The organism is Candidatus Gorgyraea atricola (genome assembly GCA_030765235.1).
Lineage (GTDB): Bacteria > Omnitrophota > Gorgyraeia > Gorgyraeales > Gorgyraeaceae > Gorgyraea > Gorgyraea atricola.
This window is the reverse complement of record JAVCCW010000018.1, coordinates 1-55078: the sequence shown is the minus strand read 5'-3', so window position 1 is coordinate 55078 and position 55078 is coordinate 1. Positions and strand designations below refer to the sequence as shown.

Below are 55078 nucleotides of genomic sequence, written 5' to 3'. Positions count from 1 at the left end.
GCATTTTTTATTTTTAGCGCGTCTCGCGTATGCGCCCAGGACACCAAGGCCCTTGAGAACGGGTTAAGGGTCATTATTAAAGAAGACCACAGAAATCCTATTGTGGTCTTTTCTGTTTTTGTGGACGTTGGCTCAGCTTGGGAAGGAGAATACCTTGGCAGTGGTATAAGCCATTTGACAGAGCATATGCTTTTCAAGGGCACTGCCAAATATCCCACTGGCACTATAGAGAATACATTACATCAATATGGAGGAAGTATAGATGGCTTTACCTCCTATGACTATACGGGCTACAGGATAACCATCCTCAAGGAACACAAAGACATTGCCCTGGACATACTAAAAGAGATGTTGACCGTACCTAGCTTTGACAAAAAGGAATTAAAGAAAGAAATGGCTGTTATAGAAAGGGAGATGGACCTTGGCAAGGATGACCCTGGCCGTCGGGTCTCCAGGCTGACCTTTTCCAGCGCATATATCACCCATCCTTATAAAATACCTGTCATCGGTTATAAGGAGAATTTTAGAAGGTTAGGAAGAGATGACCTCATCGACTTTTTCAATACCAACTATACGCCTGAGAACATCGTGATAGCAGTTGTCGGTGACATTGAAAAGGAAGAGACTTTGAAGGAGATAGAGCATCTTTTTGGAGGCATCCCAAGAGGCAAAAATAGATCCACTGTCCTTCCTGAAGAGCCCCAGCAAATAGCGCAGAATATTTCCGAAGAGTCCCTGGATATTGATGGGGCGTATCTAAATATCGCGTTTCATTCCACATCACTCCTGGATAATGACCTGCATGCCATGGATCTTTTATCTTTTATTCTTGGAGATGGCGAGGGCTCGATCTTGAATGAGGAATTAAGGATAAAACAGTCGCTGGTACTTGCCATTACCGCATATAATTACACGCCAAAAGACCCAGGCCTTTTTGTTGTATCAAGTGTGCTAAAAGAAGAAGCAACAGAAAATGCCATAGATGAGATACTAAAGGTCATAAACGATGTAAAAGAAAATGGCGTGAGCGACGAGGATCTTCTAAAGGCAAAGAATAATTTTCTCGCAGGATATATCTACCAAAAAGAGACCATAGAATCTCAGGCAAATGACTTTGCCATAGCAGAACTTCTTACCGGGAACCCTAAGTTTTTTGAATTCTATATAGAGCGTATCAAGGCAGTAACACGGGAAGAAATACAGCAGACAGCTAAAAGGTATTTGACCAAGGACAATATGACTATAGCTATTATAAGTGGCTCTGGGAACGCGCTTGCATCTGAATCCGAAGATAGTTTGCAGAAGACACAGAGGCAGATAAAGAAAATAACCCTTGAAAATAAATTACCTGTTCTGATCTCCGAGGATCATACACTGCCAATAGTAGCTATTTCTCTGCTTTTTAAGGCTGGTGTGAGGGTCGAGACAGAGGGGAATAATGGCGTCTCAGGGCTCGCGAGCACTATGTTTATAGACGGGACCACGTCTATGCCTCGAGAGGAAATAGTAAAATTTTATGAGTCAAGGGGCATGGCTGTCAGCGCGTATTCTGGCAATAATAGCGTAGGTATCCTGGTAAAATGCCTGAGGGAACACGTTGAAGATGCGCTGAGCCTTACCTCAGAGCTGTGCATGAATCCTTCTTTTCCGGAAAATGAGTTAAAAAGAGAAAAGACAGAACTTATTTCCGCAATAGAAATGCAGGACAATCAAGTCTTTAACCATGGCCACAGATTATTAAAGAAGCTTCTTTTTAAGACGCACCCCTATGGTTTCCAGGCTATAGGTACTATTGATAGCGTAACCAGGTTAGAAAGGCAAGACCTTGTAGATCTTCATAGAGGTATTACTTCCGCAGACAATATGGTCCTCGGGATATCAGGTGATTGTAATACTAGCGAGATAGAAGGACTGGTAAAACAATACTTTTCAGCTATCACGTCTGGAACCAGCAGAATTCGGTCTCCTGAGAAAGAGTCGCCAATAAGAAGAAAAAGGACTCAGCTCGTTGAGACAGACAAGGAGCAATCCTTAGTGCTTGTAGGTTTCCGCGGCGCAGATATTTATAATAGAGATAGATTCGCCCTTGAGATCATGGTGAACATGTTTTCCGGCCAGTCAGGAATTCTCTTTAAAAGCATCAGAGGGAAACAAGGACTTTCTTATGCGACTGGCGCGTTTCATGTCCTGGGCATAGACCCGGGGTATATAGTTTTATATACACTTACCTCAAAGAAAAATATCGATAAGGTCAAGGAGATCATGCTCAGGGAAACAGCTCGTTTTGTAAAAAAAGGTGCCACCGAACAGGATATACAGAAGTCTAAAAATCATCTAAAGGCAATGCGCCAGATAGAAATGCAGACTAACGCGAGTTTTATCTTCGGGGTTTCTCTGGATGAACTTTACGGGCTGGGCTATGATAATTACAAGAACTACAACAAAAACATAGATATCGTCACAAAAGAGGACATTAAGAGAGTGGCAAAAAGATTTTTGACCCTGGATAGGTACGCCATTCTAATATTGGAGGGAAAGTGACGCGAAGAAAACCTATCGTAGCTGGTCAGTTCTATCCGCAGACAACAGTAGCTCTAAATAAGATGCTTTCCGGGATGATAGATCTTGAGGCGGAAAAACAGGAAATAAAAGGTGCCATTCTGCCTCACGCAGGTTATATCTATTCTGGTTCTGTAGCGGGAGCTGTGATATCAAAGGTAGAGCTAAAAAAGACAGCCATAATATTAGGGACAAACCACACTGGATCAGGAAAGCCATTTGCTATAATGACCAAGGGTACATGGGAAACCCCCTTGGGAGAGGCAAAGATAGATACTGAGATCGCAGAGTCTATATTAAAAGGAAGTACGCTTCTAAAAGAGGACAGCGCTTCGCATTTAAATGAGCATTCCATAGAAGTAGAGGTGCCTTTTTTGCAGTATCTGAAAAAGGACATAAAAATAGTGCCCATAACTATCTCTCAGGGGGATCTCGCACAATATCAGCAGATAGGAAAGGAAATAGCAGAAGGATTTAAAAAGATAGGGAGATCCGCTATTTTTATAGCGAGTACGGATTTTACGCACTATGAATCAAGAGATAGCGCGGAGGAAAAAGACAGGCTCGCCATAAATGCCATACTGGCGCTCGATGAGGAGAGGCTCTTTCAGGTCGTAAAAGAGCTTAACATATCGATGTGCGGAGTTGCGCCGACATGCACTCTTATAAGCGTATGTAAAAATCTAGGCGCTGAAAAGGCCGGACTCGTAAAGTATCAGACAAGCGGGGATATCTCTGGCGATTATACATCTGTTGTGGGCTACGGGGGATTACTATTGTGGTAACCCCCTCTTGTAGGCCAGGTTTAAACCTGGCCTACAAGAGGAAGAGGAAGTTATTATGATAAATAAAAGTAAAATATCGTTTTTCATAAGATTTTTGATAAGTTTTGGACTTTTGGCAGGACTATTGTGGATGATGCGGGGCGATATAGGCAATATTTTAGACATCATAAAAAGATCAAACAAGATGTTTCTGATACTAGCGCTATGTGTCAGTATACCTCTTTCACCGATTCTGGCCTACAGGCTTAAGATCTTGATGACAGGCCAAAAGATATTCCTGTCCATGAAAGATTTTCTCTATCTGACGTACATAGGGTATTTCTTCAATAATTTCCTGCCGACAGCTGTAGGTGGAGACATAGTAAAGGCATATTATGCCTCTAAAAAGACGCATAATAAAGTAGGTTCATATGCGGCAGTGCTGGCTGACAGGCTGTGCGGGGTCGTCGCGCTATTATTCATCACATTGACCGGCATTATTTTTATGGGGGATAAATTTAAAAACGACAGGATCTTTTGGGCTGTCATCGGCATGTCAGGCATAGCGATAGTAGTGGTCGGCATTTTATTGAATAAAAAAGCCGGGGCAGATAACACCGGATCCGCAAAGCCAGGCATAGTGACTAAGATAATGGCACATATCTCAAAATTACGCGATGCCATCAGTCTCTACAAGAGTTCACCAAAGATACTGACAAAGGCGCTTCTGATATCCTTTTTGGGCCAGGCAGGGGCCATATTGAGTGTCTATTTTTTTGTGTTATTTTTAGGCGGCAATGTCCCTCTGGTCAAGTTGTTTCTTATCGTGCCTCTTGTCTGGGCCATCAGCATGCTGCCTTCTTTGAACGGGCTGGGTGTCAGGGAAGGGGCCTTTGTCTATTTTTTGAAAGGGGATATTGGTACAGATGCTGCCTTTGCCGTGTCTATTTTATGGCTGGGCGTGATCATCATATATAGCATCATCGGGGGTTTATTAAACTTACTATATCCAATAGAGGTAAAAGAGCAACAAGTAGGGAGGTTGCAATGACAAAAATATTAGTTATCCATGGTCCGAATCTGAATCTATTGGGCAAGAGAGAGCCGGGTATTTACGGCGTGGTCACGATAGAAGAGATCAATAAAAAACTTCGCTTGATTGCCAAGAAAAAGGGCGTGAGTCTGGACATCTTCCAGTCAAATCACGAGGGCGAGATCGTTGATAAGATAGGCAAAGCCAAGAAGAAATACAAGGTACTGCTTATTAATCCCGCGGCCTATACGTATACGAGCATTGCGATCCGAGACGCAATATTGGCTACCGGGATCCCAGCTATAGAGGTACACCTTTCAAATATATACGCAAGAGAGGATTTTAGGCATATCTCACTTACTGCCTCTGTGGTAAAAGGCCAGATATCAGGCTTTGGCATGGATAGTTACCTGTATGGCCTTGAGGCAGCGATTAAATTAGCAAAGAAGAAATAACACGCAGTACAATGACCAATTGGAAATTGGTAATTGGGAATTTATTGGTCATTGGTAATTGGGCATTGGATATTTATCTATGAATTATATAAACAGGCGGCGCAAGTTAATAAGGCTGCTGGAATCAAACTCTCTCGACTCATTACGGATTAAAAAAAGGCAAAACATAACCTACCTTACTGGCACAAGAGATAGGGGTGTTGTCTTTTTCGTATCTCATAAAAAAACCTACCTCGTTAAAAATGGGGCCATCCCCGCGCATCTAAAAAGGATTCGCTCAAAAAAAGGCATCGTGGAATCGCTCAGGATACTCAAAGACAGCGACGAGTTAAGGCATATTAAAAAGGCATGCAAGGATGGCTGCGACATAATGAACTACGCGATAAGATGCATAGTGCCAGGCATCAGCGAGAGATCAGTCAAAGATAAAGTAGAGCAATACATAATAAAGAAGGGGAAGAAAAGGGCTGATTTTGATATAATAATCGCGTCTGGGAGAAATGCTTCTATGCCGCACGCAGTCCCTTCGTCCAAGAAAATCAAAGAAGGAGAAATGGTCGTAATAGATTTGGGCGCAATGAATTACGGATATAATTCCGACTTGACAAGAACGGTTTTTTTAGGTAGAATTGACCGCAAGTGTCTGCGTATTTATAATATTGTTCTGGCAGCGCAGAAAAGGGCCATTGAAAAGATCAGGCCAGGCATCAAGGCTAACTATATAGATAATATATCTAGGCAATATATATCAAAGAAAGGCCTGGGTAGATATTTTATCCATGGCCTGGGTCATGGCATAGGCCTGGAGACACATGAAGGCCCGAGTATTTCTAAGAACAGCAATATAACATTAAAGGAAAATATGGTCATAACAGTGGAGCCTGGGATCTACATGACTGGCTGGGGAGGCATCAGAATAGAGGATGTCGTACTGGTTACTAAAAATGGGTGCAAGGTATTAACATCAGATTGTAAAAAGGGGTTATGAGTATATCACTTAATCAGATAAAAAACGGACTGAGCATAGAAATGGGAGGGATACTCTATTTTATCGTAGACGGTAAACACGTGAAGCCTGGAAAAGGCGGGGCATTCATGCGTGTAAAATTAAAGAATATAAAGACAGGAGCTGTTATAGACAGGACATTCAGGCCCAATGAAAAATTCGAGCTCGCCTACATAGAGAAAAAGAACTTACAGTTCCTTTACCAGTCAAAAGATATATACGAGTTCATGGACCATGAGACATATGATCAGATGTCTCTTCATAGCGACCAGCTTGGCGACGCAGTAAATTATCTAAAGGAAAATCTGGAGGTAACCGCGCTGGTCCACAAAGGAAATGTCCTGTCATTGGAACTGCCTACTTCTATTGAATTAAAAATAGTATCCACTGAGCCGGGGATAAGAGGCGATACATCCAGGGCAGGGACAAAGCCCGCAAAAACAGAGACTGGCATGACTGTTCTTGTACCGCTTTTTATAAATGAAGGGGAGACTATCCTCGTAGATACCAGGACAAAAAAATACTTAGGCCGGGCGTAATCATTCACATTGTAGGTCACACTTTAGTGTGACAAAAACAGAGGTCAATCATGAACCTAAAAGAGATCAAAGAGTTGATCAACTTAATGAATGAGAATGGGCTTTCCGAGCTGGAGATCGAACGGGAAGGCACGAGGATAAAACTTAGGAAATCGCCTTCCGGAAACTTTGAGGCGATCACTGAAGATCCGAGCGCAGCAAGGACAGTGCAGACTATCAGGCCAGATCAAGGCGCGGCAGCAAAAGAAGAATTAGCCAGGAAACTCACAGCCATAAAGACACCCATGGTAGGCACCTTTTACAGATCGTCCTCGCCTGATGCAAAGCCCTACGTGGAAATAGGCAAGGTCGTGGCTGTTGGCGAGGTAGTATGCATTATAGAAGCGATGAAGCTGATGAATGAAATAAAGTCAGAGGTAAAGGGTGAAGTAGTCGAAGTGCTGGTAGAAAATGCTGAACCAGTTGAATACGGACAAGCGCTGTTCATGGTGGAACCGACATAATGAAAAATCCCAAACATGTTTTGGGATTTGGGATTTTGGATTTATTTGGTAGTATTGGTATTATTGGTAGTATTGGGATTTCTGCCTATGTTTTCTAAGATATTAATAGCCAATCGGGGTGAAATAGCGATAAGAGTGATCCGCGCATGCAAGGAAATGGACATTCGCACAGTAGCTGTCTATTCAGAAGCTGACACGGAATCTCTGCATACAAGATTAGCGGATGAGGCTGTGTGTATAGGCTCTACATCGCCCACAGAAAGCTATCTGAATATCCCTGCTATCATAAGCGCTGCTGAGATCACAGATGTTGATGCAATACATCCAGGCTATGGCTTTCTAGCTGAAAACGCGCACTTTGCTGAGATATGCGACTCATGTGACATTACCTTTATTGGCCCTACGCCTGAAAATATGCGGCTTCTCGGCGATAAAATGACTGCGCGCCAGACCATGCAAAAGATAGGTATACCTGTCATACCAGGCAGTAAAGATATTATAAAAACAAAAGAAGATGCTATAAAAATAGCCAAGAGGTTGAAATACCCGGTTATAATCAAGGCCTCTGCAGGAGGCGGCGGCAAAGGCATGAGAGTTTGTCATAATGATGTGCGGCTCGTGAGCGCGCTCATGACTGCCCAACAAGAGGCAGAGGCAGCATTCGGGAATCCAGACGTATATTTAGAAAAGTATATAGAAAGACCCAGGCACGTTGAGGTCCAGATCCTGGCTGACAGGCACGGCCATACGATACATCTCGGGGAAAGAGATTGCACTATACAGAGGCGGCATCAAAAACTAATAGAAGAATCGCCTTCGCCAGCCATGGATTCTAAATTAAGGAAAAAGATAGGTGACATGGCCATTAAAGCGGCAAAGGCATGTAATTACCTGAATGCCGGCACAGTAGAATTCCTGCTTGACAGATACGAGAATTTTTATTTTCTGGAAGTGAATACAAGGATCCAGGTCGAGCACCCGGTAACAGAAATGGTAACAGGCATAGATATAGTAAAAGAACAGATAAAGATCGCTTCTGGCATGAAACTCGCTTACAAGCAGGACGATGTAAAGGTGAAAGGTGTTGCCATAGAATGCAGGATAAATGCCGAGGACAGCGAGAAAGATTTTATGCCGTGTCCTGGCAAGATAGAGATATTTTTGCCAGCAGGCGGCCCTGGCGTGAGAGTAGATTCGCACGTATATTCAGGCTATACCATACCGCCTTATTACGATTCTATGATAGCCAAGATCATCACCTATGGCAAAAATAGACAAGAGGCGATAAAGGTAATGAGGCGTTCGCTGGACGAATTTTTAATCTCGCCGACAAAGACCACCATCCCGTTCCATAAGCATGTAATGAATGACGCGCTGTTTTTACGGGGAGATTTTGCAACAGATTACGTAGAGAAATTAAAATTTGGCGGATAACCCGCGGAGGTAAACCATGAGAATTTTTAATATCCTCGCAATCTTTATTTATACACTGTTTTTTTCTATCATAGGAGGAGTGCTTATAGCGCTGTCTCTTCGAACCGCTTCTCTTGATTCAGTGCTGAGTGCGATCGAATACCTCTCGCAGACAGAAAATCTAAGAATGGGCATGGCATTGACAGGCGCGGCATTGATACTCGTCAATATATCGATCGCGCAGCTATCCATAGGAAAATTGCGTAAAAACAAGGCCATTGCCTTTGAGAACCCGGATGGACAGGTGACGCTCTCTTTGTCAGCAATAGAAGACTACGTAAAGAAACTTACGCACAGGATACCTGAGATAAGAGATATAAGATCAAACATATCTGTAGGCCGTAATGGAGTCCTCGTAACCGCAAGGGTCGTGCTTTATTCTGATGTGAACATACCAGAGACTACTGAGAAGGTACAGGGCGCTATTCGCATACGGCTGCAGGAGATGCTTGGCCTGGAAGAAAAGGTTACGATAAAGGTCCATGTCTCAAAGATAGCGCAGCGAGATAAGCGAAAAGATAAAAAACAATCAAAACAAGAAACACAGGACGCTGCTGAAAGCGGTTTTAAAGGCGAAATTAAATATTGATGGGGAACGCGAAATAACCAAACAATGGAAAAATCCAAAATCCAAATACTACCAAATCCCAAATAAATCCAAAATCCCAAATCCAAAACCATGTTTGGGATTTTGAAATTGGGATTTATTTGGTAGTATTGGTATTATTGGGATTTGGGATTTAATTGCTATACGGAGGTTGAAATGACAAAGAGGGTTGGTGTATTAACAGGAGGAGGGGATTGTCCTGGGTTAAATTCAGTGATCAGGGCAGTTGTGAGGCTTGCGCTCAAAGAAGGGTATGAAGTAATAGGTATAAAGAATGGATGGAAAGGATTAGTAGAAAACAATACTGAAAAATTAGACCTTAAGTCTGTTTCTGGGATATTGCCAAAAGGCGGCACAATACTTGGCACCTCAAGGACAAATCCTTATAAAAAACAAGGGGATGTAGAAAAGGTAAAAGCGAATTTTAAAAAAATGGGGCTGGAGGCGCTAATAGTCATTGGCGGCGAGGATACGCTTGGCGTAGCATCAAAGTTACACAAAGAAGGGCTGAGTGTAGTTGGCGCGCCAAAGACCATTGACAATGATCTTTCAGGCACAGATGTAACGTTTGGGTTTGATACTGCAATAAATATTGCCACTGAGGCCATTGACAGGCTGCACACTACAGCCGAGTCACATAACAGGATCATGGTAGTCGAGGTAATGGGCAGGCACGCAGGCTGGATTGCTGTAGAGTCTGGATTAGCAGGAGGCGCTGATATTATTTTGATACCAGAGCTTCCAATAGATATGGATGAGGTATGCGCTCTTTTAAAGAAGCGCCACGCTAGGGGCAAGAGCTTCAGCATTGTTGTAGTGGCAGAAGGCGCGAAGTTTAAGCAGGGTAAACTTGTCAAGCAAGAGGAAAAGTTAGATGCGTTTGGCCATATACGCCTGGGCGGCATAGGCCATGCATTAGGTGAAGCAATAGAGAAAAATACAGGTTTTGAAACAAGAGTCACAGTGCTTGGCCACTTACAAAGGGGTGGTACGCCCACTGCCTTTGACAGAGTGCTTGGCACACGTTTCGGCATAAAAGCAATGGAGCTGGTGCTAAAAAAGGATTATGGCAAGATGGCTGCATTACAAGGCAACCAGGTAAAGGGCGTTTCATTAGAAGCTGCTGTAGCCAAGCTAAAGACTGTTGACATGGAACTATACAACATCGCCAAGATCTTCTTTGGCTAAAGTAGACAAAACAGACACTGTCTGTTTTGTCTACTTTAGGAGGTTTGATATGAAAAAGAAGATAATAGAGTTAATAAAAGAGGATATTGAGGTCAAGAACGCGCTCATTAAGACGCAGGTCAGTAACATAGAGGCGCTTGCCAGGATGATGCTTGCTACAGTAAAGTCGGGCAACAAGATCCTTATATTTGGCAATGGCGGCAGCGCCGCTGACAGTATTCACATTACAGCAGAGCTGGTGGGCAGGTTTCGCAAAGAGAGAGAGGCCCTGCCAGCAATAGCCTTAAGCACCAACGTCTCTACACTGACTGCGCTTGGAAACGACTATGGTTTTGAAGCTATATTCGAAAGACAGGTAGAGGCACTTGGAAAAGAAGGAGACATGGCCCTGGGTATATCGACCAGCGGCAAATCAAAAAATGTAATACGCGCGATAGAAAAGGCCTCGAAGATGAATATGAAAACAGCTGTGCTCATAGGAAAATCAAAAGGAGCGCTTGTAGAGATAGCTGATGTCTCTGTGAACGTGCCTTCAAACAGTACTCCGCGTATCCAGGAGTCCCATAGCATAATCGGACACATTGTCTGCGAGATAATAGAAGATGCTTTGTAATAAAATAAAAAACCTGCCTGAAGTAATAAAGGCGTTAAAAAAATCTAAAGGTAAAAAAAGAATTGTTTTTACCAACGGATGCTTTGATATCCTGCATGTGGGACATGTTGCTTATTTGCAAAAGGCAAGGTCCTTAGGAGACATCCTGGTGGTGGGACTGAATAGCGACAGTTCTGTAAGAAAGCTAAAAGGCAGAAAAAGACCCGTAAATGCTCAGAAAAACAGGGCAAAGGTGCTTTCAGCGCTTGCATGTGTGGATTTTATTGTAATATTCAACAGCCTCACGCCATTAAATCTGATAAAGGCAATAAAGCCAAAGATTTTGGTAAAAGGCGGGGACTGGAAGGCAAAAGATATCGTAGGAGGAGATTTTGTTCAATCCTTAGGTGGCCTCGTAAAAAGCCTGCCCTATATAAAAGGGTTTTCCACAAGGAAGTTGATCAAAAAAATAAGATCCTCATGAATCAAGAACTTTTAAAGATCATCGATGCAAATCTAAACAGGACACGGGAAGGTCTGAGGGTATGCGAGGATATAGCGAGATTTGTAGTGGCAGATAAAAAGATCTCGAGATCCTTGAAGGCCATGCGTCACTCTGCAACAGAGGCGATGCTCTCTTCAAAGAGATTGGCACTCAGGCAACTCGTTAAGGCAAGAGACACAAAGAAGGATCCGGTGAAATTCGAGGATTTTGAAAAGCAAAAAGGTACAGACATCCAGGACATATTTATGTCTAATATTCAACGCGTGAAAGAGTCCCTCAGGGTCATGGAAGAGTGCTGCAAGATCCTGGACCAGGACACAAGCCGCAAATACAGAAAGCTAAGATTCGATGCCTACAATATCGAAAAAAGATCTAATAAAACAAGTCTCTAAAAACGAGAGTATGGGCCTTGATGAATTGAGGAAACGCATCAGGCAGGGCCGTATTGCCCTCATTAAAAATTCAAAGAGAAAAATAGCCCCGTGCGCTGTTGGCGAAGGCCTGCGTACAAAGATAAACGCAAACCTCGGCACATCGCAGGATGACGCAGATATAAAGAGGGAAGTAAAAAAAGTGCGTATTGCGATAGAGTATGGCGCGGACGCAGTCATGGACCTGAGTACAGGTGGAAATCTAAGAAAGATCCGGAAAGCGATCATAAAGGCTTCAAGCGTACCAGTAGGTACTGTACCTATATATGAAGCAGCTATAAAGGCGCATAAAAAAAGAGGCGCTGTCTCGCGCATGTCAAAAGAGGATATTCTCGAGACCTTTGAAGAACAGGCAGCTGATGGCGTGGATTTTTTTACAGTTCACTGTGGCGTAACGCGGAGCGCGGTAAGCCGCCTGAAGAAACAGAAAAGACTGATCAGCGTTGTGTCAAGAGGCGGCTCTATCCTGGTCGAATGGATGATGCTGAATAAAAAAGAAAATCCTCTCTATGAATATTTTGACGAGATAATCAGGATAGCAAAGAAATACGACATAACACTGAGTCTTGGCGATGGCATGAGGCCAGGGTCGATAGTGGATGCGACTGACAGACCTCAGATACAGGAACTTATTACGCTTGGCGAGCTCGCGGAAAAGGCCAGGCAAAACAATGTCCAGGTGATCATTGAAGGCCCTGGCCATGTACCAATAGATCAGATAGAGTCAAATGTAGTCATAGAGAAAAAGCTGTGCAATAACGCGCCATTTTACGTGCTGGGCCCGCTTGTAACAGATATTGCGCCAGGTTATGACCATATAGTAGGCGCTATCGGAGGCGCGCTTGCCGCATTTTACGGCGCGGATTTTCTTTGTTATGTCACGCCATCAGAACATTTGAGGATACCTGATGAAAATGACATAAAAGACGGGGTCATAGCCTCCAGGATCGCCGCGCACGCAGCTGATATAGCAAAGAGGGTACCAGGTGCATTGAACTGGGATAGAGAAATGTCAAAACACCGCTCAACAAGAAACTGGAAGGCCCAGATAAAGAAATCCATAGACCCTGTAAAATCGACCCGTTACAGGAAATCATCCATGCCAAAGAATAAAGACGTGTGCACGATGTGCAGTAACTATTGTTCCATGAAAACAATGGAGAAATATTTTTAATGAGCAAAATACTTGTAATAGGCTCTGTAGCGCTTGATACCATTACTACGCCTCAAGCCAGGTCAAAAGAGGTGCTCGGTGGTTCAGCTACCTATTTTTCAGTAAGCGCCAGTTTTTTTAGTGGCGTGAATCTTGTTGCTACTGTAGGAAAAGATTTTCCCCTTAAGCATAAGAAGCTTATAAGATCATTCGGCGTGGATCTGTCAGGCCTGGAAACAAAAAAGGGCAGGACATTTCGATGGGAAGGCTCGTATGTGGATGATTTAAATTGCGCAAAGACAATAGATACACAGCTAAATGTATTCGCGGATTTTAAGCCTGTGATACCTGATGAGTATAAAAAAAGTCCTTATGTATTTCTGGCCAATATAGATCCTGACCTCCAGTTATTTATCTTGAAATCGCTAAAGGATCAACGATTTACAGGCTGCGATTCCATGAATCATTGGATCCAGAGCAAAGGTAAGACATTAAAGAAAACCATACGCAAGACATCAGCTATATTTTTAAATGACACTGAGGCCAGGCTTCTTTCTGGCGAGTCAAACATTATAAAGGCAGGAAAGTACCTGCTTTCGCTCGGTCCAAGATTCGCGATAATAAAAAGGGGCGAGTATGGCGCGGCATTGTTCTGTAAGAATGCCTCAGCGCTTTTGATCCCGGCATACCCGATAGAAGATGTATGTGACCCTACTGGGGCAGGAGATACATTTGCCGGGGGATTCATGGGCTATATAGCAAAAATGAACAAGATAGATACGAAAACTGTAAGAGGCGCTCTTGCATATGGCGCTACAATGGCATCATTCACTGTCGAGGATTTCAGCGTCAATAGATTCTTAAAGTTAAATAAAAAAGACATAAAATCGAGACATAACAAATTTTTAAAATTAACTACGACTTAAGGGTGGCGGGCTTGCCCGCCACCCTTCGCTCACATGCGGTTAATCTTCGCAGCATGCTACGGGTGGTAAATCGTATGTGCAGGCGGGCTTGCCCGCCGAAGTATACTGCGAAGAATAGCTCTATTTGAACGTAGGCGGGTGTAGTTCAATGGTAGAACACGAGCTTCCCAAGCTCGCAGCAGGGGTTCGATTCCCCTTACCCGCTCCAAATCCGCCGAAGGCGAATTTGATCCCGAGCAAGTTTAATAATGTGACGAATAGGAACATTATTAAGCGCGTCGAGGGTCCTTAATTATAATGAAGACTATTAAGAAATTTGTTAAAAACTTGCTTCCGAAAAGTCCAAAGAACGCCTTTTATGCATTGGTCGAGTGTTCGGACTGCAAGGAAAAGGTAAAGGTCAGGATAAATTGCTCGTCAGATTTTCAGGCTGCGCGCAACGCGCATAACCCTGAGCATTGCTATACCATAAAAAAAGAGGTCACAGGCAAGAACTGTTTTAACCTGATGGGCCTGAGCCTTGCATTGACAAAAAAAGCAAAGGTCTTATTTGTTGACACCAAGAGCTGTAAGTTTATTGAATTCGAGAGGGAATAGAACATGTCTTACAATAGACCAGACATAATCGAGGCTATCATACGTCGCGTGAATTCTTTTTCCGAAGGCTACAGGCAGAATATAGCCATTATAGGCGAACCCTCCATAGGAAAGACCTCTCTTATAAAAGATATCTTATCTTCAGAGCAAATAAAAAAGGAGAGTATTATCCCAATATACCTCGAGATAAAGATAGAGCCGTTTGAATTCTGCGCCAAGAGATTCATAAAATCAGCTCTTTTCCAGCTAATGCGATCAGATCCTACGCTAACAGCGCCTCATGACACAGTGCTCTTGATAGAGGATTTAAAAAGGACTCACCCGAAGACAGCTGAGACATGCATAAGGGTACTCCAGGACATAGATAAGGGTAGGCTCGACGAAGGACATTCCTTTATGCTGGACATTACAGCCATGATATCAGAGGAAAGCAAAAAAAGATGCCTCCTTATACTGGACGAGTTTCATAATCTTGGTAACTTTGATTTGAAGCACCCTTATGCCACGCTTGCCAAAAAGATCATGCTGCAGAAAGACACCATGTATCTTTTGCTCAGTTCTAAGGCAACGATCTCTCAGCGTATATTCAGCGAAAAACTGGCTCTCCTTTTTGGAAACTTTGAAAAGATGATCCTCTCGCCTTTTGATATGAATATGTCGCGCTCTTTTCTGCAGGATAAGATGCGCGGTGTAACACTGCCTCAGGTGTACATGGATTTCGTTGCCACCTTTACAGGAAATAAACCTTTTTATATGCAGGTGCTGTGTGACGAGATGGAAAAAGGTGTTTTTTCCAGAAAGATCTCTCCTGATAGTTACACTGAGCTTATAGAGTTTGCGCTGACAGAAAGCGTGTTTAAAAAAACAGGTGTAATAAACCAGCTGTTTTCCAACCTCTTCTTTAGGATCTCCGACGGTAAATTGCTGTCAAAGACCGCGGCCTTACTCATCGCGCTTTCGTCGGGAAATAAAAAACAGGCTGACATGGCTGCCTCATCCAGACTGCAGGCGCGAGATGCCTCCAAAATATTAAGCAGGCTGGCTGACATGGATATAATCGTACGTAATGGTTCGTTTTACAGATTTAAAGACAGGCTTTTCTCTTTCTGGCTCCAGTCTGTCTATCTAAAAAGGATCTTATCTTTTAGCCTGGATGAACTCCTGGAAGAGGGTTATTTCAAAAAAGATATAAGGACCAAGATAAGCATGTTTTTACAGGAATTCGAAAAAGAACTTTCATCCAGGGTCGTAGATCTTTTTAGGCTGTTCAAGAATGATGTAATACAGCTAAATGGGAAGAAACATAAATTTCTATCGTTTACTGATGTAGAGCGTTCCAGTACTGAAGTGCCTGGCAATATAAATATCCTTGCCGCGAACAACAGGTTCAAATGGCTGTGCACTATTAAAAAAGAACACGTAACAGAGACCGAGATAACAGAGATCATAAAAAACACTAAAACCAAATCTCGCGCAAACAGGATAAATAGAAATATCCTTATTTCACTCGCTGGCATAAATGAAAATGCGTATCTCATGGCAAAAGATGCAAAGCTTTGGGTTTGGAACATGGAAGACCTTAATGTATTGATGGAACTGTACGAGAAGCCGCAGGTGGGGTAACTGACACACATGAAAAATCCCAAATCCCAATACTACCAAATCCCAAATAAATCCCAATTTCCAAATCCCAAACACGGTTTTGGATTTGGGATTTTCAGGAGGTGCTTACTATATGAGAATAGGCGTTATATCTGACACGCATGTACCTGTTGCAGCTGATAGATTACCGGATGATCTTCTTGCAGCGCTTAAAGGATGCGATCTCATACTTCATGCGGGCGACCTGATAGACATAAGCATACTGGAACCACTCAAACAGATAGCAAAGGTAGAGGCTGTATCTGGAAACATGGACCATACAAAAACGCTCTTTTCTTTAGGGGATAAAAAGATCCTCAAGGTAGCTGGTAAAAAGATATGTCTGATGCATGGTTATGGTCATCCTGAAAAACTCAAGGATATTATGAAAGAGGAGTTTCTTGCGAAAAAGCCTGACATTATAGTCTTTGGCCATTCACACCAACCTGCCAATGAATACATAGACGGTGTTTTATTTTTTAATCCCGGCAGCCCCACAGAAACTGTCTGCGCCCCATATAGATCGTACGGAATTATTGAGATAGACAATGGAAAGATAGAGGCTAACATACATAGACTGTAAATGGAGGTTACATAATGTTACGGAATGTTAGAGAAGGTTGCGGAAGGTTACAAAAGCTATGGATTTCAAGGCTTTTAATGCAACCTTACGTAACATTCCGAAACCTTCCGTAACCTTCGTAACATCCATAGAGGAGTAGACATGGACAAATTATGGGCGCCGTGGAGGAGTGAGTTTGTGAAGGCTAAGAAAAAGAAAGGCTGCATATTTTGTCTGAAGTCCAGGCCGGATAAAGATGATTATGTTGTAAAAAGATCCAAGCACTCATTTGCTATATTAAATATATATCCCTATAATAATGGACATGTAATGGTAAGTCCTTACAGGCACGTAAAAGACATAAAGGGACTGAGTGACGCGGAGCTTCTGGACACGATGAAGCTGGTAAAAGACATGCAGCGTTTGCTTGAAAAGAAGCTAAAACCCCATGGTTTTAATATAGGTATCAATACTGGCAAAGTCGGGGGCGCGGGCTATAGGGGTCATATCCATATTCATATTGTGCCGCGCTGGGATGGCGATACAAACTTCATGCCCATTATCGCAAACACAAAGGTACTGCCGCAGTCACTGAAAGAACTGCACAAATTACTTAAATAATCATGCTGACACGCAAGGACATAGAACAACGGGAAAAGGTAATTCTTGCTCCTTATGCAATGCAGAGCAAGAACACAAAGGGAAGAAAGCACTCTGAAAAAAAGCCGCCGTACAGGTCCTGCTATCAGAGGGACAGAGACAGGATCGTACATTCTATTGCCTTCCGCAAGCTTGAATATAAGACGCAGGTCTTTGTAAACCATGAAGGAGATTATTACAGGACAAGGCTTACGCATACACTGGAAGTGAGCCAGATCGCGCGTTCGATCGCCAGAGAATTGGCCTTGAACGAAGATCTTGTCGAGGCCATTGCCCTTGCGCATGACATCGGCCACCCACCTTTTGGTCACGCGGGAGAAGATACTCTGAGCCTTTTGATGAAAGATAATGGCGGATTTGATCATAATCTCCAGGGACTGCGTGTGGTGGATGAACTGGAGCAGAGGTATCCGGATTTTCCTGGGCTTAACCTGTCATGGGAAGTAAGGGAGGGCATAAATAAACATACTACGCTTTTTGACAGGGCAGAGAGGCTCGCAGAGTTAGAGCCTGAAAAATCAGCGACGCTGGAGACCCAGGTCGTTGATGTCGCTGACGAGATCGCTTATGATAATCACGATATAGACGATGGCATAGCCTCAGGTCTTATAGAAGAGAAGGAGCTCTCCAAGTTAGAATTATGGAAAAACGCCGCCTCTTGCATAAAAAAGAAATGCTACGATATGTCTGATAATATCCAAAGATACCAGACGATCAGGGCTCTTATAAATATGCACATAAAAGACCTGGTGGAAAATTCAGAAAAAAATATTAAGGATACCGGGATCAAAAGTGTGTCTGACGTCAGGGCACGCACTGAGAAACTGATAGCATTCTCCAGGGATATGCAGAAAAAAAGACTGGCGTTGCGCGCGTTTTTAAGCGATAATCTATATAAGAACGTGCGGGTCGTGCGCATGTCTAATAAGGCCAAGCGCTTTATTACAGAGCTGTTTAATGTCTATATTGAAAAACCAGAGCAGCTCCCTGTTTCTGATCAGAAAAAGATAAAAAAGTATGGCCTTTACAGGGTCGTATGTGACTATCTGGCCGGGATGACTGACAGGTTTGCCCTGGACGAGTATAAAAAATTATTCGACCCTTATGAACGAGTCTAACGGAAAAGAAAAAAAGGAATTTCTCTTAAGATTCTGCGGCTCTAGCGCTATACAGCTGTTTAAAGAGGCGTTTTCTGACATAGTGGGCAGGAAAGTAGACTGTCTCTTCTTTGATTCTGAATACGCGCCTCTTGAAACCAAAAAACGATACAGGAAAAAAATTCCAAATAGCCTGAAAGACATAAAGCCTGGTCTCTTAAAAGAGATAAAGGTCTTTAAGGGTTCGCGAGGCAAGCCCTGCCTTTCTATCCCTATAATGCAGGGACAGAATATCTACGGGTTTGTTGTTGTCCTAAATCTGCGACGGGAGCCTGACAAAAAAGAACTCGCTGTTATGAAACTCTTCATAGGCCTTGCCCTCAAGGATTTCCAGAAAGAAGGGGAGCTCAGAAAGCTTTACGATACAATAAGGCCGAGGGCCATAGCACTATCCACCATACATACCGTACACAGGCTTCTTACATCAACTCTTGATATGCATGAATTAATAGAAAGGATAGCGAGGCTCACGCTTCAGGTGATGAGATCTAAATATTGCTCAATAATGCTTTTGGATGCTTCAAAAAACTACCTGACGCCAAAGGCGGTCATAGATCTGAAGTTCAATACAGGCAGCATGCGTAAAAAATATAGAAAAATAAAAATAGGCTCTGGCGCAATAGGTAAGGTGGCCAAGACAGGCAAGGCTGATTTGTCGCGCGACTGCGTATGCGTTCCTCTTGTTGAGGAAGACATAATCGGCATCATCTGCGCAAAGAACAAGACCAACAACACACCTTTTACTAAATTTGATATGGAGATACTGCTTACTTTAGCGGAACAGGCAGTGATAGCTATTAGAAATGCCCAGATGTATGAAGAGCAGAAAAAGATGGCCTATGGCAGTATTAAGTCTCTCGCAGCGCTTTTGGACGCGAAATCCCCGCACACGTACACGCATTCTGAAAAGTTTGTAAAAATAGTGCTGGCGCTTGCGGAAGAAATGAGACTCTCCAGGGAAGAGATCACTAACCTGCGATATGCGGCGCTCCTGCCAGATACAGGGAAATTCAGCATACCAGATGAGATACTGAGAAAACGCGGCGGGCTCTCGAGAAAGGAATTCAGTATAGTAAAGAAACAACATCTTGAAAGTCTGAAGATACTAAGGCCCCTGGAGTTCTTAAAGCCTGCCATGCCCACGATAATGTATCATCATGAGAGATATGACGGCACAGGATATCCTGAAGGATTAAAGGGTAAGGATATTCCTGTAGGCGCAAGGATCATGGCAGTCGCGGATGCCTTTGAGGCAATGGTGTCCAGGAAGAAAGGCATGTTACAGGCCATAAAAGAACTTGAAAAAAATAAAAATACCCAGTTTGATCCTGATGCAGTAAGAGCCTTTATATCATTATCAAAAAAATCTGACTTCAAGAAACTCCTTTAGGCTATGAAAAATTTAAGCGCCTTATTCAAAAATGAGATTACAAAAAAGACGCTTCTTTTCTTCAATGAGAATCCCCAGTGCATTGATACAGCAAAGGGTATCTCTGTGTGGATAGGATGTGATCCCGATAAGGTACGAAAGGCGCTGAAAAAATTGGCTAAAGAAAAAATACTGATGAGTCATAAAACAGCTTCTACGGAGGCTTATTCATATACGAACCAGAAGGACATTGTAAAAAAGATCGAAAAACACATAAAGACATATGAGCGCGAGATCTCAAGATAGGCAAGAGAGGGACTTATTTGGCCAGTCGCAGATATCTGACAGGAAGATAAGGAAAAAGACAAAGATCCTGCTGCCTAATTTAAAAAAAAGCCTGACACTTTCTTATGAGCATGTGATATTTGTCGCGATAGGACTTGCGATGGCATGCATAATATGTTTCTCGTTGGGAGTTGAGAAGGGAAGGCGAGATACGGCAGGGACAAGAGACCCCATACGAAAATCAAAGATTTCGTACGGGGCAGGCAAGGGACAAGGGACAAGAAAGATAGCCCTCAGCTCTCAGCTATCAGCTATCAGTCAAAAGACGCCTAGCCCTAAGCCTCAGGTAGAAGATAAATATATTCTTCAGTTGGCGGCTTTTAAGGCGAGGGGCGCTGCGGAGCAGGGACGAGAAAAACTGCGAATACAAGGGTACAAGGCTGATATTAAGAAATCAGGAGATTATTATCAGCTTTACATAGGCGGTTTCAGTGAGAAAAAACACGCGGAGCAACTGGAAAAGAAGCTAAAAGAGACATACAAAGATTGTTATGTCAAAAAGGGGGAATAATGTCACAGCATCCAAGTTTAAAGACTTCTAAGGCAGGGAAAAGACACAGGACAGTCTTAAAGAGGTTCGAAAAGTTCTTTGCGCTAAAAGAAAAAGGCATCATAAAAGATGAGGACTCTATCTTTGGTTTACCTAAACTAAAGATAGTAAGGACCAAGATAAAGAAGGAAAAGGCGGAAGAAAAGCCCGAGGAAGGCCAGGTAGCTGCTGAAGGCGCAGTTCCAGCACCAGGCGCAGGCGCCAAGAAAGAACCCGAGGCAAAAGGAAAGAAAGAAGACAAGAAAGACAAAAAATAAAAGGAGTGGCTATGAAGATACTTGCTGTAACATTTTGCGTTGTATTGTTTGCATGTGGGGTTTCTTTCTCGCTTGAGGAAGAGGCATTGTCTAAGATAGGCTTTGCAAAGAGCGATGGGGCCAATGTAAGGGCAGGGGATAATGTGAATTATGAGATCCTGGGTAAATTAAAAAAGGGTGACCCTGTTAAGATCATTGATAAGCGTTATAGTTGGTTCAAGGTCGTGCTGCCAGAAACAGCGCATCTTTATATCAAAAATGATTATGTGGATATCATCGATAAAAAAGGAGTGGGCGAAGTCCTGAGCTTGTCGAAGGGCGAAGTTAATGCCACGCGCGTAAATCTCAGGGCAGGCCCTGGAACAAAGTATTCCATACTCGGCCAGGCCTCGAAGCCGCAGGAACTTCAGATCGTATCGGAAAAGGATGATTGGTATGAGGTAAAGCCGCCTGAGAAAACAACAGGCTGGATACATGCCAGTCAAGTCATGTTCAATCTGGAACTAGTAAAACCTGAGGTAGGAGAGGTAAAAAAAGAAGCGAGTCCCGAGCGACCCATTCGACAAACTCAGGGTCGTCCTGAGCAAGAGAAGCGCGTCGAAGGACGCAGTCGAGGGATAAAGGGAACTTTCTCTAAAGGTATTATACTAGAGCGTAAGGCGCCTGAGCCAAAAGGCAACCTGACATTCTCAACGCAGAGCCAATGAGATTTTTAATAACACTCTCGATATTCTTTCTTGCTGTAATAATCCACGAGTACGCGCATGGCTGGGTCGCATGGAAATTAGGCGATTCTACTGCAAAGAATGCAGGCAGGCTCACGCTCAATCCTGTGGCCCACATAGACCCCATAGGCACGATTTTTCTTCCTCTAGTACTTCTAGCAACTCATGCGCCTATTGTGTTTGGCTGGGCAAAACCAGTTCCTGTTGATTTCCATAGATTAAACAACCCTAAAAAAGACATGGTATGGGTAGGTCTGGCAGGACCCGCGGCAAATATGCTGTTTGCGATCGTCCTATCTTTTATACTAAAGATCTCGAATTTGACTCTGGCAGGAAGCCCTTTATTTATATCGATCCTAAACTCTGTCATACTTATAAATCTGGTACTTGCGGTATTTAATCTATTACCCATACCTCCGCTGGATGGTTCCAGGGTTGCCATGGGGCTTTTGCCAAGAGATATGGCTATTAAATACGCAAAGCTCGAACCGTATGGATTCATGATTATATTCGGAATGCTCTGGCTGGGCATAATAGGTGGGGTGATCTGGCCTATTGTTATGTTCCTGGCCCGATTATTGGGTGTGGAGACATGAAAAAAATACGCGTAAATCTCGGTAAAAGAAGCTATGACATAAAGGTTTCTCGCAATGAAATCGCTGATCTTGGCAAACACCTGAAGAGATTAAAGATCGGCACTGATGCTGTAATAATTACCAATCCTGTTATAAAAAGGCTTTTAGGTAAAAAGATACAAGCATCTCTTTCTTTATCTGGTTTTAACGTCAGATTCTCGGTTGTGCCAGACAGCGAAAAATCCAAATCAGAGAAATATTGTATCAGTCTCCTTAACAGGCTTTCTAAATTCGATGGCTCCAGTCGCAGGATGTTTATTGTTGCTTTAGGCGGTGGCGTGATAGGAGACCTGGCAGGTTTTGTCGCGAGTATTTATAGGCGCGGCATTCCTTACATTCAGGTCCCGACAACGCTCCTTGCTCAAGTAGATTCTGCAATAGGGGGCAAGGTAGCCATAGATCTAAGCGTAGGCAAGAATCTTGCAGGTGCGTTTTACCAGCCGCGACTTGTTTTTAGTGACGCAGCTTTATTAAAGACTCTACCTAAAAAAGATCTGATATCCGGATTAGGAGAGGTCGTTAAATATGGTATCATCAAATCACCGCAGCTATTCAGTTTTCTTGAAAAAAATTACAAAAAGGTATTGGGTCGTGACAAAAAGTCACTGGAATACATAATCTACACGTGTAGTTTAATAAAGGCTCGCGTGGTGGAAAAGGACGAACATGATAATAAAGGCATACGCGTAATACTCAATCTCGGCCACACAATAGGCCATGCTATTGAAACAGCCGCGCATTATGGTAAATCATATAGCCATGGCCAGGCAATAGCGCTTGGCACTATTGCCGCGTCGCATATAGCTAGGGAATTGGGGCTATTGGATGAGGGAAGCTTTCTGCGGATAAAGAACCTGATAAAAAAGATAGGCTTGCCAGTTACCCTAAAGGGCCTGGATATAAAAGCTATATTTAAGGCGCAGGAACATGATAAAAAATTCATCCACGGAAAAAATAGATTCGTACTTCCTGTAAATATAGGAAAGACTGTGGTAAAGGAAAACATACCTAAGTCAGTTATACTAAATTCCATCAAGAGCCTGCTGTAATTGTCATTCCCGCGAAAGCGGGAATCTATATGATTCTAAAAAAAGACAAGACCCGCTTGAAAAAACTTAAAGACCTGGAACGATCCATTGGTTACCGCTTTAGAAATAAAGAGCTTTTGAACCAGGCCCTGACCCATAAATCTTTTGCGAACGAAAAATCTAAATTAAAATTAGAGGATAATGAAAGACTCGAGTTTTTAGGCGACTCTGTGCTGGGCATAGTCATGAGCAGGCTGCTTTACGAGGATTTTCCTGACCAGGATGAAGGGGTTCTCACGCGCTATAAGTCTCAGCTGGTAAGCGGCTCCACGCTTGGCCGCATAGCAAAGCATCTTCACTTAGGCGATTTTATTCTCCTGGGAAAAGGAGAAGAGGCCTCTGGCGGAAGAAAGCACACATCGAATATTTTGTGCGCATTAGAAGCATTAATAGGCGCTATTTACCTGGACGGGGACATAAAACCAGCTTCTAAATTTATAAAAAAGGTCTTTTATTCAGAGATCCAGCTTGTAAGAGAGGGAAAAGGTTCGAAGGATTACAAGTCCGCGCTCCAGCAGATCGCGTTAAAGAGATTTAAGGCTACACCTTCCTATAAGATCATCTCAGAAATAGGCCCGGACCACAAGAAGCATTTCATTGTAGAAGCCCTTATACAAGGCAAACGCTACGGCATAGGTTCCGGCCCCAACAAAAAAACCGCAGAACAATCCTCAGCCAAAGAAGCCCTTACCACAATCGAAGAGACGGATTAGAACTCTTTAACCCGTATTGTGTGGCACGGGGTGTCCTGTGAGCGGGCCCCGTTCCAAATTCTCAAATATCATCAAATAATCAATCAGAATTGCCCGCAATTAGTTACAAACAATGAATCGATTATCGACTAGAATTTGGAACGGGGCGGGCCCCTCCGCCCCATACCTATCGGTACGGGGCACGGCCCGGTGTGGATCCTCCCACTCACAGGACACCCCGCGCCACACTTATCCATAAAAGGCTACATTTTCAAATTCACCTGCCCCCTAAAATTCCCTTCCCAAACCCCTATTTATATGGTATAATTACATTACAATAACGATAGGAGCAATATAGCCTTATAAGACAGGCAGAGGCTATTTTTATGGGTGAATTATGGTAAGGTTTAAAAAAGGGTATAATTTGAGAGTGCTGATTATTGTAACATGCAGTTCGTTCTTATTAACTAGCACCACTTATTCCTATACAGCATCAAAGAATGCTCTTAGGGTTCCCATGGAAGAAGGGGGAGGCAGATTAGCTAAACTTTTCCCTTCGAAATATACGATTAAAAAATATTTAGAAGAAGGGAATGCATATTTCCCTCTACTCAAACCACAGTTACAACGTGAAATCGTAAAAAGAATCAAGATGTCACAAAAAGCTTTTATTAAAACGCAATCTGGAGAAGAAAGGACAATAATTGAATACGTTGAGTACGTGCTTTCTCATTTTGATTTAAAAGATAGATTAGAACACATCATTATTTTTGGAAGCTCTATTTACTCGCCTGAACCAAGCGATGTTGATTTTAAAATAGGACTGAGGATAAATGCTCGGGAAATGGTTGATTATCAAAAAAAAGTAGAACACATGACAGCTTTTATTAATTCTCAGTCTCCAATCTTAGTTTTTCCAGAAAAAAACTATACCCCTATAGACTGTGAGTTTAAATTCTTAGGATTCGACCCTTTGACGCATGAAATAGAATATTTGGCTGCTTTGCGTTTTGATTATGGCGTGGCTATATATGGTACACAGATAAGGAGAAAAAAAATAGACGTTCTAACTTTAAGAAAAGAGGCCTCTTACAGAGCTAAAGAATTGATTGATAGTATGAATATTCACAGTTTTTTTATAAAGTATGATTTGGATTCGGTAATTATAAGAGATATCTTGCGAAAATCTCTCTATAGATTATTACACGCAACTTTAATAGTATCAGAAATAGACCCTAATTTTCTAAAACAAACAAAACCTAGAAAGATTTATAATTTTATAAATAAATACTTTTTGAAAAAATACACAGGAACAAAAAAAACAGAGTTAGCGTTACGCGATATTGAAAAATATTATACAGGAGATAAGGCAAAATCTATCTTGGCATATATTTTAATTAAAGAAATTGAGCTATTAAAAAATTCCAATGAAGAACAGTTGCAGCTAGAGGCTGTTGAAAAGCTTAAAAAACTCCATGAGGCGGGGAATCTTAGAGCCCTAAAAGCTATCTCTCTTTTTAAAAATGTAAAAAGTAACCTAGTCACAGAGAAAGTCAAAGGATATCTGTCGCAGAAAGTTTCAAATCGAAGGCGGAAAGCTATAATTTTTGAAGAAACCTTGGAAGCCAAGGAAGTACTTAATGTTATACAGGAAATGAAGAATTTGGAAAACTTAGATTTTCAAGAAAAACCAGAGAAAAACTCGGAAGCCGGTTGGAGCTTATAAAGGGAAATAGAGGGAAATAGTAGACGTCCTGTTTGGGTACACCCTACTTTTACTATCTTAGATTCAGGACTAGTTCTTCGCCGTTATTTTTTTGGATTTTTACGTAGTCTTTTTGGATGAGGATTAGTTTGCCATTTGGGAGGAGGTCGCCTTCGCGGACGATTTTGTCGTTTATGATGGCCCAGCGGTCCAGAGTTTCGTAGACAATGCCGTTTAGCTCTATTGTCTCTTGAAATTCACTATAGCTTGGCTTGGCCTTTCTGGACAGGGCAATAGGTTCGCTTCTTTCTGTAATAGAATAGGTGACAGGTTCATCTATCTTTGTTATGTGATTATATAAAAACATAGAGCCAAAGAGAGAGGCGATGATTGTTAGGGAAATCACCACGATCGCTATCCACTTTACTTCAGAGGTCTTTGGCGCAGAAGGGCTTATTTCTGAAAGGTTGACTACCTCGCCCACACCTTTCAGGCCTGATTCTTTTCTTGCCTTTTTAATAGCATCGTTTATTATGCTCACTCGAATATGCCCTCAATTTCCTTCGCGGATTTTTTTACCATAGCGCTGTCTATGGCTTTTTTCTCTCTTACATATCCTGCTAAAAGAGTTTTATCACATAGTATGTTTATCAATCTAGGCACGCCCCTGGAAAACTTAAAGATCTCATCCATCGCCTTATCTTTAAAGAAATCATTGCTCTCGGAGCCAGCCACCTTCAGCCTGTGATTTATATATCCTTCGACCTCGTCTCTGCCAAGAGGAGAGATATGATACCTGATGGCTATTCTTTGTCGCAGCTGTGCCAATTCCCTGGAGGCAAGTTTTTCTTTTAACTCAGGCTGGCCTACCAGAATGATCTGAAGCAGTTTTTCTTTTTCAGTCTCAAGGTTTGAGAGAAGCCGGATCTGTTCAAGCATAGCTGGCTTTAGATTCTGCGCCTCATCTATTATGAGTACAGCGTTATTCTTCATCTTTAGCTGCTCGAGCAGGAATCTATTGAGCTCGTTGAGCATGGTGATCTTTTGCTTATTCTTTAGCTGGATCCCGAAATCCTGAACGATCGCCTGCAGGAGCTGGATCTCTGAAAGATTGGAATTGAGTATAAAGGCGGTCTTGGTGTGCTCATCAAGTGTATTCAGAAGACCTTTACACAGGGTAGTTTTTCCTGTGCCTATCTCTCCAGTGATCTCCAGAAAACCCATGCGCTCCTCGATCCCGTATTGCATGTGCGAGATAGCCTCCTGGTGCTTCCTGCTGAGATAGAGGAAATTAGGATCTGATGTTACGCTAAACGGTTTTTCTTTTAATCCATAGAAGTCCAAGTACATATCATTTTGATTATAACACCTTTGAACCCCCATGGCAAACAGAAAAGTAGACAAAACAGTCACTGTCTGTTTTGTCTACTTTAGGTAAAAAGATTGAAAAATGCTTGAATTGTGTGGAATTTTAGGTTATAATAAGTATGAATTAAGGAGGCCTTATGTGGAGTGGAATCAATAGAAGAAAGTTTCCCAGGGCAAAATACCCGTGCAAGATCACTGTAAAAAAGAAGGATCACCCTGATAGTGTATCCGCCATCACTGAAAACATCGGTATAGGCGGCATATGCGCAATGCTTCCCAAGGACCTGGGGATATTCGCGCCTGTTGAGATACAATTGGATCTTCTCGATGCCCAGCCTGTAATAGAGTGTGATGGTACGATCGTGTGGATAGTCTCGAACAAGGAAGACAAAACCAAGGCTTTTGATACAGGTGTTGAATTTACAACCATAAATAGAAAAGACGCTGAGAGAATAAACTTTATCGTGGAAAAGGTCTTACAGGAATAATAGAGCTATGGCACAGGAAAGAAGATCATTTAATCGAACAGTATTATCAGCGGCATTGCGCTACCAGCAAAAGGGTTCGCAAAGATTCGGTAATTCTGTCTGCCGGGATATAAGCAAAAGCGGTATCGGATTTGCATCAGATGAATTTTTCCCTGTTGCTACAAATCTTGTCTTCGAGTTTCAGCATCCCCAAACAAACCAATTCATAAAGGCAGCAGGGGAGATCGCCTGGATCTCCAGCCAGCCGCACTCTGAGAGATATTCCGTGGGCGCAAGATTTTTCGGCCCGCCAGTAGCTATCTAACCCTAGCTTCCTTGACAAATTAGACCCCACCGTGTATACTTTTTATCACTATGGCTGAGAGGAAAAGTAAGCAAAGCATAAATAAAGTAATGGCCCTGCTTAATGTCCTGGACAAGGACAAGCGCTATGACCCTGAGGCGTATTCCTTTGTCATGTCCGCGCTAAACTTCACAACAAAAAAACTCAAAAGAAAAGGCCATGTAAGCGGCATAGAGCTGCTTGAGGGAATAAAGGATTATGCCCTTGATCAGTTTGGCCCGATGACAAGGCTGGTATTTGAGCGCTGGGGCATAAAAAGGACTGATGACTTTGGCGAGATAGTCTTTAATATGATAGATGCTGGCATGCTTGGCAAGACTGAGAAGGATTCGAAAAGGGATTTCAGGAGAAGGTTTGATTTTAAGGCAACATTTGACAAGGCCTGCAAGTATTCCCTCCACTAATTTCCCAACTCCTAAAGATTTCTGAAGATTTTTCTTGAGTTTGTTCCGAATCTGTATTAAAATAAGACTGTGATGAGAAAAATTTTATTGATTTTATTCTTGTGTAGTTTTTTGGGTAGCTTCCCTGCGTTCTGCGAAGAGGTAGAGGTGGTTTCCGAGATAATCACTGTGGATCCTGATGGTGAATTTTTTATAATAAGGCGCGGTCAGGATGCAGGCATAGTGATGGGCAATGGATTTATCGTGCACAGGGGCGGTGAAAAAATCGCGGAGGCGCACATCATTGAAGTGCGGCCGACCGTTTCAGCCGCGGAGGTACTAAGGACAGTGGATGATTACCAGATCCGCGAAGGGGACAGCATATTACTTGTAAAAAGGCCTTTTCAGGAAAGGCGTGACTATACTGTCAGACCGGCAGTCAGCGAAAAAGGAGACACCTTTAGCCTTAATATACATAGTGAGTCTAAAAGAGTGTTTACGTATGCCGCTCTGGCCTTGCAGGAGAATGGTTTTTCAGTGATCTCTTCGAACAGGACAGCAGGCACTATATTGGCGAAAAAACCCTTAGCGCTTTCTATGCTAAAAGAACTGTGGGCTGACGCAGTAGCGGCAATAGACCATAATCTCGTCGCTACATTCGAGATAAAGGAATCTGGGAATCTTTCCTCCTTAAGCGTATCATCTTTTAAAGAACATTCTCAGAAAGAAAAGTATGTAAAGCGGCCTGTTACAAGAAACTCGAAATACTATAATGAACTGATAGAGATCGTTTCTGAAATAAAAAAGCGCTCTGAATATTGAAAAGGACAAGGCATAAAAAGTCACTATTAAGGATCTACGATTTACTATACCAAAGATTCGGGCCAAGGAAATGGTGGCCCGCTGATACAAGATTAGAGATAATAGTAGGCGCCATACTAACGCAAAATACGTCTTGGGCCAATGTTGAAAAGGCGATCGCGAATCTAAAGAAAGCAAAGGCATTAGATTTAAAACAGCTTTCCCGGACCCCTAAGAAAAGACTTGCTGGTTTAATAAGGCCGGCGGGTTACTATAATATAAAAGCCGATAGACTAAAGAATTTTTTAACGTTTCTGGATAGCGCGCATAAGAATAGCCTGGAAAAGATGTTAAGGCAGAATACGCGCGTCCTGAGAAATGAGCTTTTAAGTATAAATGGTATAGGTCCTGAGACAGCTGACAGCATCCTTTTGTACGCGGGCAAAAAACCAGTATTTGTGGTAGACGCGTATACAAAGAGGATATTCTCAAGACATCGTTATATCAATGAAGATGCTGATTATGACCAGGTGCAAAGGCTCTTCATGGAAAACCTGGCGCCGAATGTAAGACTATTCAATGAATTTCATGCCCTGATAGTGGAATTGGGCAAGAATGTATGTAAGTCAAAAAAACCATTGTGCGGCAAATGCCCAATACGGAGGGAAAGACATGACTGAAGAAATGAAACCAACACCAGAGCAGCAACCAGAGCAAAAGGCAGAACCAAAACCAGTTGAGAAACCAGAACAAAAACCCGAGGCAAAGACCGAACCTAAGGCTGAACCAAAGGCAGAACCAAAGAAGGCTGAGCAAAAGCCAGAGGTAAAGAAAAAAGAGGTAGTAGAGAAGCCAGCCAATTGCATGAAGTGCAACAAGCGGCTTCAGAGAAAGGTTTGCTACTACAGAAATGAGGGCTACTACTGCAGTAAAAGATGCTGGAAGCTGGCTGTAGAAGCTGCTGCTAAGAAAAAAGAAGACGAAAAAGCAAAAAAGGAAGCATAGCCTCATGATAGAAGAGCGTCGCAAACATCAACGCGCCAAAAGGCAGATACCGCTTAAGATCGCTGACAAGGGTTTTGATGTAATAACAGAAACAGCGGATATAAGTTCATCCGGGATAAATTGCCGCATAACCAGGCTTCTGCCATTGATGTCAAAGATAGTGGTCGTCCTTCTTGTCCCTACAAAGCAAAATGGAAGCCATACCAGGAAGATCAGGTGCAAAGGAGTTGTGGTCAGGTCCGATCCTGTAATATTGCAGGATGTTGAAAAGGCCCATTATAACGTGGCAATTTTTTTCACGGATATCTCAAAGAAAGATCAAAAGATAATAGATGCTTACATGGGGCCTGGGGGAGAGATCGAAGAAGAGATCCACATAACATAGGCCCATATGCCTCGACAAGTAAAGCTTATCATTGGAATGCTGGCAAAAGACAAAAAACTCTTCGACAAGACCGAAGAGTTTTTTATTAAAGAATTCGGAGAGATGGACTATAAAAGCCCTGTGCTTAAGTTCGATTATACGGATTATTATAAAAAAGAAATGGGCCAGCCATTGAAAAGAAAGTTTGTCTCATTTAAAAGACTTATCCCGCCTGAACGCATATCAAAGATAAAGGCCATTACGAATTCCCTTGAACAAAAACTCGCGATAAAGAAAAAGGGCCTGCTGAAACGGCGGGTAAATATCGATCCGGGATACATCTCGGACGCGAAATTGGTCCTGGCTACTACAAAGAACTACTCACACAGGATATGCATAGCCAGGGGCATATACGCTGAGGTGACCCTCGGGTGGAGAAAAGGGGGCTTCCAGCCCTTTGACTGGACCTACCCTGATTACAGGACAAAAAAGTACCTTAGTATTTTAAACAACATCAGAAACACGTACATTGAAAAGGGGAGACATGCAGGATAATAAGGTATATCTTAAAAGGATCGAGGACTGGAATTCTATCGACGCGATAAACGATGCTATTCTTTCAATGTGGCAGAAGATCGAGCCAATAAATTTCATAAAAAAGAATGATTTTGTTGGGATCAAGCTGACCTTTGGAGAAGAAGGGACTTCTGGTTACATAAAGGCTCCGTGGCTTTCTAAATTTATAACTCATCTCAGGCAAAAGACAGATAATGTTTTTATTGTCGAGACTAATACGCTTTACAGAGAAAAACGTTCAAATGCCGTCGGTCACACCCATGTTGCGCATAGTCACGGATATGATTTAAAGAGTATCGGCATACCAATAATAATAGCGGACGGGCTCCATGGGAGAAGTGGTCAAAATGTAGCTATCCGCGGTGATCATCTTGAAAATGTCAAACTGGCCAAAGGAATATGCGAGACAGACGCGCTTATTTGTCTCTCACATGTAACCGGTCATATGCAGACAGGCTTTGCAGGCTCTCTGAAAAATCTGGGCATGGGCTGTGCCAGTCGGGCCGGCAAACTCGTGCAGCACTCTAAAACACTGCCTGAGATAACTTCGGAGAAATGCATCGGCTGCGCTAGCTGCGTGGATGTCTGCCCGGCAAACGCAATAGGATTAAAGAAGAAAAAGGCGCTGCTTGTAAAGGAAAGGTGCATCGGCTGCGGGGAATGCGTTGTTGTCTGCAGATCAGGCGCCATCCAGATAAAATACGACGAAAATGTTGTAAAAATGCAGGAAAAGATGGTAGAATATGCGTTAGGTGTTAAAAATGTCTTTGGTCAAAAAATAGCCTATATGAATTTTTTGTACGGCATAACAAAGGACTGTGACTGCATGGCAAATAATGAAGCGCCTATTACCCCGGATATAGGTATAATAGGCGGCATGGATCCTGTGGCTGTTGACCAGGCATCGATTGATATGGCGAAGATCGAAAGCTTTAAAGAGGCTCACACTGAAATAGACCCTCTTGTGCAGATAAAACATGCTGAAAATATAAAATTAGGGTCGAGCCGGTACGAACTCTTAGAGGTGTAAAATGTACCTTGTATATGCTCTTACATTAAGCATACTTTTATTTATATTGATAATGTTATGGCGGGAAGAGAAGAGGCTTCGAAACGATGTAACTCTGGGCCTGGCGCGCAGATACTGGATCCTGCGGGAGAAGAGAAAATACGTCAGGTTTAATGAAGAAATAAAAATAAGGTACGACCTGGTACAAAACCCCTCTAATAGGTTCAATTCCAAAACAGTAAACGTATCACAAAAAGGGCTCTGCCTGGTTACATATGAAAAATTAAAAGAAAAGTCCTGTATAGACCTGGAGATAGATGTCCCGGGATTTTCAAAGCCTGCAAAGCTGATCGGGCAGGTCGCCTGGACAAAAGACCTGCATAATCAGGACGCGCAGGGCAGACGCCTATTTTACGCCGGTGTTAAATTTATTAAAATAAATCCTGCGGTTGAAGCGATGTTATTGACGCATCTGAACACATTGACACGACCATAACCCCAGGTAGAAAGGTTGAACGCATGATCTCTTTTGAAGAATTTAAAAAGCTCAGCATCAAAATAGCCAGGATAAAGGAAGTAAATGATCACCCTGACGCGGACAAGCTTTACGTGGTCAAGGTAGATCTTGGCGGAGAAGAAAGAGTGCTGGTCGCTGGAATAAAAAAGGCCTATAAGCCAGAGGAATTAATAGGTAAGCTTGTAGCAGTAGTGGAGAACATGCAGCCTGCTACAATAAGAGGCGTAGAGAGCAACGGCATGATACTCGCTGCCAGTGACGCGGAAAACATAGTTGTAATGTGTCCTGACAAAGACATATCATTGGGGGCAACAGTTAAGTAAGCTTATGATAATAGGTCTCACAGGCCCTAATGCGTCAGGAAAAGGCGAGGCAGCTAGGTATATAGAATCAAAAGGGTTTGTTTATCACTCGCTCTCAGATATACTGAGAGATGAGGCAAAGCGCTTAAGTATAGAACCTTTGCGTGAAAACCTGATAAAGCTGGGAAATAAGCTAAGGCGCAAAAACAAGGCCTCGTTTCTGGCGGAAGAGACCATAAAAAAACTTGCGCCGGCGCAAAACCATATAGTCGATTCCATAAGGAATCCCGCTGAAGTGGAAGCGCTGAAGAGGCTGGATGATTTTATATTAGTAGGCGTGAACGCGCCTGTGGAAATGCGTTTCAAGAGAGGCATAGACAGAAAAAGGCCTGGCGACGCCCAGACCCTTGATGATTTTATAGAAAAAGAAAAAAAGGAAAATAAGAACGATCCGCGAAACCAGCAGCTTAAAAAATGTCTCCAGCTCGTGGATGCACTGATCATAAACGATTCGACCTTAGAGAAGTTTTATAAAAAGATAGATGAAACGATTAAAAAATACAAAAAGACCTGAATGGGATGAATATTTTTTGAAGCTGGCATACCTTGTGGCCGAGCGCTCCACCTGTCTCAGGCATCATGTGGGCGCGGTCATAGTAAGAGACAGGCAGATCCTTACTACCGGATATAATGGCGCGGCAAGCGGAGTAAAAGATTGCCTGAAGTTAGGCTGTCTCAGAAATGAAAAGGGCATACCTTCAGGAGAAAGGCACGAGATATGCCGGGCCATACATGCTGAACAAAACGCGATAATACAGGCAGGGCTTCACGGCATAGATGTCTCAGGCAGCACCATTTATTGCACGCATTCTCCATGCATACTTTGCGCCAAAATGATAGTAAACGCGAAAATAAAACAGTTCATAACATGCGGCAAATATATTGATAAGAGCTTCGAGTCCCTTTTTAAAGAAGCAGGCGTGAAATACAAGGCCATATCTAAGCCCGGCCTTAAAATAACAATGCTGGAGTGATTTATGAGAGAGAAAAGAAGATTTATAAGATTTGACATTGCCCTGAAAGTGCTTTATGTGGTCCGGAAAGATCCCAGGCTTGAAACTACAGCTATTACTAAAGACGTAAGCGCGGGAGGACTGGAACTATTGACTAAAGAAAAGATGATGCCTGGAAGCAAGATAGCACTTATTATAGAAATACCTGAGGCGCTAAATCCTGTGCACCTTAATGGCACGATAGTCTGGTCTAAAGAAGCGGGCGGGGATAAAAAATCATCCTATAGTACAGGTATTGAATTCGAAAAAATAGAGGAAGATAATAAAAGTACATTCTTGAGGTTCCTGTGTAACCTGATGTATGAAAAACTCGGGAAAAAGGAAGGCGGTAGATCTAAATGAGTAAACTGGAAAAAAGAATTGGGGAAGACCTGAAGGAATCTATAAAAAGCAGGGATTCGATACGCACCTCAACGCTGCGCATGATAACCGCCTCCATGCAGAATCTCGCCATAGAAAAAAAGACTAAAGAACTCGACGACAGCGACATCCTCAAAATAATCTCTAAACAGGTAAAGCAGCACCAGGATTCCATAGAGAACTTCAAAAAGGGCGAGAGACCTGACCTCGTGGAAAAGGAAGAGAAGGAACTTGAAATACTTAAGGCATATCTGCCTGAGCAGTTAGGCGAAAAAGAAGTAGAGGCTGCTGTAAAAAAGGTCATAGCTGAGACAGGCGCGAGCTCCAAGGCCGACTTTGGCAAGGTAATGAAGGGAGCTATGCAGGAATTAAAAGCCCGCGCAGATGGGAAGATCGTAAGCAGCATCGTACAAAAGCTACTGCCATAAATCTCTTTGAGAAATACTATTTTATTATTAACTTTGTGCTGTGTTTTAACATTGTGCGGATGCGCCACTGTCTATAACCCTGCCACAGGCCAAAAAGAATTCATCTTCATAACCACCGCTACAGAAGTATCCATAGGTAAGGCAGTTTCCGCGAAAGTCGCCAGTCAATATAAGCTAAGCAATGACGTTGAGAAAAATAATCGCGTAAGAGAGATAGGCAAGAAAATAGCAGGGGTCTCTGATCGCAAGGACCTCGTGTATAAATTTTATGTCATAGAAGAGGAAGATCTAAACGCGTTTACCAGCCCTGGCGGGTACCTCTATATAAATTCCGGACTCCTGGATAAGGCCACAGATGATGAGCTTGCTTGCGTAATAGGACATGAGGTGGGGCATGTTGCCGCCAGGCACATCGCCAAAAAGATGCAGGCGCAGATAGGCTATACCATATTGATGAATATTGCCATGCGCAAAGCAGGCCTTGAGGATATGCAGACAGCTGCCTCGATCAGCTATAATCTTATTATGCTTGGCTACTCCAGGGAAGACGAACTCCTATCAGACAGGCTTGGCGTAAAATACGCGCATAAGGCAGGGTATGACCCTTATGCGATGATATCTTTCCTGAAAAAGCTAAAAGAATCAGGCAAAAAGAGTATAGGCCCCGCGTTTCTGCGCAGCCATCCCTATGCCTCTGACAGAATAAAGATGCTAGAAAAGGAAATTCCTGGTATAATAGATAAGGCTGATAAAAAGGTAGAGGCAGCTTCTGTTGCACCAGTTGCCTCTAATAAAGAAAGACCTCGTAAAGCAATGTGCCCTGAATGCAGGCGTATCTTTCCGGGTACTACAAACTATTGCCCTTACGACGGCACAAAATTAGAATGAGGGTACTTGGCCATACAGCTGCTAGTTTGACGATGGGGACTATCCTGTATAATTATGCCCATTCCTTAAATGGTTTTCTATGCTTTCTCATGGCAGGCGTTTTGATAGACGCGGATCATTATCTTGACTATGCAAGGGAACACGGAATAAGTTTAAATTTAAAAAAAGTCTATAATACCTGCAAGACCCCGACCTCCTTTAAGAGATTGACTTTAATCCTGCACTCCTATGAATTCGTCATAATATTATGGGCCTTGATATTTGCGTTTGATCTCAATATCATATGGAATTATATAGCTATAGGCTTTACGCTGCATCTGCTGATCGATCAGGTGACCAATCCTGTACGATCACTTTCGTATTTCTTCTTGTTCAGGGCGTTAAATAGTTTTAAGGTAGAAAAAGTTTTCATAACCAAAAGGGGGGTGGAACATGCCTATTGGAACAGATAGCCGGCTCTTTGAGCGCTTAGAGGGAGAGTTGGCTGTGAGGTACAGTCCGCGAGGAAGCGACAGGGAATTTTGCACCACTACCAAAAATGTAAGTGGTGGAGGCGCCAGGATGAGTCTGTTGAAAAAATTAGAGCCAGGCACAGTACTGGATCTCGAGATATTCCGATATAATACTGACCTGAAGGTCAGGTGCAGCGCTAAGGTCGTATGGGTCTGGGACGAACCCACGCATAAAGACGATGAACAGCATTTTGAAGCAGGTATACAATTTAAAAATGCCCACCTTCTTTACATAGGTAGGCTTATGGATTATCTGGAAAAACAAAATAATTTGTCATGAAAAATGACCGCAGGATTGAAAAAAGATACGAAGTCCTTCTTAAAGCAGAGTACAAAGACCCCATTACAGGTGTTAATGGAGAAGGGTTGACAAAAAACATATGCTCTAGAGGCATAATGCTGCCTGTAAACTCCATGATCGCAAAAGGCACTGTATTGGATATAAAAATAGAAGATCCTAATAGCACCGCTCTTATATCAACAAAGGCAGAAGTCGCATGGATAGAAGAGCTTATTAATGGTGATGATGTAGAAGATACGCTATACCAGGTAGGCATGAAACTCTTGAAAAAGAAGCTCTATTAATAGTGCTATTTATATCTTACGCTGTTTCAGGGTTCCGTTATTTTTTGTTTTTAGCCGTACCAGTGGCTATTTTTTTGATGTTCTATGGCTTCTGTCACTTAAAGCATGGAAAAAAGGCCGAGACATCGCGAGCGCACTTTTTAGCATCAACCATCTTACTGCTTTACCTGTTTGTCTTTTTCTCGTACTTATTTTTTGGGATAAGGTTTTTGTTCTCATAGAAAGAGGTGGGTATGACTAGAGCACTATGTATCTTTTTATCATGCTTTTTTATGATCGGAGCTGTATCGCTCTCTTACGCGCAGGAAGAAGAGAACCTTATACTCTTTGAGGCAAAGGAGTTTGGAAAAAATATAGTAGCTGTAAAGGCATATCTAACAGATGATATCCTCGAGGCCACTGTAACAGCCAGGATGCACAAAACAAAACCAAAGATCCATAATGCTCTTATTGTCGGGCCCAAGCTTGGCCGCCTGTGCATTGAATCAAAAGAAATCCTCCTTGCAACAGCAATAGAAGAAGAGGCTTATCCTACCAAGAAAAAAGACAAAGCCTTTATCCACTTTGGGAGAGAAGAAGAAAATAAAAAAGGCAAAGGCACACTAACAAGAGAACTTTTGGTATTCAAGATACCTAGAGACAGGATAAAAAAAGACAAAGAATACAAACTCTGGATCCAGATAGAAAGCCTCCAGCGCGGCGGCAAGCGCAAAACCTTCAAATTCGACATAGAAAACCTCGCAGAACTACTATTGGACGAGGAGGGCTAAAAGCCTTGCTTTTGGCCCCTATATATGCTATAATTACATCATAATAGATAAAAGAGAGCCCCTTTTCTTAACCAGAGAAGAGGGGATTTTCTGCCGAGATTATAATGAAGATTGAAAAAGGGTATAAATTTAGGCTAATAAGCATACTTCTCGTGGCAGCCTTTTTATGCCCAAATCCTGCCTGTTCGTCAAACACATTAAGACTCCCTTTAAAAAATGATAAAACCCGCTTAATAAAAGCTCAAAAAAAACTACTCTCTGAAAAGTATCAAATAACATTTCTAAGTAGAAATGATGCATTGTTGCACCTTAAGAATACAGCTACAGTCCCATTAGTTTATACTGAAAAACCAATAGCTAAAAACCGCGCCTTGAAACTAATAAATAAAGGTGAGGGCTTTATAGCAGAAAAAGAGGACGGGACAAGAGTACTCGTATCAATCTCGACTGACCCGTATGCTCTTACAGATATAGATAAATATGACAGAAGCAAACATCTCTGGGATAAAGTACACATAGATGATGACAAAGAGGTCTTGCTTTACCAACAACAAAGCAATTTACGAGACAATATATTCACCCAAAGAAACCCCTACGCAAAAGTATTAGTCGAAAATATACCCGCTATCATAAAAAGACTAAAAGACGAAGGCAATTCCCTTAAAAGGATAGCTGAAATCGGAACAGGAAGAGGCCTTATATCAATAGTCTTTGCTGAATTAACGCCTGCAACAACGCGCGTTGTTGCAGTAGACAAAGAAAAAGAAGCAGTGGAGAGAGCTCTAGAAAATGCAAAGCTTAACGGGGTAGAAGATAAGATTGAAGGAAGAGTAGGTAATCTACTATCTGCCCTAAAATCAGGTGAGAAATTCGACCTGATTGTTTTTGACCTCCCGCTCATACCTAGGGACATGAAAGATTTTCCAGATGGCTCGCCAGAGTTCGAAAAATACACAGACCTTAAATCCATGTTTGGCGGCGTAGACGGCCGTTACTACATAGACTATATGATAGAAAGGGCTTACGAGTCCCTAAATGAAAATGGCGCTATCATATTTACCCATCCAGACTTTACCAGGTTAGACTGGACAACAAAAAAACTAGCAGAAAACGGCCTCACACCCTGGCATCCAGAAAAACCTGATACTGAAGCCTGCGTTATTGATAAAGAAAAAGGCTATATCGGAGCATTGACTAATAGGTTAAAGCCTTATATCGAAAAAAGACTGGGGTTTGAATTTCCAGAGGACAAAAACAATTTTATTTTTAATGCCTGTGTAGTAGGGGGATTGAAAAAAACAGGGCAGATAAAATCGCTCTTTTGGGAAACGCCTGTTGAGACGTATGATTTTCCAAAAGACTTTGAAGGTATAGAAGGATTAAACCCTATAAAACTATGGTTCGAGGCTTTTGATAAAGTAGGATTAAAAGACAAGGTAATCGTTGAGGCAAGAGGCTCTATGGTTCAATCTAGTCTTACTGGAACAGACCTGCCATTCTGGACTATCATGGGTGATATTGATCTAGCATTTTATATTGATTCCGACGATCCTTATCCTATGTATAGCAAAGCACAAGATGCACTTATAGCTATTATGGAGGAAAGAAAAATACCGTGGGGTTGGATTGAAGTTTATGTAGGAGAGGAGGATTATCTGCGTCGCATTCAACTTGGATCAGGAGAAAAACGAATTCATTTTGAAACAGAGTTCCATCGTTACAATGAGCTGGCAGCAAACTTTTTAGGCCCGTTTTATAAATATTATGGCGAAAACAATATCGTAGGGAAAACAAATAAAATCCTTAACAAAATACCACCTGATGAAATTCTATCAAGACTTAATAGTAAATATGACACATTTTGTGCCTTACTAAATCTTAAAGTGCAGGAACTACTCCTAAATAATATTAATACCAAACCATTAAAAGTCCTTGCATGGTTCTCTGAATTAAGAGGTCTTTCGACCCTTAAGGAAGAAATCCTAAACAAGATCTTAGACTACGAAAAAAAATCAACAACCATTACTGATGAGAAAGATCTTTGTCTTATCCGCGATGACATTCTGTTTGATGTCGCCAAATATAGCAAACTACTTGTTCCGTCAGACTCAATGAGTGGAAAGATAGTTTATAATAGTTTAGCTAATTTAGAAGCATGGAAGGAAACAAGATTTAAGAAAAACATCCTCGTTGAATCGGAAACACAAACAAACATGGAAGAAGTAATAGCACAGATAAAAAAGCACTACACCCTTCTTATGAAAGACGCAAGATTTGGCATTTTAAACATAAACGAGGACCTTCAAAAAAATCTCTAACTTCAAAAGTTTGTGAAGGAAGCTGTCTTTTGCGGAAGAGGAAGGTTATTTTTTCTTTTTGTATCTCATCATTTCTTTGATCGAATCGAGATCAGATAGATCGATGGGGCGGCCTGATGATTTTTTCATGGCCGCGATATCGCGAAGGGAAGCTACTCTTATTGATATGCTTTTATCTTTTTTTAGCTTTGAATTTTTATAGAGCTTCTTAAATTCACTACTATTTGCAAGGAAGACATCCAGCACATCCTGCCCTTCACATGAAAAACAAATCCATTGACCCGTAAAGAGCTCCGGCGAATGACTGATTTTGAGAATGGCCTTTTGCTCACTTCTCAAGCTTAAAGCATGAGTTATTTTGAAAAGCTTTTTCAGGATATTTTCTTTGGCAGGGACGTAAATATCAATATCTAGAGTACTGCGGGGAAAACCATGAATAGCCAAGGCCGCAGCCCCAACCATAACATAGCTAATCCTTGCCAGGCTCAATTCTCTGATTATTTTATGCCAGATTTGCATCTTTGAAGTATTTTTTGCCATTGCGACGAATCTTTCTGCTGATCTGTCTCGCCTCAGGATCCATAAAACGGCTGAGAAACTGCCGTTGCGCAAAGATCCAGCTAAGCCGCTCTGATAAGCTCAATTTTGAGAAAGATTTAATATGATGCTCGCGTAATTTATAACTGTCCATGTAGTTAGAATATCATATCTTCAGAGGAATCACAACTATAAAATCTTATCTTGAAAATTAGCCCCAAACATACTATTATAAGAATATGCCAATAGATATCCTTTTCTTAGGCGGCACTTCTATAGATCTGATCCAAAAAAGCCGAGGCCCAGCCTCGGCTTTTTTTACAGCCTCGGTAGGGGGTGGGATAACCAATTCTAGCATAATAGCAGCTAAATTAGGGCTAAAAGTGGCTATGCTCAGCAGGATAGGTAAGGATCCGCTGGGGGATTGGGCTATAAAGGAGCTAGGGCGATTTGGAGTAAATACTAAAGGTGTTATACAAGACTCTAACATTAAAACACCTCTTGCAGTAGCTAATATTGACCGCCATGGCAATTCCAAGTACACCTTCTATAAGAACTCGCCAAAAGACTCGATTGTACCTTTAATAAGCGTGCCAAAAAGCCTATTAAACAGCTGCAAGGCCTTTCATTTTGGCTCAAGTTTTTCCTATCAGAAAGAAAGCTCGGAAGAGGCCTTGAAATACGTGAAATACCTTAAAAAAAGAGGCATCTTTATCTCATTTGACCCAAACATCAGGCCATATGCTATAAAGGATAAAAAAGCAGCCAAAAACCGCGTTTTAAGACTCTTAGAATGGGTAGATCTAGCAAGATTCAGCGAGATAGACCTTGAGTTCCTAGGGCTTAAAAAAAGACTGAAATGCAAGGTCATATTAACTCTAGGAGCAAAGGGCTCAGAGTATTTAGATTGTAAGGGTAAACTAATAAAAGTCCCGGCCAAAAAAGTCAAAGTCGTTGACACAATCGGCGCAGGAGACGCCTTTAACGCAGCTTTACTTTACAGGATTATAAAAATAGGAGGGAGGCAGGTATTTTTCAATATAAAACCCCATCTAACCTTTGCCTCAAAAATCGCTTCTCAGATCTGCGCTAAAAGCGGCTCGCATTAAATCTTATCTTGAAACAGCTGCGCATTATGGTATAATCACTCAAAAGGAGGTACTTATGGCTACAGCAACTGCGCGGCATATTTTGGTTAAGACACAGGAGGAAGCTGAAAATATCAAAAAACAGATCGAAAACGGGGCGGATTTTGGTGAATTAGCTAAAAAACTTTCTAAATGCCCTTCTGGCAAGCAGGGAGGAGACCTGGGAAGCTTTTCGCCAGGTCAAATGGTAAAGGAATTTGATCAGGTCGTGTTCAACGAAGAAGTAAATAAAGTCCATGGCCCTGTTAAAACACAATTCGGGGTTCACCTTATTGAAATAACCAGTCGAACATAGACCATTTTTAAAAAGGAGGTAAGGCATGGTAGAAGCTGAAGGCAAACACGATAAATTTAAGAGATTGGCGGCGCAGAGGGTAACGAACGCGCTGAAGAAGATAGAGCTGATAGGAAATCTATCTTCTCCGGGCTATGAATATTCCTCGGAAGAAGTGGATAAGATATTCGCCGCTCTTCAACAAACCATAGATAGCACCAAAAGCAGATTCACTAAATCTATAGAAAAAGAAACAGAGAAGTTCGAGCTGTAAATAAGCTTTCTCCAACGCAATAATTAAAAATGGGGACGGGTCTGGGATTGACATGAGAACCGTCCCCTCATTGAAATAACCAGACGAGACTAAAGAATATTTCTTCCGCCTCACTCTGTAGGCCAGGTTTAAACCTGGCCTACAGAGTGTAGATACCTGCCTAATGTTACACTAAAAAAACATTGCAAGCACTACTTTAATACTTTATAATCTACGGAACTATGCCGATAGATTATAAAAAAGAATTAAACCCCGCTCAGCTCGAAGCCGTACGCATGATGGACGGGTCATGCCTTGTTATTGCCGGAGCTGGGAGTGGAAAGACCCGAATACTTGTTTACCGCGTGGCACACCTGGTGGAAAAAGGTGTAAATCCTGAAGAAATACTTCTTTTGACCTTTACCCGTAAATCCTCCCAGGAGATGCTTTTAAAGGCCGCGCTTATACTGGATGAACGTTGTAAAAAAGTTTCAGGGGGCACATTCCACAGCTTCGCGAACATGGTTTTAAGAAAATACGCCAGGCGCGTTGGCATGCCTAATAATTTCACGATAATGGACCAGTCAGATGCCGAGAACGCGGTTAATCTGGTGCGTAAAAAACTGGGTTTTGGCAATGCAGACAAAAAGTTCCCCAAGAAAAAAGCCCTCCTTAATATAATATCCAAAAGCGTGAATACCCCGTATGATATATCCCTGGTCATAGAAAGCGAATACCCGCATTTCGCGGAATACACAGAATCAATAAAAAAGATAAGACGCTCTTACGCTGAGTACAAGAAAGGAAAAGGGCTTTTTGATTATGATGATCTACTTGTCTACTTAAAAGAACTCTTATCTTCTAATAAGGACATACAGGCCATCCTTTCTAAAAAATACAAGTACATCATGGTAGATGAATACCAGGATACAAATAAGCTTCAGGCCGACATACTGTATCTTCTGCTTTCAGAGCATAAGAATATCATGGCCGTTGGCGATGACTCTCAGAGCATATACGCTTTCAGGGGAGCTAATTTTAAAAACATAATGGATTTTCCAAATACATTCAAAGGTTCAAGGATAATAACTCTTGAAGAAAATTACCGTTCCATGCAGCCGATACTTGACCTGACTAATAAGATAATAGATTTTGCCGCGGAAAAATTCAGGAAAAATCTATTCACGAGAAAAAAAGGCACGAATATGCCTCAGTTCATAGAAACAAAAAATGAAAACCGCCAGTCAGAACGCATTGTAGAGAAAGTGACAGAGCTGCACTCTCGCGGAGTAAAGCTCGGGGACATAGCAGTGCTTTTCCGCTCAGGCTGGCACTCTAATGACCTTGAGGTAGGGCTAGCCAGAAACCGCATACCATTTATCAAATGTGGTGGCAGGAAATTCGTTGAATCGTCTCATGTTAAAGATCTTATCTCTCATCTACAGGTCCTTCATAACATAAATGACGAGATAAGCTGGAACAGGGTCCTTACTCTAATGAGAGGCGTAGGCTCTAAAACAGCTGAGAAAATGTTTGAAAAGATAAGTCAGGACAAAAACGCCCTGTCTTCAGATGATAAGCTTTTTAAAAAGACAAAGGACACTGAGAGATTATCAAGAGTGCTTAAGGAAGTCTGCGATGAAGGCAAAACTCCTTTTGACATCATAAAGATATTCAATGCGTATTATGAACCTATTTTTAGAGAAAAATATGATGATTTTCATAAGCGCATCAATGACCTTAGCTCTCTTGAAAAAATTGCCTTAAGATATGAAAGAATAGAGGATTTTTTGACTGATATGGCTCTGGAGCCTCCTGAAGAAGGAGCTGTAAAAAAGAATAACGACAACGCGGATAAATCAAAGCTGGTGCTTTCCACGATCCATTCCGCTAAAGGGCTCGAGTGGCACACAGTATTTATCATACATGTTTCAGAGGGCTATGTACCATCTTATCAGTCAATAGGGAATGATGATTCCATAGAAGAGGAGCGGAGGCTCCTTTATGTTGCCATGACAAGAGCAAAGGAAAATCTCTATATGCTGAAGCCCATGGTAGATTTTTCCCCGAGAAATTATCTGGCCAATAAAGGCGGCCCGTCGTTTACAGAGATAAGCAGGTTTTTAAGAGAAGGTGATATTCTAAAAAACTATATAAATTGCGAGACAGGGATTTTTTGACAGCTATGAACATGCGCAAAAATGAGACATTAGTGATCACGTGTGACCAGGGAGTAGCTGACTATTTACGCCAGGAGGTGGAAGAATTGGGGTATGAAGCGCGGATTACTTCCGATACCACGATAGAGATAACCGCGTCGTTACATGACGCGATGAAGCTCAATCTCGCGCTGCGCGCCGGCGTTAACGTGCTTTGCCTGCTCAAGCAATTTTCCTGCAAAGACACTGATGAACTGTACAGGGAAGTCGTATCATTTCCGTGGGAAGATTATATCGCGCCTTCAGAATATCTCAGCGTCACCTCCCGCGTGAATACTCCTGCTATTAATAATTCAGTTTTTGCGAGCCAGAAGGTCAAAGACGCGATAGTTGACCGGGTGTCTGAAAAATGCGGCAGCCGGCCGAATTCCGGGCCGGACAGGGATAATGTGGTGATCAATTTTTACTGGAGCAATGACAAATGCTGGATATATCTCAATGCTTCAGGAAAGAAGCTTTCAGACCGAGGCTATCGGAAAATCCCTTTTACAGCCCCTTTGCGGGAAACCCTGGCAGCCGCTCTGCTGCGTGCCGCGGGTTTTGACGGTTCACGGCCTTTAGTGAATCCCATGTGCGGAAGCGGTACACTTGCGATAGAAGCGGCGCTCATCGCCTTGAAACGCGCGCCCGGCCTCTTACGGAGCAATTTTGGATTGAATCACGTAATGGGATTCGATAGAGAAGCATGGAACGCTTTAAATAAAAAACTGCGGGTCCAGTCAAAGAAAGACCTGCCTTTTCGGATCATCGCGACTGACATCGATGAAAAGGCGATCGAGGCCGCGAAGAAAAACGCTCAACTCGCCGGGGTCGATGAGGTCATTGAATTTCATGTATGCGATTTTAACGATACTCCGATCCCTGAAGAAAAGGGGATCGTTATTTTTAACCCGGGATACGGCCTTAGGCTCGGAAACCAGCATGAACTGGAGAGAACCTATAAAGGTATAGGGGATTTCTTTAAGAATAAATGCGCGGGGTTTACCGGATATGTCTTTACCGGGAATATGGCCCTGGCAAAAAAGGTAGGATTGCGAACCAGCCGCCGGCTAATTTTTTTCAATGCCAGGATAGAATGCCGACTCCTGGAATACCACATATATGCAAAAATCCGATAATATCCTTATAACAGGTATAACATCTATTCACGGATGGCCTATCTTCACCGCGCTTAGAAAGAAATACGGAGAGCGTGTGTATGGTGTCGCCCCTGGCATTAAACTCCCTTTTTTCAAAAATGACAAAAAGGTATTTTTTTGCACCATGGATGATTTTTCTAAGATGAGGGGGATATTTGACAAGATCAAGCCTGAAGCAGTCGTGCACGCGGCAGGAGTCTGTGATCTTGACAGGTGCGAAGCCGCTCCTGATTTTACTTATCAGGTAAATGTCCTGGGCACCCGCAATATAGTCGACCTGTCAAAAGACAGCTACCTGTTATACATCAGCACAGATCTGGTCTTTTCTGGAAATGACCCCCTTGGTCGCGGTTATTCAGAGTCATCGCTGTGCGATCCTGTCAGTGTAGTCGGCAGAACCTTCCTAGAAGCAGAGAACGAGGTCCTGCAGCACAAGAGGAATGGAATAGTGCGTCTTGGCCTGCCAATAGGGCCATCGATCTCAGGGACAAAAGGGGCTATAGACTTTATCGCGAAAAGACTCAGTAAAAAACAAAAAATGACGCTTTTTCATGATGAAATAAGATCGCTGATCACAACTAAAGATGTAGCTAAAGCAGTCATGCATTTTTTTGATAAAAGAGGAGAGGGCATATTCCATTGTGGCGGGACACAAGAATACAGCCTATATGATATCGGAACATATCTTGTCCAGAAACGCGGATATCAAGAGAAATTCCTGATTCGTTCCTCTCGCTTTGACGAGAAAAACGGCCCACCACGCATCGGCAAGGTAGTGCTAGATTCCAGAAAATTCTATAAATTCACAGGCTTCACCCCGTCAGATGCCCTAAAATAATTTCCCCGCCGTTTTGACATTCCCTCGCTCATAGAGTATACTTTTACTTACATTATGACAAAGATATCTAAGTTCTCAATACTGCTTGTCTCGGGTATGCTTTTATTAAGCGGCTGTACTACGCTTAATGCTGTTGGAAAGGCTCTGGGCACTGCCGGCAAGATAACCTTTGTAACAGCCAAGACAGTAGGCAAGGTCGCGCTCAAGACAGCTAAATTAACCGGTAAGGGAGCCAGAACAGTAGTCAATATGACTATAGGAAAGGAAATCGTGCCGCTCGCGAAAAAATGCAGTACGCTTTACGTGGACACGGTTTTAAACCGACGATTAAAGACCAGGCTAGTGCTGGATACAGGGTGCTCGGAGACGCAGATATCCTCAGACATAGCGAGGAAATTAGGCATAAACATACGCGGCGCGACTAAGGTCTCATGTCAATTAGCTGACGGCCGCACAGTAGAAGGAAGATCGGTCAATATCAGAGAAGTAAGATTAGGCAGGGCCAAGGTCAGCAATGTAAGAGCGGTCGTATTAAACGAAGAGGACGGAACCGGCTTACTGGGCATGTCATTCCTTGATAACTTTATCTTTAAAATAGACTCGGAAAAGAAAGAACTAGTATTACAAAAGAGATAGCCGCCAATATTTAAAATCCCTTACACATTGACTTTTCGCTGTAATTTGATATAATATAGTCGCTATTTAAGATAGGCCACAAAAAAGATGGCCTTTTTATGCCCAGATTATCATGAAGATTAAAAAATCTTATAATATAGCATTAATATTTACGCTAATATTGGGGATATTTTTATATTCTACGCCCGTGTATTCATTGCGGCCAAGCCATGGTTATTCCCCTGAAAAAAGATATGTGACTGATGATAGATTTAATGCGCTATCCATTAAATCGTTAGTGCAGAAGATAGAAGAGGTAAAAAAACGGAAAATAAATATCAAGATACTTGATAAACAGGAAGAAGTCATTGCTGTAAGCTGGAGAGTGCTTCTCAATAAGATATTTGACCAATATCCGGAATTAAACAACTTACTGAAAAAACTTTACGACAGGCACATCAAACATGCCCAAAATACCGACTATACTCGCGTTTATGATCTTGAAAAATTTTACAGAACAAGAAAAGAGGCCTTGATATTAGGAAACCTGTCTCCATCGCCGAGCACCGAAGAAAAAGAGCTGTATGATCACCGCGTTATATCTGATTTAAGAGAGCAGGTTTTAAGCGCGGCCCTAAGCGAGTATAATCTTAAATGGAGTCTTTTGCATGCATTATTGCGCAATATAGCCCCTTCCAAGCCTATAGTAAAATTTGACTTTGGACAAGGCGCTAACCCTGGCACATGTATAGGCTGTACTAAAAAAGACATAGTCGTAGGCCTTAATAATAAAGATGTTTCAACGGTAACGGATACATTTATAGCGCTCAATAAAGATATAGGGCTCACCAGCGAGAACATAAGCACGATATTAAAGCGTAAATCAGCAAACATAAGAAATCCCGGCGAAATAAAAAATGCAATTGAAGAAGTTGCCAGAGATAATAGAAAGTCTTTTCAGGCATCATTCAGGATATTATTTTTTAACCAACTACTCAATATAACGATCTCGGACATAGTTTTTAACGGTGCTTCAGGAATTAAGGCCGCGAACATAAATACATGGACACAGGAGATAAATTCTTTAATAAGAGAAGGGGATTTGCTTGTTGTTTGTGGCGCTGATAGCAGTAATCTAGAAACACGCTTCTTAGGCACAGGAGAGTTCAGGGACATTACCAATGAGATCCCATCCCCGGCATTAAACGTCTTTAAATCAGCAATAGCTGATAGATTTTACATAACATCTTCTGATTTTAATTTCCAGCATATTTATAGCCCGGGCCAGCCAAGGATCTTAAAAAAGACAGGCAAGATTAATCTTCGGGCATACATTTTGACAAAGCTTACCGAATATTTAAGCATAGGCGGCCATGGAACTAAGCGCCATAACGATTCAAGAAGGGATATCTTTACAATCGAAGAGATACAATCAACAGGCAAGGCAGGTATTAAGACTTTAATAGACATACTGATGAGAGAAAAAAGGCCATGGATACGCGCAAAGGCGTCCCTGGTTCTGGAAAAACTGTATAAAAAGGGAGATAAGGCCATCCTTAATGCATTATTAGGGGCGATGCTGAATGATAAGTCCCTATTAGTACGCAGCATCATTGCAAAACATGCCCTTATTGAAGTTAAAAAGAGCAGCTCTATGCTTAAGGCCAGGAAAATCGAGAGGCATATTAAAAGAGTTGATCTTAATCCCTGGCCAGAGAAGGATGTTTTGCGAATCTTGGATGCTGGATGCCAGTTTGGAGAAGCTAGTCATGGCATGGCAAGGCATTATAGAAGCATCAGTAGTCGCGAGCTGGCCGTAGTAGGGATCGAGAAAGAACTCGAGTATATAATAGAAGCGGAAAAAAACAGGACAGACCCTGATGTGATTTTTGTTTTCGGTAACCTTGATAAGGACGAATTTGACCGCGCTGATATTGTTATTTCAATGAATCTATTGCTTTATACCTGGCAGATACGCAATCATGCCAGGTCATTAATAAAACATGTAAAGGATAAGAGCGGCACAATATATTTTTCACCATCAAAATGGAATTCCTCTATTGATGATTCGGGCGATGACTTTGGAAAAGAAGGGATAAAACGTTTATTTGCAATGGAAAAGGAACTAAAACGCTTATTGCCTGAGGCAGAGGTATTTACTATTGAAACATGGAAAGAAACCAAGGATTTATTTGCTTACGATCCTGCCAGAAATTCCTTTGGGACAACATGGGGCCGCAGTGCTGGATGGGTCCTGGCAAACCTGACTCCCGGTCAAAGCATCAGCGATCTTAACCTCTCAGCCCAGAGACGGTTCTCGCGCCAATCCCAGACCTGTCCCTAGTCTCTTGAAAGAGTCAATATTATAAGGTATACTTATAATATAAATGCATAGCACGTATATATAGCCTTAATACAAGGACAGGGCTATTTTTGTGGGTGGATTATGAGAAGAATTAGAAAAGCATGTACAATAACTTTAATATTTATGCTAATGGGGTCTTTTTGTACAAACATCTCTTATTCAGAATCCCTGAGAGTCCCTGTCAACATAGGCTATAAAAATATAAAAGACGCTATGACAGAATTAAGTGATGTAGAAACATTTATAAAAGAACTATCACAGACTGCACACATGCTGCCCCTTCAATCAGAGGTCTTAAGAGAAATTGCCAAGAACCCCGATATAACCAATCAAAGAATACTTAGTGTCTTATCCAAGAAAGGGGCTAAGCAGGTTAATGAAGCACTGGTAGAACTGTTAGTTAATGGAGAGCTTAACAGAAAATATATCATCAGATTAGTTAACATAATGAAAGAACGGAAAGAGCGTATAAAAAGTTACCTACATGAAATACAAACATACACTCTTTTTGGAGATGAGTTAAAAACAGTCAGTAAAGGAACTCGACGCCGCATGTTTGATAAATTAAGAGATCTGAATATAAGTACTATGTTTGAAGAGCAAGACCGCAGAGCCGTAAACGATTTCTTGAATATGTTTGACAATATGGTTGATGATAAAGAATTAGCATATGACTTTAGGCTTGCTATGCAGGGGCCTATGGGAATCATGAATATCATCGAAAAAGGCGAAGGATCTCTGTATGGATTCTTGGAAAATATAGATAAAGGCATTGATATCATGGAAGGACTTCAATTTGGCTTAAAAGACATGGTCGGAGCACACTTGTATTCAACAGAAAAAGATTATTTTGCTGATCCTTCTATTAATTTTAATAATATATTAGAATGGGCAAAAATTAAAGGCCCTTTGACAAAAGAGGGTATTGCAGAATGGATGGATGGCAATGCCCAGCTAATGCCGTGGCGCAAGATCGAACTACCTGTTTGCATCGTAGATAATCGGGTAACCATATATCTGGCAAATAAAAAAACATTACGTATATATACAAGTGTTTTACCCAGAATTGTGGAAGAAGATATCAAGAAAGTAATTTTAATGAGCTCTAAAGATGCTAATGTAGGTCTCTTGCTAGGAATTTTTATACCGAAGGATTTAGAGGAAAGTAGAAAAGAAAAGAAGATAGTAACACCATTAATCACGTATAAGTTTTCCGATAAAAAAGGAAAGGAGATAAAGATAGAGCCCTTTATTATAGATTTATATCTTCTTTCCGAAGGAAAAGAGATAGATGTGCGGCCAAAAGGGCACCCCTGGTCACATCAAGTTAAAAAAGTCAATTTAAAAGGGGAGAGTGGTGTAGTTACATTTAATTCGACAAATTTTGACATTCCGCCAATAACTTTAAATATCTCTCCGGAAAAGATAAAAGAGCATGATATTAAAAATGGCGACGAGGTGGTTTGCATGATAATAGATGATCCTAATTGCGGGCCACTTGCTCGAATAGTAAAATTAAAAGACTTTAATACTGAAAATCCTGAACTATCCCCAAACTCTCTTGTTGAGTATTTATATGTTAGGGATAAATTTATGCCGTTTGCTGACATAGCGGTTATTGATATGATGCATTTTGCATCTGGAAAAAAAGATCTCAAAGGAATGAATAGAAAGGTTTCAAGAAAAGTAAGGTTAATTAAAAATAAGAAGGGAAAAATAAAGGAGGGGGAAATAAAACTAAAAGTTGAACCAAATAAAAAACTTTGGAAGAGATTAAGGTTTCATTTCACAAAAGACGAAATAAGAAAGTATGATTTAACGAATAAACCAGTCACCATGAAGCTCAAAGTCGACCCTGATTTTGGACCGTATGTAGCTTTTTCTGTAAAAAAGGATGGGAAAGAAGTAGAGTTCAGAACGAACCTTTATGTATTTGAAGTAGAGAGAAATAACGTACGGAAAAGCTTGAGTCATTTAGCATTACTTTTTTATGGGTTTAATCGTAAAAATATACACGGAAGTCCAGTGATTCCACGCGTCTATAAACATCCTTCTAGAGCATCACAGTCGGGCAGTGTTCGCTTGCTTTCTGGTGACATGGATATGCATATACTAGGGCTTGATAAGCTGAAGGGCAAGAAACCTATTTTTGTACCGGAACCTGATAGTCGGCATGGCTGGGTTATAAAAGTTTACGATCAAGATACGTATGACCCTGATTCAGATCAATCACCAGAAGTAGAGCTGGTTAGAAACATCAGCGGGCAAAAAAATGTTGTATTAGTGAAAAAAGAAGCCGTGGAGAAAATACAAGACCTTTATAAGAAAGAAGGTGAATTCGGATCCTGGAGTCAGGAATCGGCCATAAGTCAAGCATTTGATATTCATAAAGCAATAGCCGCTTCTGCATCAATGGAGTCCGAGCTCGAAAAACTATATGATAGGCTCTTACGGCTGACGCAATGGGATTCAAAGAACAGGTTTTTCAAAAAAAAATCGCTTTGGCTTTTTTATGGCACCGACAATCCTGAGCTTTATGATAAAGCTCAGGTCGATGTGCAAGACATTGCGCATATATCTGATTCTCCTGTATATGCCAGCAAGTTTGGCAAACCAGGTGTTGTCATTGTTAATGTGCCCATAGATCGAATTAAGGGTGCGTGGTGGCTTTCTTTTGCAGAGGAAGGATCGATTGTACCAGAGCTATTGATTTCCGATGGCCCTCTTGAAGTCAGGTTTAGATCCGAGGATCGATTAGGGGAGCTAAAAGGACATCAAAAGGCACATAAGAGACGCTATAATAAATGGAAAAAACTTACAGAGAATATTAAAATGCCCTCTATTTTGCAGAAAAAGTTGGACTACAAGCAAATGCTAAAGCTTATAAAAACCTCGCTTTAGCCGTATTTTTATGGATAAATTATGAAGAGACTTGGAAAAGTTTATAATTTAACATTGACATTTATGTGTCAGATAGTAGGCGTCCTATTTGGGTACACCCTACTTCACTCCGTAGGCCAGGTTTAAACCTGGCCTACTAATTATCCCTATTAATAAGATTAACCGCGAGTTTCAGTATAATATCCCGCTCAGAAGGATCACTTTCAGCTATCAGTATGTGCAAATTTTGCACATAGTTCCAAAATGGAACATACTGAAATCACTGGCAGTTATCTGGAAATTCCGGATAACTGCTTTTACGTACCTGCAATGTGCATTTTTCGCACATTCCTTTTCTCTATCGCTCTTTCTATTTTCTTCAGTTGTTGCAAAATTTGCAACAACTGAAGAAGCCTATGGACGGTTCTAAACTCAATCCCAGACCTGTCCCTGACGAAATCTAAGCAGATCCTCTTGACTAAACAATAAAAGGTGGTATAATTATATTACAACTAAATAAAAAGTCCCGAGTTCGAAGGAAAAAATCCCGGACTTAAATAAAGTAAAACCTTCATTAGTGCTTACCAAGGCCTAGTGAGGGTTTTTTGCGTTTAAGGGACGAAAGTCGTACGTTAGGAAGGGGGAATCTGCGACTCTAAACAATTAAAACCTTCTTTTGCTGAAAGCTGACAGCTGATGGCTGAAGGCTCAGAAAAAGGAGGCTTGAAATGGTAGTTTTAAAATTTATGCGTTTTGTATTAATAATCTTAGCATTCCTCGCCACATTCTTCCCCATCTACATCAACATCTCCGCGTTTGCGCTGACCAATGGCGTGGCCATGCTTGAGACCCTGTGGGGTTTCTTGGGGGTTTCTTATACCGTATTGAAAACTCCTTACCAATCTGTCCCCGAATCACGCTTCAAAGTGCCCCCTGACCTTTTATTTTTATAATTGCTTAATAGGTTGTTTGACTGTAGAATATTGATATGGAAAGGATTGAGATAAAGATAGGGGACGCCCTAATGATATGTTAGGATATTTGATTTTACTATTTACCGCAGTTCCGCTTGTAGAGCTGGCTCTCTTAATAAAGATTGGCCAGTATATAGGGGTGGGTTATACGCTTGGAGTCGTTATCTTTACAGGTGTAACCGGCGCATATTTGGCAAAGATGCAGGGACTTACTACTCTTCGCAGGATACAGGAGGATGTAAACCAGGGCATAATGCCGGCGGATAAATTATTTGACGGCGTTTTAATTTTATGCAGCGGTATACTGCTTCTAACCCCGGGCTTTATAACTGATATAATAGGCTTTATGGGATTGATTCCATTGACACGAAATTTGTTTAAACGATGGCTCAAGCGTAAAATAGAGGGTGTGATTAGTCAAGGCAGGGTCATTACAATCACTTCGTTTAAATCTGAGTGACCTAGCAGACGTCCTATTTTGGTACACCCTATAGCAGAGGAGTGTTTTGAATGGTATTCAGTGTAAGGAGTGGCAAGGAGGGGGCGTTAAAGTCTAAGATGGCCCTATTGGGAATAAGGGAAGTGGACTTGGAGGAAAAGTTCATACGCTCGAGCGGTGCGGGCGGGCAGAAGGTCAATAAGTCCTCTTCGTGTGTTTATCTCAAGCACAAGCCTACAGGCATTGAGGTCAAGTGTCAAAAAGAACGTTCCCAGGGCTTAAATCGATTCCTGGCCAGAAGGATACTCGTTAATAAGATCGAATCACTTGTACTTGGCAAAAAGGCAGCCCAGCAGAGGAAAATAGAAAAGATAAGGCGTCAGAAGCGAAAACGTTCCAAAAGAGCCAAAGAGAAGATGCTAAGGTATAAAAAAATGCGTTCCGAAAAGAAAGAACTACGCAAAAGGCCCACTTAAAATGGAGAAAAATCTTGGTGAACAGCCAATCTCGAAGATCATGGTGGCGAGCAAACTTAAGCCACATGATCTTGTTGCCCATTCAGATGAGCAGCTTACGCATAAAATGGTCACCCGGGCCATGAAGGGCAGGCGGCTAACCCCGCACGTGCAATCAAAGGTCCGCAACGCGTTAAATAGTGTGGCTGGAAAAAACTATTCTCCGAAAGACCTCTTCACCTATTAAAATATGAAGCTTTTAGCCCTGTTAATCTTAATATCGTCTATTATATTTTGTTCTCTTGCTATAGCGGAAGAACTGGAACGAGAGGGTCCTGATGGGTTAAAATACGTGGAACAAGTCTTGGAATATAAGGGCATAAGACGGCATAGAATAAAAAAGACCAATGATGCGGAAGAATTATTTATTACAGCCATAGAATTACTCAAAAAAGGTTATCATGATAATAGCATGGAATATTTAAAAAATGCTATAAGGAAAGACCCTGTATATCTTGACGCTCATTTTATATTGGCTAGCTTATATGAGAGAAACGGTGACTTAGATAACATGGAGAAAGAATATAGATTCTTTCTGAAAAAGTCGCACGTAATGCGTAAATGGATAGAAGAAAGTCTTGGGTCAAAAGATAAGAAATTCGAATTCATCAAAAGGAAATTTGATTTTTACAATATCCCATTGAAAGAGTCGACGTTTCGCTATCTAAATACTAAATATTGGGTTATCGGAACGTTATTCACGCTGGTTGTTATATCAATAATATTTGCATTAACAAGAAAATTATCGGATTTATCTTCATGAGGGCAAAGTAGACGTCCTAACACATAGCACACCTTACCTTGACTCAATAAGCCCCTAGTAGTATCATATATGCACTAACTCTCAAAAGGCGTGGTATATTAAGATAAGGAGGATAAAAGATGTTTCAGTCTATTATAGAACAGGTGTATTTAGGAAACCGCGTTGCTGATTATCTGATATTTGTCGGCCTATTTTTAGCGGGTCTTGTCATAATTAAGATTTTTCAGCGTTTTATTCTCAGGCGCTTAAAAAAATGGGCAGAAAAGACTACTACCACCATAGATGATTTTTTTCTCGGGATCATTCAAAGAG

The 55078-nt window shown here is 41.8% G+C and carries 69 protein-coding genes and 1 tRNA gene (1 of these 70 cut by a window edge); 66 read left to right on the top strand and 4 right to left on the bottom strand.

What is annotated here, in order from left to right:
• From P9L93_03510 to P9L93_03365, 30 genes are all read left to right on the top strand, one after another.
• A protein-coding gene (locus P9L93_03510) for a pitrilysin family protein (GenBank protein MDP8230151.1) crosses the window boundary here: on the top strand, positions 1 to 2541 show its 3' portion. The gene continues 57 nt to the left of window position 1, outside the view; the window shows 2541 of its 2598 coding nt (coding positions 58-2598); the start codon falls outside the window, past its left edge; it ends in the stop codon at positions 2539 to 2541.
• Positions 2538 to 3344: an AmmeMemoRadiSam system protein B gene (gene amrB / locus P9L93_03505; protein ID MDP8230150.1), complete on the top strand. Its 807-nt coding sequence runs from the start codon at positions 2538 to 2540 to the stop codon at positions 3342 to 3344. The genes P9L93_03510 and amrB overlap by 4 nt, the downstream gene beginning before the upstream one ends.
• Positions 3345 to 3399: 55 nt before the next feature.
• Complete coding sequence (locus P9L93_03500) at positions 3400 to 4374, top strand: lysylphosphatidylglycerol synthase transmembrane domain-containing protein (protein MDP8230149.1); 975 nt, start codon at positions 3400 to 3402, stop codon at positions 4372 to 4374.
• Complete coding sequence (aroQ, locus tag P9L93_03495; GenBank protein MDP8230148.1) at positions 4371 to 4811, top strand: type II 3-dehydroquinate dehydratase; 441 nt, start codon at positions 4371 to 4373, stop codon at positions 4809 to 4811. Before P9L93_03500 ends, aroQ begins: the two co-directional genes overlap by 4 nt.
• A 79-nt stretch (positions 4812 to 4890) precedes the next feature.
• Positions 4891 to 5799, top strand: a complete 909-nt coding sequence (locus tag P9L93_03490; protein MDP8230147.1) for an aminopeptidase P family protein — start codon at positions 4891 to 4893, stop codon at positions 5797 to 5799.
• Positions 5796 to 6356 (top strand): elongation factor P, encoded by a 561-nt coding sequence (efp, locus tag P9L93_03485; GenBank protein MDP8230146.1) that lies wholly within the window; start codon positions 5796 to 5798, stop codon positions 6354 to 6356. Before P9L93_03490 ends, efp begins: the two co-directional genes overlap by 4 nt.
• A gap of 50 nt (positions 6357 to 6406) precedes the next feature.
• Positions 6407 to 6859: an acetyl-CoA carboxylase biotin carboxyl carrier protein gene (gene accB / locus P9L93_03480; GenBank protein ID MDP8230145.1), complete on the top strand. Its 453-nt coding sequence runs from the start codon at positions 6407 to 6409 to the stop codon at positions 6857 to 6859.
• A gap of 87 nt (positions 6860 to 6946) precedes the next feature.
• Positions 6947 to 8293, top strand: coding sequence for an acetyl-CoA carboxylase biotin carboxylase subunit (gene accC / locus P9L93_03475; protein MDP8230144.1), 1347 nt, complete (start codon positions 6947 to 6949; stop codon positions 8291 to 8293).
• Positions 8294 to 8309: 16 nt separating this feature from the next.
• Complete coding sequence (gene amaP, locus P9L93_03470; protein ID MDP8230143.1) at positions 8310 to 8921, top strand: alkaline shock response membrane anchor protein AmaP; 612 nt, start codon at positions 8310 to 8312, stop codon at positions 8919 to 8921.
• Between the two features lie 174 nt (positions 8922 to 9095).
• The gene (locus tag P9L93_03465; GenBank protein MDP8230142.1) at positions 9096 to 10127 is read left to right on the top strand and encodes an ATP-dependent 6-phosphofructokinase; all 1032 of its coding nucleotides are present in this window, start codon (positions 9096 to 9098) and stop codon (positions 10125 to 10127) included.
• Between the two features lie 49 nt (positions 10128 to 10176).
• Positions 10177 to 10740 carry a D-sedoheptulose 7-phosphate isomerase gene (locus P9L93_03460; GenBank protein ID MDP8230141.1) on the top strand — a complete coding sequence of 188 codons (564 nt, stop codon included), beginning with the start codon at positions 10177 to 10179 and terminating at the stop codon, positions 10738 to 10740.
• On the top strand, positions 10730 to 11203 hold the full coding sequence (gene rfaE2 / locus P9L93_03455) for a D-glycero-beta-D-manno-heptose 1-phosphate adenylyltransferase (protein ID MDP8230140.1): 474 nt from the start codon (positions 10730 to 10732) through the stop codon (positions 11201 to 11203). The genes P9L93_03460 and rfaE2 overlap by 11 nt, the downstream gene beginning before the upstream one ends.
• Positions 11200 to 11616, top strand: coding sequence for a thiamine-phosphate pyrophosphorylase (locus P9L93_03450; protein ID MDP8230139.1), 417 nt, complete (start codon positions 11200 to 11202; stop codon positions 11614 to 11616). Before rfaE2 ends, P9L93_03450 begins: the two co-directional genes overlap by 4 nt.
• Entirely contained in the window at positions 11573 to 12829 is a 1257-nt protein-coding gene (gene thiC, locus P9L93_03445; protein MDP8230138.1) for a phosphomethylpyrimidine synthase ThiC, read from the top strand. Before P9L93_03450 ends, thiC begins: the two co-directional genes overlap by 44 nt.
• Positions 12829 to 13734: a PfkB family carbohydrate kinase gene (locus tag P9L93_03440; protein ID MDP8230137.1), complete on the top strand. Its 906-nt coding sequence runs from the start codon at positions 12829 to 12831 to the stop codon at positions 13732 to 13734. Before thiC ends, P9L93_03440 begins: the two co-directional genes overlap by 1 nt.
• 134 nt (positions 13735 to 13868) lie before the next feature.
• A tRNA-Gly gene (locus tag P9L93_03435) sits at positions 13869 to 13942 on the top strand.
• 89 nt (positions 13943 to 14031) lie between these two features.
• A complete protein-coding gene (locus P9L93_03430; protein ID MDP8230136.1) occupies positions 14032 to 14331 on the top strand; it encodes a hypothetical protein in 300 nt (99 codons plus the stop codon).
• A gap of 3 nt (positions 14332 to 14334) precedes the next feature.
• The gene (locus tag P9L93_03425) at positions 14335 to 15954 is read left to right on the top strand and encodes an ATP-binding protein (protein ID MDP8230135.1); all 1620 of its coding nucleotides are present in this window, start codon (positions 14335 to 14337) and stop codon (positions 15952 to 15954) included.
• 112 nt (positions 15955 to 16066) lie between these two features.
• Complete coding sequence (locus P9L93_03420) at positions 16067 to 16555, top strand: metallophosphoesterase family protein (GenBank protein MDP8230134.1); 489 nt, start codon at positions 16067 to 16069, stop codon at positions 16553 to 16555.
• A 141-nt stretch (positions 16556 to 16696) separates the two neighbouring features.
• Positions 16697 to 17155, top strand: coding sequence for an HIT domain-containing protein (locus P9L93_03415; GenBank protein MDP8230133.1), 459 nt, complete (start codon positions 16697 to 16699; stop codon positions 17153 to 17155).
• A 2-nt stretch (positions 17156 to 17157) separates the two neighbouring features.
• The gene (locus P9L93_03410) at positions 17158 to 18312 is read left to right on the top strand and encodes a deoxyguanosinetriphosphate triphosphohydrolase (GenBank protein MDP8230132.1); all 1155 of its coding nucleotides are present in this window, start codon (positions 17158 to 17160) and stop codon (positions 18310 to 18312) included.
• Positions 18299 to 19741, top strand: coding sequence for an HD domain-containing phosphohydrolase (locus P9L93_03405; GenBank protein ID MDP8230131.1), 1443 nt, complete (start codon positions 18299 to 18301; stop codon positions 19739 to 19741). The genes P9L93_03410 and P9L93_03405 overlap by 14 nt, the downstream gene beginning before the upstream one ends.
• Positions 19742 to 19744: 3 nt before the next feature.
• Complete coding sequence (locus P9L93_03400; GenBank protein MDP8230130.1) at positions 19745 to 20026, top strand: hypothetical protein; 282 nt, start codon at positions 19745 to 19747, stop codon at positions 20024 to 20026.
• Positions 20004 to 20576 (top strand): SPOR domain-containing protein, encoded by a 573-nt coding sequence (locus P9L93_03395; protein MDP8230129.1) that lies wholly within the window; start codon positions 20004 to 20006, stop codon positions 20574 to 20576. Before P9L93_03400 ends, P9L93_03395 begins: the two co-directional genes overlap by 23 nt.
• On the top strand, positions 20576 to 20872 hold the full coding sequence (locus P9L93_03390) for a small basic protein (protein MDP8230128.1): 297 nt from the start codon (positions 20576 to 20578) through the stop codon (positions 20870 to 20872). Before P9L93_03395 ends, P9L93_03390 begins: the two co-directional genes overlap by 1 nt.
• An 11-nt stretch (positions 20873 to 20883) precedes the next feature.
• Positions 20884 to 21579 carry an SH3 domain-containing protein gene (locus P9L93_03385; protein ID MDP8230127.1) on the top strand — a complete coding sequence of 232 codons (696 nt, stop codon included), beginning with the start codon at positions 20884 to 20886 and terminating at the stop codon, positions 21577 to 21579.
• Complete coding sequence (locus P9L93_03380) at positions 21576 to 22193, top strand: site-2 protease family protein (GenBank protein ID MDP8230126.1); 618 nt, start codon at positions 21576 to 21578, stop codon at positions 22191 to 22193. Before P9L93_03385 ends, P9L93_03380 begins: the two co-directional genes overlap by 4 nt.
• Positions 22190 to 23281, top strand: coding sequence for a 3-dehydroquinate synthase (gene aroB, locus P9L93_03375; GenBank protein MDP8230125.1), 1092 nt, complete (start codon positions 22190 to 22192; stop codon positions 23279 to 23281). The genes P9L93_03380 and aroB overlap by 4 nt, the downstream gene beginning before the upstream one ends.
• A 29-nt stretch (positions 23282 to 23310) precedes the next feature.
• Entirely contained in the window at positions 23311 to 24033 is a 723-nt protein-coding gene (gene rnc, locus P9L93_03370) for a ribonuclease III (protein MDP8230124.1), read from the top strand.
• Positions 24034 to 24409: 376 nt separating this feature from the next.
• Complete coding sequence (locus P9L93_03365) at positions 24410 to 25738, top strand: hypothetical protein (protein MDP8230123.1); 1329 nt, start codon at positions 24410 to 24412, stop codon at positions 25736 to 25738.
• A 52-nt stretch (positions 25739 to 25790) separates the two neighbouring features.
• Here the strand turns inward: P9L93_03365 and P9L93_03360 are convergent, their stop codons facing one another.
• Entirely contained in the window at positions 25791 to 26258 is a 468-nt protein-coding gene (locus P9L93_03360) for a hypothetical protein (GenBank protein MDP8230122.1), read from the bottom strand.
• Complete coding sequence (locus P9L93_03355) at positions 26255 to 27067, bottom strand: XrtA-associated ATPase (protein MDP8230121.1); 813 nt, start codon at positions 27065 to 27067, stop codon at positions 26255 to 26257. The genes P9L93_03360 and P9L93_03355 overlap by 4 nt, the downstream gene beginning before the upstream one ends.
• Before the next feature lie 155 nt (positions 27068 to 27222).
• Here P9L93_03355 and P9L93_03350 point away from each other — a divergent pair, with 155 nt between their 5' ends.
• From P9L93_03350 to P9L93_03250, 21 genes are all read left to right on the top strand, one after another.
• Positions 27223 to 27573, top strand: coding sequence for a PilZ domain-containing protein (locus P9L93_03350; GenBank protein MDP8230120.1), 351 nt, complete (start codon positions 27223 to 27225; stop codon positions 27571 to 27573).
• Positions 27574 to 27580: 7 nt separating this feature from the next.
• Complete coding sequence (locus P9L93_03345; GenBank protein ID MDP8230119.1) at positions 27581 to 27877, top strand: PilZ domain-containing protein; 297 nt, start codon at positions 27581 to 27583, stop codon at positions 27875 to 27877.
• Positions 27878 to 27927: 50 nt separating this feature from the next.
• Positions 27928 to 28320 (top strand): hypothetical protein, encoded by a 393-nt coding sequence (locus P9L93_03340; protein ID MDP8230118.1) that lies wholly within the window; start codon positions 27928 to 27930, stop codon positions 28318 to 28320.
• A gap of 72 nt (positions 28321 to 28392) precedes the next feature.
• A complete protein-coding gene (locus P9L93_03335; protein ID MDP8230117.1) occupies positions 28393 to 29121 on the top strand; it encodes a hypothetical protein in 729 nt (242 codons plus the stop codon).
• Positions 29118 to 29780: an endonuclease III domain-containing protein gene (locus P9L93_03330; GenBank protein ID MDP8230116.1), complete on the top strand. Its 663-nt coding sequence runs from the start codon at positions 29118 to 29120 to the stop codon at positions 29778 to 29780. Before P9L93_03335 ends, P9L93_03330 begins: the two co-directional genes overlap by 4 nt.
• Positions 29773 to 30105 carry a hypothetical protein gene (locus P9L93_03325; protein MDP8230115.1) on the top strand — a complete coding sequence of 111 codons (333 nt, stop codon included), beginning with the start codon at positions 29773 to 29775 and terminating at the stop codon, positions 30103 to 30105. Before P9L93_03330 ends, P9L93_03325 begins: the two co-directional genes overlap by 8 nt.
• 4 nt (positions 30106 to 30109) lie before the next feature.
• Positions 30110 to 30490 (top strand): PilZ domain-containing protein, encoded by a 381-nt coding sequence (locus tag P9L93_03320; GenBank protein ID MDP8230114.1) that lies wholly within the window; start codon positions 30110 to 30112, stop codon positions 30488 to 30490.
• A gap of 6 nt (positions 30491 to 30496) precedes the next feature.
• On the top strand, positions 30497 to 31024 hold the full coding sequence (locus P9L93_03315) for a DUF4416 family protein (GenBank protein ID MDP8230113.1): 528 nt from the start codon (positions 30497 to 30499) through the stop codon (positions 31022 to 31024).
• A complete protein-coding gene (locus tag P9L93_03310; GenBank protein ID MDP8230112.1) occupies positions 31014 to 32075 on the top strand; it encodes a DUF362 domain-containing protein in 1062 nt (353 codons plus the stop codon). The genes P9L93_03315 and P9L93_03310 overlap by 11 nt, the downstream gene beginning before the upstream one ends.
• Before the next feature lies 1 nt (position 32076).
• Positions 32077 to 32550, top strand: a complete 474-nt coding sequence (locus P9L93_03305) for a PilZ domain-containing protein (GenBank protein ID MDP8230111.1) — start codon at positions 32077 to 32079, stop codon at positions 32548 to 32550.
• Entirely contained in the window at positions 32547 to 32894 is a 348-nt protein-coding gene (gene metG, locus P9L93_03300) for a methionine--tRNA ligase subunit beta (GenBank protein ID MDP8230110.1), read from the top strand. The genes P9L93_03305 and metG overlap by 4 nt, the downstream gene beginning before the upstream one ends.
• Positions 32895 to 32898: 4 nt before the next feature.
• Positions 32899 to 33447 carry an AAA family ATPase gene (locus P9L93_03295; GenBank protein MDP8230109.1) on the top strand — a complete coding sequence of 183 codons (549 nt, stop codon included), beginning with the start codon at positions 32899 to 32901 and terminating at the stop codon, positions 33445 to 33447.
• The gene (locus tag P9L93_03290; GenBank protein MDP8230108.1) at positions 33416 to 33907 is read left to right on the top strand and encodes a dCMP deaminase family protein; all 492 of its coding nucleotides are present in this window, start codon (positions 33416 to 33418) and stop codon (positions 33905 to 33907) included. The genes P9L93_03295 and P9L93_03290 overlap by 32 nt, the downstream gene beginning before the upstream one ends.
• 3 nt (positions 33908 to 33910) lie before the next feature.
• Positions 33911 to 34288 carry a PilZ domain-containing protein gene (locus tag P9L93_03285; protein ID MDP8230107.1) on the top strand — a complete coding sequence of 126 codons (378 nt, stop codon included), beginning with the start codon at positions 33911 to 33913 and terminating at the stop codon, positions 34286 to 34288.
• Positions 34285 to 34734 (top strand): GatB/YqeY domain-containing protein, encoded by a 450-nt coding sequence (locus P9L93_03280; GenBank protein MDP8230106.1) that lies wholly within the window; start codon positions 34285 to 34287, stop codon positions 34732 to 34734. The genes P9L93_03285 and P9L93_03280 overlap by 4 nt, the downstream gene beginning before the upstream one ends.
• A gap of 33 nt (positions 34735 to 34767) precedes the next feature.
• Complete coding sequence (locus tag P9L93_03275; GenBank protein MDP8230105.1) at positions 34768 to 35622, top strand: M48 family metallopeptidase; 855 nt, start codon at positions 34768 to 34770, stop codon at positions 35620 to 35622.
• 32 nt (positions 35623 to 35654) lie between these two features.
• Complete coding sequence (locus P9L93_03270; protein MDP8230104.1) at positions 35655 to 36074, top strand: hypothetical protein; 420 nt, start codon at positions 35655 to 35657, stop codon at positions 36072 to 36074.
• A complete protein-coding gene (locus P9L93_03265; GenBank protein MDP8230103.1) occupies positions 36055 to 36414 on the top strand; it encodes a PilZ domain-containing protein in 360 nt (119 codons plus the stop codon). Before P9L93_03270 ends, P9L93_03265 begins: the two co-directional genes overlap by 20 nt.
• Positions 36411 to 36719, top strand: coding sequence for a PilZ domain-containing protein (locus P9L93_03260; GenBank protein ID MDP8230102.1), 309 nt, complete (start codon positions 36411 to 36413; stop codon positions 36717 to 36719). The genes P9L93_03265 and P9L93_03260 overlap by 4 nt, the downstream gene beginning before the upstream one ends.
• Positions 36720 to 36952: 233 nt before the next feature.
• Complete coding sequence (locus tag P9L93_03255; protein MDP8230101.1) at positions 36953 to 37489, top strand: hypothetical protein; 537 nt, start codon at positions 36953 to 36955, stop codon at positions 37487 to 37489.
• A gap of 104 nt (positions 37490 to 37593) precedes the next feature.
• On the top strand, positions 37594 to 39807 hold the full coding sequence (locus P9L93_03250; GenBank protein ID MDP8230100.1) for a class I SAM-dependent methyltransferase: 2214 nt from the start codon (positions 37594 to 37596) through the stop codon (positions 39805 to 39807).
• A gap of 45 nt (positions 39808 to 39852) precedes the next feature.
• Here P9L93_03250 and P9L93_03245 read toward each other — a convergent pair whose 3' ends face one another.
• Both P9L93_03245 and P9L93_03240 read right to left on the bottom strand, forming a co-directional pair.
• Positions 39853 to 40347 (bottom strand): hypothetical protein, encoded by a 495-nt coding sequence (locus P9L93_03245; protein ID MDP8230099.1) that lies wholly within the window; start codon positions 40345 to 40347, stop codon positions 39853 to 39855.
• Positions 40310 to 40498, bottom strand: coding sequence for a hypothetical protein (locus tag P9L93_03240; protein MDP8230098.1), 189 nt, complete (start codon positions 40496 to 40498; stop codon positions 40310 to 40312). The genes P9L93_03245 and P9L93_03240 overlap by 38 nt, the downstream gene beginning before the upstream one ends.
• An 85-nt stretch (positions 40499 to 40583) precedes the next feature.
• Between P9L93_03240 and P9L93_03235 the strand changes: the two genes are divergently transcribed.
• From P9L93_03235 to P9L93_03165, 15 genes are all read left to right on the top strand, one after another.
• Complete coding sequence (locus P9L93_03235) at positions 40584 to 41453, top strand: PfkB family carbohydrate kinase (protein MDP8230097.1); 870 nt, start codon at positions 40584 to 40586, stop codon at positions 41451 to 41453.
• Positions 41454 to 41508: 55 nt separating this feature from the next.
• Positions 41509 to 41787, top strand: a complete 279-nt coding sequence (locus P9L93_03230) for a peptidylprolyl isomerase (protein ID MDP8230096.1) — start codon at positions 41509 to 41511, stop codon at positions 41785 to 41787.
• A 25-nt stretch (positions 41788 to 41812) separates the two neighbouring features.
• A complete protein-coding gene (locus P9L93_03225) occupies positions 41813 to 42040 on the top strand; it encodes a hypothetical protein (GenBank protein ID MDP8230095.1) in 228 nt (75 codons plus the stop codon).
• A gap of 221 nt (positions 42041 to 42261) precedes the next feature.
• Positions 42262 to 44199 carry an ATP-dependent helicase gene (locus tag P9L93_03220; GenBank protein MDP8230094.1) on the top strand — a complete coding sequence of 646 codons (1938 nt, stop codon included), beginning with the start codon at positions 42262 to 42264 and terminating at the stop codon, positions 44197 to 44199.
• Positions 44200 to 44204: 5 nt separating this feature from the next.
• The gene (locus tag P9L93_03215; protein MDP8230093.1) at positions 44205 to 45356 is read left to right on the top strand and encodes a class I SAM-dependent RNA methyltransferase; all 1152 of its coding nucleotides are present in this window, start codon (positions 44205 to 44207) and stop codon (positions 45354 to 45356) included.
• The gene (locus P9L93_03210) at positions 45340 to 46215 is read left to right on the top strand and encodes a sugar nucleotide-binding protein (GenBank protein MDP8230092.1); all 876 of its coding nucleotides are present in this window, start codon (positions 45340 to 45342) and stop codon (positions 46213 to 46215) included. The genes P9L93_03215 and P9L93_03210 overlap by 17 nt, the downstream gene beginning before the upstream one ends.
• Positions 46216 to 46269: 54 nt before the next feature.
• Entirely contained in the window at positions 46270 to 46851 is a 582-nt protein-coding gene (locus tag P9L93_03205; protein MDP8230091.1) for a retropepsin-like aspartic protease, read from the top strand.
• A 112-nt stretch (positions 46852 to 46963) separates the two neighbouring features.
• On the top strand, positions 46964 to 49174 hold the full coding sequence (locus P9L93_03200; protein MDP8230090.1) for a class I SAM-dependent methyltransferase: 2211 nt from the start codon (positions 46964 to 46966) through the stop codon (positions 49172 to 49174).
• 102 nt (positions 49175 to 49276) lie between these two features.
• Entirely contained in the window at positions 49277 to 52096 is a 2820-nt protein-coding gene (locus P9L93_03195; protein ID MDP8230089.1) for a hypothetical protein, read from the top strand.
• Between the two features lie 707 nt (positions 52097 to 52803).
• Positions 52804 to 53028, top strand: a complete 225-nt coding sequence (locus tag P9L93_03190; GenBank protein MDP8230088.1) for a hypothetical protein — start codon at positions 52804 to 52806, stop codon at positions 53026 to 53028.
• A gap of 76 nt (positions 53029 to 53104) precedes the next feature.
• Positions 53105 to 53509: an FxsA family protein gene (locus tag P9L93_03185; protein MDP8230087.1), complete on the top strand. Its 405-nt coding sequence runs from the start codon at positions 53105 to 53107 to the stop codon at positions 53507 to 53509.
• 50 nt (positions 53510 to 53559) lie between these two features.
• Positions 53560 to 53964, top strand: a complete 405-nt coding sequence (locus P9L93_03180) for a peptide chain release factor-like protein (GenBank protein ID MDP8230086.1) — start codon at positions 53560 to 53562, stop codon at positions 53962 to 53964.
• Position 53965: 1 nt separating this feature from the next.
• Positions 53966 to 54190, top strand: coding sequence for a hypothetical protein (locus P9L93_03175; protein MDP8230085.1), 225 nt, complete (start codon positions 53966 to 53968; stop codon positions 54188 to 54190).
• A gap of 3 nt (positions 54191 to 54193) precedes the next feature.
• Positions 54194 to 54766: a hypothetical protein gene (locus P9L93_03170; GenBank protein MDP8230084.1), complete on the top strand. Its 573-nt coding sequence runs from the start codon at positions 54194 to 54196 to the stop codon at positions 54764 to 54766.
• Positions 54767 to 54885: 119 nt separating this feature from the next.
• Positions 54886 to 55078 (top strand): mechanosensitive ion channel family protein (locus tag P9L93_03165; GenBank protein ID MDP8230083.1); only part of this gene is annotated, 193 nt, incomplete at its 3' end.

What these genes read in the sequence shown, in the direction of transcription:
- P9L93_03400 (MDP8230130.1), top strand. Translation starts at nt 19,745, where the DNA reads ATGAAAAATTTAAGCGCCTTATTCAAAAATGAGATTACAAAAAAGACG.
- P9L93_03215 (MDP8230093.1), top strand. Translation starts at nt 44,205, where the DNA reads ATGAACATGCGCAAAAATGAGACATTAGTGATCACGTGTGACCAGGGA.
- P9L93_03240 (MDP8230098.1), bottom strand. Translation starts at nt 40,498, where the DNA reads ATGGACAGTTATAAATTACGCGAGCATCATATTAAATCTTTCTCAAAA.
- P9L93_03250 (MDP8230100.1), top strand. Translation starts at nt 37,594, where the DNA reads ATGAAGATTGAAAAAGGGTATAAATTTAGGCTAATAAGCATACTTCTC.
- P9L93_03310 (MDP8230112.1), top strand. Translation starts at nt 31,014, where the DNA reads ATGCAGGATAATAAGGTATATCTTAAAAGGATCGAGGACTGGAATTCT.
- P9L93_03350 (MDP8230120.1), top strand. Translation starts at nt 27,223, where the DNA reads ATGTGGAGTGGAATCAATAGAAGAAAGTTTCCCAGGGCAAAATACCCG.
- efp (MDP8230146.1), top strand. Translation starts at nt 5,796, where the DNA reads ATGAGTATATCACTTAATCAGATAAAAAACGGACTGAGCATAGAAATG.
- P9L93_03200 (MDP8230090.1), top strand. Translation starts at nt 46,964, where the DNA reads ATGAAGATTAAAAAATCTTATAATATAGCATTAATATTTACGCTAATA.
- P9L93_03425 (MDP8230135.1), top strand. Translation starts at nt 14,335, where the DNA reads ATGTCTTACAATAGACCAGACATAATCGAGGCTATCATACGTCGCGTG.
- P9L93_03220 (MDP8230094.1), top strand. Translation starts at nt 42,262, where the DNA reads ATGCCGATAGATTATAAAAAAGAATTAAACCCCGCTCAGCTCGAAGCC.
- P9L93_03270 (MDP8230104.1), top strand. Translation starts at nt 35,655, where the DNA reads ATGGGGACTATCCTGTATAATTATGCCCATTCCTTAAATGGTTTTCTA.
- P9L93_03305 (MDP8230111.1), top strand. Translation starts at nt 32,077, where the DNA reads ATGTACCTTGTATATGCTCTTACATTAAGCATACTTTTATTTATATTG.
- P9L93_03325 (MDP8230115.1), top strand. Translation starts at nt 29,773, where the DNA reads ATGACTGAAGAAATGAAACCAACACCAGAGCAGCAACCAGAGCAAAAG.
- accB (MDP8230145.1), top strand. Translation starts at nt 6,407, where the DNA reads ATGAACCTAAAAGAGATCAAAGAGTTGATCAACTTAATGAATGAGAAT.
- P9L93_03365 (MDP8230123.1), top strand. Translation starts at nt 24,410, where the DNA reads ATGGTAAGGTTTAAAAAAGGGTATAATTTGAGAGTGCTGATTATTGTA.
- P9L93_03390 (MDP8230128.1), top strand. Translation starts at nt 20,576, where the DNA reads ATGTCACAGCATCCAAGTTTAAAGACTTCTAAGGCAGGGAAAAGACAC.
- P9L93_03320 (MDP8230114.1), top strand. Translation starts at nt 30,110, where the DNA reads ATGATAGAAGAGCGTCGCAAACATCAACGCGCCAAAAGGCAGATACCG.
- P9L93_03380 (MDP8230126.1), top strand. Translation starts at nt 21,576, where the DNA reads ATGAGATTTTTAATAACACTCTCGATATTCTTTCTTGCTGTAATAATC.
- P9L93_03265 (MDP8230103.1), top strand. Translation starts at nt 36,055, where the DNA reads ATGCCTATTGGAACAGATAGCCGGCTCTTTGAGCGCTTAGAGGGAGAG.
- amaP (MDP8230143.1), top strand. Translation starts at nt 8,310, where the DNA reads ATGAGAATTTTTAATATCCTCGCAATCTTTATTTATACACTGTTTTTT.
- P9L93_03395 (MDP8230129.1), top strand. Translation starts at nt 20,004, where the DNA reads ATGAGCGCGAGATCTCAAGATAGGCAAGAGAGGGACTTATTTGGCCAG.
- P9L93_03490 (MDP8230147.1), top strand. Translation starts at nt 4,891, where the DNA reads ATGAATTATATAAACAGGCGGCGCAAGTTAATAAGGCTGCTGGAATCA.
- P9L93_03180 (MDP8230086.1), top strand. Translation starts at nt 53,560, where the DNA reads ATGGTATTCAGTGTAAGGAGTGGCAAGGAGGGGGCGTTAAAGTCTAAG.
- rfaE2 (MDP8230140.1), top strand. Translation starts at nt 10,730, where the DNA reads ATGCTTTGTAATAAAATAAAAAACCTGCCTGAAGTAATAAAGGCGTTA.
- P9L93_03245 (MDP8230099.1), bottom strand. Translation starts at nt 40,347, where the DNA reads ATGGCAAAAAATACTTCAAAGATGCAAATCTGGCATAAAATAATCAGA.
- P9L93_03420 (MDP8230134.1), top strand. Translation starts at nt 16,067, where the DNA reads ATGAGAATAGGCGTTATATCTGACACGCATGTACCTGTTGCAGCTGAT.
- aroQ (MDP8230148.1), top strand. Translation starts at nt 4,371, where the DNA reads ATGACAAAAATATTAGTTATCCATGGTCCGAATCTGAATCTATTGGGC.
- accC (MDP8230144.1), top strand. Translation starts at nt 6,947, where the DNA reads ATGTTTTCTAAGATATTAATAGCCAATCGGGGTGAAATAGCGATAAGA.
- P9L93_03415 (MDP8230133.1), top strand. Translation starts at nt 16,697, where the DNA reads ATGGACAAATTATGGGCGCCGTGGAGGAGTGAGTTTGTGAAGGCTAAG.
- P9L93_03430 (MDP8230136.1), top strand. Translation starts at nt 14,032, where the DNA reads ATGAAGACTATTAAGAAATTTGTTAAAAACTTGCTTCCGAAAAGTCCA.
- P9L93_03450 (MDP8230139.1), top strand. Translation starts at nt 11,200, where the DNA reads ATGAATCAAGAACTTTTAAAGATCATCGATGCAAATCTAAACAGGACA.
- P9L93_03170 (MDP8230084.1), top strand. Translation starts at nt 54,194, where the DNA reads ATGAAGCTTTTAGCCCTGTTAATCTTAATATCGTCTATTATATTTTGT.
- P9L93_03190 (MDP8230088.1), top strand. Translation starts at nt 52,804, where the DNA reads ATGGTAGTTTTAAAATTTATGCGTTTTGTATTAATAATCTTAGCATTC.
- P9L93_03175 (MDP8230085.1), top strand. Translation starts at nt 53,966, where the DNA reads ATGGAGAAAAATCTTGGTGAACAGCCAATCTCGAAGATCATGGTGGCG.
- P9L93_03255 (MDP8230101.1), top strand. Translation starts at nt 36,953, where the DNA reads ATGACTAGAGCACTATGTATCTTTTTATCATGCTTTTTTATGATCGGA.
- P9L93_03210 (MDP8230092.1), top strand. Translation starts at nt 45,340, where the DNA reads ATGCAAAAATCCGATAATATCCTTATAACAGGTATAACATCTATTCAC.
- rnc (MDP8230124.1), top strand. Translation starts at nt 23,311, where the DNA reads ATGATTCTAAAAAAAGACAAGACCCGCTTGAAAAAACTTAAAGACCTG.
- P9L93_03315 (MDP8230113.1), top strand. Translation starts at nt 30,497, where the DNA reads ATGCCTCGACAAGTAAAGCTTATCATTGGAATGCTGGCAAAAGACAAA.
- P9L93_03345 (MDP8230119.1), top strand. Translation starts at nt 27,581, where the DNA reads ATGGCACAGGAAAGAAGATCATTTAATCGAACAGTATTATCAGCGGCA.
- P9L93_03235 (MDP8230097.1), top strand. Translation starts at nt 40,584, where the DNA reads ATGCCAATAGATATCCTTTTCTTAGGCGGCACTTCTATAGATCTGATC.
- P9L93_03385 (MDP8230127.1), top strand. Translation starts at nt 20,884, where the DNA reads ATGAAGATACTTGCTGTAACATTTTGCGTTGTATTGTTTGCATGTGGG.
- P9L93_03355 (MDP8230121.1), bottom strand. Translation starts at nt 27,067, where the DNA reads ATGTACTTGGACTTCTATGGATTAAAAGAAAAACCGTTTAGCGTAACA.
- P9L93_03185 (MDP8230087.1), top strand. Translation starts at nt 53,105, where the DNA reads ATGTTAGGATATTTGATTTTACTATTTACCGCAGTTCCGCTTGTAGAG.
- P9L93_03500 (MDP8230149.1), top strand. Translation starts at nt 3,400, where the DNA reads ATGATAAATAAAAGTAAAATATCGTTTTTCATAAGATTTTTGATAAGT.
- P9L93_03340 (MDP8230118.1), top strand. Translation starts at nt 27,928, where the DNA reads ATGGCTGAGAGGAAAAGTAAGCAAAGCATAAATAAAGTAATGGCCCTG.
- P9L93_03225 (MDP8230095.1), top strand. Translation starts at nt 41,813, where the DNA reads ATGGTAGAAGCTGAAGGCAAACACGATAAATTTAAGAGATTGGCGGCG.
- P9L93_03285 (MDP8230107.1), top strand. Translation starts at nt 33,911, where the DNA reads ATGAGAGAGAAAAGAAGATTTATAAGATTTGACATTGCCCTGAAAGTG.
- P9L93_03440 (MDP8230137.1), top strand. Translation starts at nt 12,829, where the DNA reads ATGAGCAAAATACTTGTAATAGGCTCTGTAGCGCTTGATACCATTACT.
- P9L93_03280 (MDP8230106.1), top strand. Translation starts at nt 34,285, where the DNA reads ATGAGTAAACTGGAAAAAAGAATTGGGGAAGACCTGAAGGAATCTATA.
- P9L93_03295 (MDP8230109.1), top strand. Translation starts at nt 32,899, where the DNA reads ATGATAATAGGTCTCACAGGCCCTAATGCGTCAGGAAAAGGCGAGGCA.
- thiC (MDP8230138.1), top strand. Translation starts at nt 11,573, where the DNA reads ATGCCTACAATATCGAAAAAAGATCTAATAAAACAAGTCTCTAAAAAC.
- P9L93_03460 (MDP8230141.1), top strand. Translation starts at nt 10,177, where the DNA reads ATGAAAAAGAAGATAATAGAGTTAATAAAAGAGGATATTGAGGTCAAG.
- P9L93_03465 (MDP8230142.1), top strand. Translation starts at nt 9,096, where the DNA reads ATGACAAAGAGGGTTGGTGTATTAACAGGAGGAGGGGATTGTCCTGGG.
- P9L93_03205 (MDP8230091.1), top strand. Translation starts at nt 46,270, where the DNA reads ATGACAAAGATATCTAAGTTCTCAATACTGCTTGTCTCGGGTATGCTT.
- P9L93_03230 (MDP8230096.1), top strand. Translation starts at nt 41,509, where the DNA reads ATGGCTACAGCAACTGCGCGGCATATTTTGGTTAAGACACAGGAGGAA.
- P9L93_03410 (MDP8230132.1), top strand. Translation starts at nt 17,158, where the DNA reads ATGCTGACACGCAAGGACATAGAACAACGGGAAAAGGTAATTCTTGCT.
- P9L93_03290 (MDP8230108.1), top strand. Translation starts at nt 33,416, where the DNA reads ATGAAACGATTAAAAAATACAAAAAGACCTGAATGGGATGAATATTTT.
- P9L93_03260 (MDP8230102.1), top strand. Translation starts at nt 36,411, where the DNA reads ATGAAAAATGACCGCAGGATTGAAAAAAGATACGAAGTCCTTCTTAAA.
- P9L93_03405 (MDP8230131.1), top strand. Translation starts at nt 18,299, where the DNA reads ATGAACGAGTCTAACGGAAAAGAAAAAAAGGAATTTCTCTTAAGATTC.
- P9L93_03195 (MDP8230089.1), top strand. Translation starts at nt 49,277, where the DNA reads ATGAGAAGAATTAGAAAAGCATGTACAATAACTTTAATATTTATGCTA.
- aroB (MDP8230125.1), top strand. Translation starts at nt 22,190, where the DNA reads ATGAAAAAAATACGCGTAAATCTCGGTAAAAGAAGCTATGACATAAAG.
- P9L93_03335 (MDP8230117.1), top strand. Translation starts at nt 28,393, where the DNA reads ATGAGAAAAATTTTATTGATTTTATTCTTGTGTAGTTTTTTGGGTAGC.